The sequence below is a fragment of the Microcoleus sp. PH2017_24_DOB_U_A genome (assembly GCF_020738205.1).
Taxonomy (GTDB): domain Bacteria; phylum Cyanobacteriota; class Cyanobacteriia; order Cyanobacteriales; family Microcoleaceae; genus Microcoleus.
Genome location: NZ_JAEQCT010000016.1, coordinates 1 through 57671, shown reverse-complemented (window position 1 = coordinate 57671; position 57671 = coordinate 1). Strand labels below are relative to the sequence as shown.

General features: G+C 46.1%; 33 protein-coding genes and 3 pseudogenes (1 of these 36 running past the window's edge). 17 read left to right on the top strand and 19 right to left on the bottom strand.

The window, feature by feature from the left end; translation table 11 throughout:
- Positions 1-995: the 3' end of a PAS domain S-box protein gene (locus tag JGK07_RS00950; protein ID WP_293174915.1), read on the top strand. The gene continues 2020 nt to the left of window position 1, outside the view; only the last 995 of its 3015 coding nucleotides appear in the window; its start codon lies beyond the left edge, outside the window; its stop codon occupies positions 993-995.
- A gap of 290 nt (positions 996-1285) precedes the next feature.
- Here JGK07_RS00950 and JGK07_RS00945 read toward each other — a convergent pair whose 3' ends face one another.
- From JGK07_RS00945 to JGK07_RS00910, 8 genes are all read right to left on the bottom strand, one after another.
- Positions 1286-3055, bottom strand: coding sequence for an adenylate/guanylate cyclase domain-containing protein (locus JGK07_RS00945; RefSeq protein WP_293174918.1), 1770 nt, complete (start codon positions 3053-3055; stop codon positions 1286-1288).
- Between the two features lie 40 nt (positions 3056-3095).
- Complete coding sequence (locus JGK07_RS00940) at positions 3096-3491, bottom strand: response regulator (RefSeq protein ID WP_293155470.1); 396 nt, start codon at positions 3489-3491, stop codon at positions 3096-3098.
- 125 nt (positions 3492-3616) lie between these two features.
- The gene (locus JGK07_RS00935) at positions 3617-9706 is read right to left on the bottom strand and encodes a trifunctional serine/threonine-protein kinase/ATP-binding protein/sensor histidine kinase (protein ID WP_293195752.1); all 6090 of its coding nucleotides are present in this window, start codon (positions 9704-9706) and stop codon (positions 3617-3619) included.
- Between the two features lie 186 nt (positions 9707-9892).
- Positions 9893-10648 carry a ribonuclease HII gene (locus JGK07_RS00930; protein WP_293174924.1) on the bottom strand — a complete coding sequence of 252 codons (756 nt, stop codon included), beginning with the start codon at positions 10646-10648 and terminating at the stop codon, positions 9893-9895.
- 2 nt (positions 10649-10650) lie between these two features.
- Positions 10651-12984 carry an Rne/Rng family ribonuclease gene (locus tag JGK07_RS00925; protein WP_293174927.1) on the bottom strand — a complete coding sequence of 778 codons (2334 nt, stop codon included), beginning with the start codon at positions 12982-12984 and terminating at the stop codon, positions 10651-10653.
- Positions 12985-14081: 1097 nt separating this feature from the next.
- Positions 14082-14231: a hypothetical protein gene (locus JGK07_RS00920; protein ID WP_293174930.1), complete on the bottom strand. Its 150-nt coding sequence runs from the start codon at positions 14229-14231 to the stop codon at positions 14082-14084.
- A gap of 228 nt (positions 14232-14459) precedes the next feature.
- Positions 14460-17273 (bottom strand): TIGR03960 family B12-binding radical SAM protein, encoded by a 2814-nt coding sequence (locus tag JGK07_RS00915; RefSeq protein ID WP_293241256.1) that lies wholly within the window; start codon positions 17271-17273, stop codon positions 14460-14462.
- 155 nt (positions 17274-17428) lie between these two features.
- A complete protein-coding gene (locus JGK07_RS00910; RefSeq protein ID WP_293174936.1) occupies positions 17429-17773 on the bottom strand; it encodes an STAS domain-containing protein in 345 nt (114 codons plus the stop codon).
- A 382-nt stretch (positions 17774-18155) separates the two neighbouring features.
- Here JGK07_RS00910 and JGK07_RS00905 point away from each other — a divergent pair, with 382 nt between their 5' ends.
- Together JGK07_RS00905 and JGK07_RS00900 are read left to right on the top strand one after the other, a co-directional pair.
- A complete protein-coding gene (locus tag JGK07_RS00905; protein ID WP_293155487.1) occupies positions 18156-18350 on the top strand; it encodes a hypothetical protein in 195 nt (64 codons plus the stop codon).
- Between the two features lie 539 nt (positions 18351-18889).
- Positions 18890-19126 carry a hypothetical protein gene (locus tag JGK07_RS00900; protein WP_293174939.1) on the top strand — a complete coding sequence of 79 codons (237 nt, stop codon included), beginning with the start codon at positions 18890-18892 and terminating at the stop codon, positions 19124-19126.
- On the opposite strand, the gene JGK07_RS00895 is transcribed toward JGK07_RS00900, so the two are convergent.
- The 4 genes from JGK07_RS00895 to JGK07_RS00880 form a co-directional block, all read right to left on the bottom strand.
- Entirely contained in the window at positions 19100-19378 is a 279-nt protein-coding gene (locus JGK07_RS00895; protein ID WP_293290664.1) for a hypothetical protein, read from the bottom strand. The genes JGK07_RS00900 and JGK07_RS00895 overlap by 27 nt on opposite strands.
- A gap of 120 nt (positions 19379-19498) precedes the next feature.
- The gene (locus JGK07_RS00890) at positions 19499-22321 is read right to left on the bottom strand and encodes a PAS domain S-box protein (RefSeq protein WP_293206672.1); all 2823 of its coding nucleotides are present in this window, start codon (positions 22319-22321) and stop codon (positions 19499-19501) included.
- Positions 22322-23050: 729 nt separating this feature from the next.
- Positions 23051-25849, bottom strand: a complete 2799-nt coding sequence (locus tag JGK07_RS00885) for an NHL repeat-containing protein (RefSeq protein ID WP_293241252.1) — start codon at positions 25847-25849, stop codon at positions 23051-23053.
- Positions 25850-26058: 209 nt separating this feature from the next.
- Positions 26059-26211: a hypothetical protein gene (locus tag JGK07_RS00880; protein ID WP_293195759.1), complete on the bottom strand. Its 153-nt coding sequence runs from the start codon at positions 26209-26211 to the stop codon at positions 26059-26061.
- A gap of 359 nt (positions 26212-26570) precedes the next feature.
- Between JGK07_RS00880 and JGK07_RS00875 the strand changes: the two genes are divergently transcribed.
- From JGK07_RS00875 to argH, 6 genes and pseudogenes are all read left to right on the top strand, one after another.
- On the top strand, positions 26571-27296 hold the full coding sequence (locus tag JGK07_RS00875) for a DUF502 domain-containing protein (protein ID WP_293155504.1): 726 nt from the start codon (positions 26571-26573) through the stop codon (positions 27294-27296).
- 508 nt (positions 27297-27804) lie between these two features.
- Positions 27805-28413: pseudogene (gene nusB, locus JGK07_RS00870) on the top strand (transcription antitermination factor NusB); the annotation flags it as partial.
- 225 nt (positions 28414-28638) lie between these two features.
- Positions 28639-30342 (top strand): signal recognition particle-docking protein FtsY, encoded by a 1704-nt coding sequence (gene ftsY / locus JGK07_RS00865; RefSeq protein ID WP_293174957.1) that lies wholly within the window; start codon positions 28639-28641, stop codon positions 30340-30342.
- Positions 30343-30956: 614 nt separating this feature from the next.
- Positions 30957-32444: a PP2C family protein-serine/threonine phosphatase gene (locus JGK07_RS00860; protein WP_293174960.1), complete on the top strand. Its 1488-nt coding sequence runs from the start codon at positions 30957-30959 to the stop codon at positions 32442-32444.
- The gene (locus tag JGK07_RS00855) at positions 32434-32673 is read left to right on the top strand and encodes a hypothetical protein (protein WP_293174963.1); all 240 of its coding nucleotides are present in this window, start codon (positions 32434-32436) and stop codon (positions 32671-32673) included. The genes JGK07_RS00860 and JGK07_RS00855 overlap by 11 nt, the downstream gene beginning before the upstream one ends.
- A gap of 315 nt (positions 32674-32988) precedes the next feature.
- Positions 32989-34374, top strand: coding sequence for an argininosuccinate lyase (gene argH / locus JGK07_RS00850; RefSeq protein ID WP_293241250.1), 1386 nt, complete (start codon positions 32989-32991; stop codon positions 34372-34374).
- Positions 34375-34478: 104 nt separating this feature from the next.
- On the opposite strand, the gene JGK07_RS00845 is transcribed toward argH, so the two are convergent.
- Entirely contained in the window at positions 34479-34670 is a 192-nt protein-coding gene (locus JGK07_RS00845; protein ID WP_194066729.1) for a hypothetical protein, read from the bottom strand.
- 885 nt (positions 34671-35555) lie between these two features.
- Between JGK07_RS00845 and JGK07_RS00840 the strand changes: the two are divergent.
- The 5 genes and pseudogenes from JGK07_RS00840 to JGK07_RS00820 form a co-directional block, all read left to right on the top strand.
- Positions 35556-35717, top strand: a pseudogene (locus JGK07_RS00840) (redoxin domain-containing protein); the annotation flags it as partial.
- 239 nt (positions 35718-35956) lie between these two features.
- Positions 35957-37255, top strand: coding sequence for an RNA-guided endonuclease IscB (iscB, locus tag JGK07_RS00835; protein ID WP_293225139.1), 1299 nt, complete (start codon positions 35957-35959; stop codon positions 37253-37255).
- A gap of 63 nt (positions 37256-37318) precedes the next feature.
- Positions 37319-37618 (top strand): annotated as a pseudogene (locus JGK07_RS00830) (peroxiredoxin); the annotation flags it as partial.
- A gap of 69 nt (positions 37619-37687) precedes the next feature.
- Positions 37688-38143 (top strand): NUDIX hydrolase, encoded by a 456-nt coding sequence (locus tag JGK07_RS00825; RefSeq protein WP_293185753.1) that lies wholly within the window; start codon positions 37688-37690, stop codon positions 38141-38143.
- A 158-nt stretch (positions 38144-38301) separates the two neighbouring features.
- Positions 38302-39108 carry an alpha/beta hydrolase gene (locus tag JGK07_RS00820; protein ID WP_293185754.1) on the top strand — a complete coding sequence of 269 codons (807 nt, stop codon included), beginning with the start codon at positions 38302-38304 and terminating at the stop codon, positions 39106-39108.
- 433 nt (positions 39109-39541) lie between these two features.
- On the opposite strand, the gene JGK07_RS00815 is transcribed toward JGK07_RS00820, so the two are convergent.
- Entirely contained in the window at positions 39542-40441 is a 900-nt protein-coding gene (locus JGK07_RS00815; protein WP_293290661.1) for a pantothenate kinase, read from the bottom strand.
- Positions 40442-40759: 318 nt separating this feature from the next.
- Between JGK07_RS00815 and JGK07_RS00810 the strand changes: the two genes are divergently transcribed.
- From JGK07_RS00810 to JGK07_RS00800, 3 genes are all read left to right on the top strand, one after another.
- Complete coding sequence (locus tag JGK07_RS00810) at positions 40760-42859, top strand: GAF domain-containing protein (protein ID WP_293191461.1); 2100 nt, start codon at positions 40760-40762, stop codon at positions 42857-42859.
- A gap of 414 nt (positions 42860-43273) precedes the next feature.
- Positions 43274-45001 (top strand): diflavin flavoprotein, encoded by a 1728-nt coding sequence (locus JGK07_RS00805; RefSeq protein ID WP_293185758.1) that lies wholly within the window; start codon positions 43274-43276, stop codon positions 44999-45001.
- 348 nt (positions 45002-45349) lie between these two features.
- Positions 45350-47095: a diflavin flavoprotein gene (locus JGK07_RS00800; protein ID WP_293185760.1), complete on the top strand. Its 1746-nt coding sequence runs from the start codon at positions 45350-45352 to the stop codon at positions 47093-47095.
- Positions 47096-47253: 158 nt separating this feature from the next.
- Here the strand turns inward: JGK07_RS00800 and JGK07_RS00795 are convergent, their stop codons facing one another.
- The 5 genes from JGK07_RS00795 to JGK07_RS00775 form a co-directional block, all read right to left on the bottom strand.
- On the bottom strand, positions 47254-48705 hold the full coding sequence (locus tag JGK07_RS00795; RefSeq protein ID WP_293185761.1) for a methyl-accepting chemotaxis protein: 1452 nt from the start codon (positions 48703-48705) through the stop codon (positions 47254-47256).
- Between the two features lie 635 nt (positions 48706-49340).
- Positions 49341-49859, bottom strand: coding sequence for a CDP-diacylglycerol--glycerol-3-phosphate 3-phosphatidyltransferase (pgsA, locus tag JGK07_RS00790; protein WP_293185762.1), 519 nt, complete (start codon positions 49857-49859; stop codon positions 49341-49343).
- 620 nt (positions 49860-50479) lie between these two features.
- Positions 50480-51190 (bottom strand): sugar transferase, encoded by a 711-nt coding sequence (locus tag JGK07_RS00785; protein WP_293191465.1) that lies wholly within the window; start codon positions 51188-51190, stop codon positions 50480-50482.
- A 394-nt stretch (positions 51191-51584) separates the two neighbouring features.
- Positions 51585-55925 (bottom strand): hypothetical protein, encoded by a 4341-nt coding sequence (locus tag JGK07_RS00780; RefSeq protein WP_293199157.1) that lies wholly within the window; start codon positions 55923-55925, stop codon positions 51585-51587.
- A gap of 222 nt (positions 55926-56147) precedes the next feature.
- The gene (locus JGK07_RS00775; RefSeq protein WP_293191469.1) at positions 56148-57320 is read right to left on the bottom strand and encodes an RNA-guided endonuclease TnpB family protein; all 1173 of its coding nucleotides are present in this window, start codon (positions 57318-57320) and stop codon (positions 56148-56150) included.
- Between the last annotated feature and the right edge of the window lie 351 nt (positions 57321-57671).

Genomic DNA, 57671 nt, shown 5'->3' with positions numbered 1-57671 from the left:
GAGTATATTCCGACTCAGGCGAATTGCTCGCTTTGGAAGGGTTAATTACTGATATTTCCGAACAAAAACGCAGCGAGGAAGCTTTGCTGCGATCGCAAACCGAGTTAACCCAGCAAAAACTTCAGCTCGAACATACTTTACAGGAATTGCAGCAAACTCAAGCAGTATTAATTCACACCGAGAAAATGTCTACCCTCGGTCAAATGGTAGCCGGTGTTGCTCACGAAATTAACAATCCCGTTAGTAGCGTCTGCGGCAATCTCGTCCACATAGGTCACTATACCGAAGATTTGCTGAATTTAATCGATATGTACCAGCAGCACTGCCCACAGCCACCGGCATCAATTCAACAGAAAATTGAGGATATCGAGCTAGATTTTCTCTTAGAAGATTTGCCAAAAGCTATCTCTTCGATGCAGATTGGAGCCGATCGCATTCGGGAAATTGTGCGATCGCTCAGAAATTTCTCTCGCAAAGACGATTCTCAAATGACCAAGGTTAATCTACACGAAGGCATTGAAGGAACGCTGCTAATCCTGCAAAGCCGCCTGAAAGCCCGAGGCAACTATCCCGAAATTGCCGTAATTAAAGAATATGGCAACTTGCCTTTAGTTGAGTGCTATTCCGGTAAAATCAATCAGGTGTTTATGAATTTGATCGGAAATGCGATCGACGCGATCGAGGAATACAACGCAGGGCGATCGGTTCTCGAAGCCAAAGCTAACCGCAGCAAGATTAAAATTAAGACGGAAGTCCAAAACTCCAATGCTGTAATTCGGGTTTCTGACAACGGCCCCGGTATGCCCGAAAAAGTTTGCCAGCAATTATTCGAGGCCTTTTTTACCACCAAACCCGCAGGCAAAGGCACCGGTTTGGGCCTGTCCATTTCCTACAGAGTCCTCCAAGAGCACGGCGGGATGCTGACTTGCGTGTCTGCACCAGGGCAAGGAGCCGAATTTATCATCGAAATGCCGATCGAGCAAATTAGTCAGTAGTCAGTAGTCATTAGTGCGAGCGTCCCCGCTCGCGAACGCTATTAGTGCGAGCGTCCCCGCTCGCGAACGCTATTAGTGCGAGCGTCCCCGCTCGCGAACGCTATTATTAGTGCGAGCGTCCCCGCTCGCGAACGCTATTAGTGCGAGCGTCCCCGCTCGCGAACGCTATTAGTGCGAGCGTCCCCGCTCGCGAACGCTATTAGTTATTGATTATTGCGAGATATTCAAAAATAACAAATAACAACTGCCAACTGTCAACTGTCAACTGTCAACTGTCAACTGTCAACTAACTACTGACACCTAGCCAAATAAATTCGAGCCACCCTATCCCCCGGATTTTGCCGCAAACAATCAGCAAATAACCCCGCCGCTTCAGTAAAATTATAGATATTGTACAAAGACAAAGCCTCAGTAAACACTGGCAAAGTAGCCAACTTCCCCGCTTTAACGAACGGCAAATCTGCATCAAAAACCTCATAAACAGTAACCCATGCAGACTTCCCCTTAACCTGAACCTTATCAATCACGCGAATCCCATAATCAGCAGGATTTCTCAAGCCATCGACAGTCTGCTGAGTAATTAACAGCGGCACCTCGTAATTCTTCGTCAAACTTTCAATCCGAGCAGCCAAATTAACCGCATCGCCAATCACAGTACCGTCCATCCGATTGCGTCCGCCAACAGTACCCAGCATCAAAGAACCAGTATTAATTCCCACCCCAATCTGGATCGGCACATCGCCCATAGAAACGCGATATTGATTGTATTCAGCAAGAGTATGCAGCATCTCAATCCCCGCTTTCACAGCATTGTCAGCGCCCTCGCTAAACAAAGCCATAATTGCATCGCCAATATATTTATCAATAAACCCATGATTTTCCACAATCAGCGGTTCCATATAACTCAAATATGAATTTATAAATTTAAAATTATCTTGCGGTGTCATCTGTTCCGAAATCGTTGTGAAATCGCGAATGTCAGAAAACAAAATCGACATTTCCAACTCTACCGCATCTCCCAATTTAACATCAACAATACTGTCATATCCCAAAAAAGATAAAAACTGATTTGGTACAAAGCGACTTGTCGCCTCAGTGATTTTTACTTCTGTATCTAGCGCCAGTTCCAGATTACTATTAACTTGAAAAAGTTCTGTAATCAGATTTTTGCGCTCGGCTTCAGCTTTTTTGCGATCGGTAATATCTAGAATGGTATTAATAGCATAAGTAATTTTTCCGGTGCGATCGTAGATAGGAGTTGCCGAAATTTCTAAGGGAATAATTTTGTCGCCGTTGTGGACTTCTACATCGTCAGCAGCGGCATTTTCTCCTCTCAACGCCCGCACAACTGGCAAGTCTTCAGGAGGATATTCTCGATCGGTGCCTGCTCGATAAGTTTGATAAACCTCTGACAATTGTTCTGAATTTATATCCGGCACCACTCCCTTACCAAATATCTCTTTGGCTTTATGATTGATATAGTAAACTTTGCCCTCAGCATCCAGCACCCCCACACCAATTGGCATTGCTTCCAAAAACTGTGTCAAGCGATTTTCGTTTTCATTGAGTTGGGCAATCAGTAATGCTTGGTCAAAGTTTAACTTTGCCAACTCGCTATTCATTTGCTGGAGTTGGGCATTTTGTTCCGCCAACAGTTTGTTTTGATGGTAACTATTGACAGCTTCTTTTACCGTCAAACTCAGGTCTTCTTGCTGCCAGGGCTTGGCGATATAACGATATAAATTTGCATTTTTGATAGCATTTCCTACCGCTTCAATATCTGCTTGTCCTGTGAGCATGATTTTCAGAGTTTTGGGTGAAATGATATGAACTCGCCTTAACAGCTCATCTCCATTCATTTCAGGCATAATATGGTCGGAAATAATTAACGGGACTTCATAGCCATCGTCTAGCAATTCCATGATTAATTCTAATGCTTCTTCCCCACCTTCAGCAATTTCGATGATATAATCATTACTGATTGCCTCTTGAAGTTCTGCTTTCAGACTTCGGAGTACAGTTTTCTCATCATCAACACAGACAATTACTTGTAGAGCCATAATTGAGACCGACCGGATTTAATAGTTTTCAACAACTCGGCTATAGTTGCGCTAAACCAGATTTAATCGTTTCCAACAGTTCGGCTTCCGACCAAGGTTTAGACAAACAGCAATGGAGATTCGCTTCGTTCTTAGCTCGGTTAATCGCTGCTTCGTCAGCTTGACCAGTTAGCATAATTTTAATAACTTTGGGGAATTTTTTGTGAATCCGAATCAGCAGCTCATCTCCTTTAATTCCCGGCATTAGCCAATCAGAAATAATCAAAATAATACTTATATCTTCCTCATTAAGTTCTTCGATTAACTCTAGAGCTTCATCCGCATCTTCCGCTCCTTCATAGAGGTAATCACTACCGAATGCTCTTGACAGTTGCGTCCTCAGACTATTTAACACAATTCTCTCATCATCAACACACAAAATAACTGGCTTAGACATTATTTTTTATCCTCTATGATTAGCGATATAACTCTGTTGGTAGGGTGAGAACTGCACACCTTACCGCTACTAATAGTCTTGCAAACCAGCTTATGCTTCAGTCCTGATATTGGTACATTTCATAATTATACTCTAACGTTCGGCAGAAAAACATTAAATGTAGTTTCACCTGGAATTGATTCTACCTCAATCCTTCCTTGATGTTTTTCCACAATCTTCTTCACAATGTCCAGTCCCAATCCGCTGCCTTCTCCTGCGGGTTTAGTAGTAAAAAATGGCTCGAATATTTTCGCCTCGATCTCTTCAGGGATGCCTTTGCCACTGTCAGTAACGCTAATCTTTACCTGATCGGATTGCTCCGTCAATCCAATAGTTAATGTGCCACGATTATCCATTGCTTGCAAAGCATTGTGAACGAGATTTGTCCACACTTGATTTAGTTCATCTGGATAGCATAGTATCGGCGGTATTTCGGTATAGTTTCTGACTACCTCAACTCCTTGTTTGAGTAAATTTTGATAGAGAGTTAAGATGGTTTCGATCCCTTCAGCAATGCTGGCTGTTGTCTTAGTGCCTGCCTGTTCGTAACGGGCATAGGTTTTTAAGGCAAACACAACTTTTGATGCTCGATCTGTAGCTGTATTGATAGTAGCGATGCCTCTTTTTAATTCAGACAGTTTGTAGGCGGTTCCTAGGATGTGCAAACTATCCGGTTTTTGGAGTAGCAGGAGACAAGTTTCGATACGATCGTAGATCCCCATCACAACTAATAGATCTGCAACAATATCGGCATTCTCAATCTCTAATTCTTGCAGTTCGCTTCTTAAAGCTCTCTTCAATTTGCGTTCTTCTTTGGTTGATAGTATTGATTCTTGTTGGAGAGATCGCTGAAGTAATTCTGAGAATTTTTGCCCTTCTTCTGGAGAGAAAGATTGAAAAAGTGCTGGCAAATGTTCCAGAGTTTGATCCAAGAACTTAGACACATTTCCCGCTGAAGAACGAATTGCACCCAAGGGTGTGTTAACTTCGTGAGCAACTCCCGCCACAAGTTGTCCTAAAGCTGCCATTTTTTCTGATTGAATCAGCTCTTCTTGGGTGGTTTCGAGCTGTTGGAGAGTATCGCTTAGTTCTTGATTTTTCTGGTACAAAGCTGCTTCAGCCTGCTTGCGATCGCCAATTTCTCGCCACACCGTATGCAGAATTTCCTTACCATCTACAGGAATTACAGTCAGCAATACTTCCACCCAAAAGTCTTCTCCGTCGCTGCGCCGGTGCATCCATTCAAAGCGATAGCTACCTCGCGAAAAAGCAATGGCTGTGATTTCCTGGGCTTTTTCAAAAGAGTTTCTACCGTCTGGTTGAATCTCCGGAGAAAGTTGAGCCGGCGGCAAGGAAAGAAGCTGTTTTTTGTCATTGCAACGCATCATTTTGACCGTGGCGGGGTTGCAGTCGATAAAAACATCTCCATCTAAAAGCAAAATTGCATCGGCGGATTGCTCGTAAAGTTGTCGAAAACGAGCTTCTGACTGCTGGAGTTCTTGGGTGCGTTCTTCTACTTTTGCTTCTAAATTGGCATAGAGTTGGGCATTTTCGATCGAGATGGCAGCTTGAGAAGACAATAATTGTAGAACTGCTAATCGATCGAGAGTAAATGCACCCACTGTCAGGTTATTTTCTAGGTAAAGGATACCGATCGCCTTTCCTTGATGTTGAATAGGCAAACACAATACTGATTTTGGTTTGTGCTGACTTATGTATGGATCGTTAATATTTTTAATGGGAGATTCTGGTTGGTTGATTTCCTCGAACAAGTCGTTAAAAATGACATATTCTTGAGTCCTAAAAACATAGTTGATGACGCTTCGAGGTAACTTATCGCTAGTTTCAATAGGAATTGACTCCAGAACTTTTATTTCTGCAACACCGCTAATTCCGGTAGCTTCAATTACTAAATTACCTGCTTTTTGCAAAATAAAATTGCCTGTTTCTGCTCCGGCATTTTCCATCACTACTTGCATTAAAATTGACAGCAATTTGTCAAGCTGAATTTCTCCTGAAAGTGTTTGAGATGCTTTCATGATTGTCCCGAAGTCCAGGATTTCTGAAACACTGGAACTCGTGGATGAGATAGTTCCAGACTTCATTAGCACAATTGTTTCGTCTGTATGAATGCTCTTTTTCTGGTTCAGGATTGGGGCGAGCAATTGGGGATACCGTTTTTCTAGATCCTCAACCTTTGCCTTTGCACCCCAACGCGCATAAGCGTAGTAGGCGTCGGTTAAGTAAACTGTGCCAACTTTATCTTTACCCCAAGCGAGATAGAATTTAGCCGCGAGTTCCTGGGCTAGTGCTTCTTCGTTGAGATAACCGTTTTCTTTGGCGAGGGAAATGGCGCGATCGTACAATTCGATCGCCTCTAATTTTTCCTCTAAAACTCGATGCCGTTCTGCCTCTACTAGATAAAATTTATGTAGATAATTCATCGGGGCATGATTCGCCCATTTTTGCATTTTCTCCTGATTGGCGATTACAGTTTCGAGGATTTGTTGTTGTTCCGAAATCTCTCGATCGGGATACACCGCCAACTTAGACAGAGAATCATAGGTATAAAAAATCGGTACTAATATCGAAGCTACTCCTGCATCTAAATACTCTTCTGCTCCGGCAGAATGCTCAATGGCTTGGTGGTAGTCACAAAAAAGATAACAAAGGATTAACTTATTTAAGAAAAAATAGTAACACGCTATTCTGTAATTATTGGCAATATGAATCGGTAACATTTTTGCTTCATCACAAGCTGAACCGATTAAAAAGCAAGGATTATCCGTCCTTTCCAGTAAGTTTAATACAACTTGATGGTAAATTTGATGCAATTGAAGAATGCTATCCTGATTCATCTTGTCGATCGCATCACCGTAAGTTTCCATCTCTAGTTTCACGCTTGATAGCTCGACCGATCCACTAAAGAATAAATGGTAGCAATACCTGTGGGCAGAATAGCAAGCGTGTTCTAAATCTCCTGTCTCTAAACCGCTAAAGTAAGAAGCTAGAAAAGGTTTTAAGGTCTCTGTAATATGCTGTTTCCAATGCTTGATAAAGCAAGCTTCTACAAACAGCGTCATAGATTTGAAAGGCTTAGTATCGAGTTTTTCGAGTAGATTTAGTGCAAGTTGTCCAAATTGATAGCCCGATTCTAACTCCCCCATGACTCCGCAGAGAATGAGTCCATAATTAGCATAGGCATGAGTATGAGTTGGTGCATTACCATATTTAAGGGCTAATTGAATTTGTTTAAAAGTAATGAGAGGTAGCAAAACTGGAGTGACCATGTAAGCAGAAGGACAGAGTTGTAACAGCATCTGAGTTGCTGCCAGTTTTTGCGGGTCACTCATGTCAGGTAAATCAATTAAGTCATGAATCGGTTTTTCTTGTAAAGCCAATTGCGTCTTTTCAAAAGCCAAGGGAATTTCTGTCAGTTCTGGATCTTTAGGTAGATCTATCCCCAAGAGTTTGAGAATGTCTAACCCAAAATTCAAAGATTGTTTGAGTTGGTTCTGCGCTTTCAAAGCTTGAATTTTAACTTGATAAGTTTTGATTTGATCTAAGAGCGTATTTGCCTTTTCCAGGACTATTTCTGCCAATGGCTCCATTTGCTCAAAATCACCATTCAGATACATCGCCTCTGTGGCTTCTTCGTAAAGTGCTAAACTCAGGTTGTAATGATTCTGCCAACACTCAACATCCAGGAGTTCTATGCCTAAAGTTAAATATTTTTCAGCAGCCGCGTAAGCCGTGGAAGATTTAGCTTTACGTCCAGCTATTAAATTTAATTGAGCAAGCTCATCTCGTTTGATTCGATCGGTAATTAACTCCACCCCGATATTTAATTGGTTGACAATATCAAAAATCTTCTCTTCTTGTTCTGCTTCTGGCGTATTCCTCAACAACAATTGTCCGATTTCGAGGTGGGTGGACTGTTTCTGGGATTCGGGAATCAGAGAATATGCCGCTTGCTGCACTCGATCGTGCAAAAATCTGTAGGGAACCGATAACTCCGATCCTTGAAGAATTTCAATTGATTCAGATTTCTGAAAAAATTTATATACTTCACTGGTGGGAATAATTAATCCTTCTTGCAGTGCTAGCCACAAATCGGCTGCTGTTTCCGACTCGGATTTTTTGGAGACAATTGCTAGCGTTGCTAAGTCAAATTGATTACCTACACAAGCTGCAAGTTTTAAAGCTTGCTGAGTATTTTCAGGCAATTTCTGCAACTGAATTGCCATAAACTCGACGACATCATCAGTCCAAGAAAGCGCCCTCAATTTGGCAATGTCGCACTGCCACCCCCCCCTTGCCCCGGGGGTGAAATCAAATGATATAAATCCATCGCTGTGCAAAAATTGCAGAAATTTAGTTGCAAAAAAGGGATTGCCTTTGGTTTTGGCAAAAATCAATTCCGTCAAAGGCATTGCTCTTTCTATTGGACAAGAAAAAGTATCCGCAATTAGGCAATTTAGGGAAGTTAGGTTGAGAGGTGCTAAGGTAATTTGATTGACTTTCAGGACGGGTGGATCGATATCCTGCTTTTCTAGAGAAGATGCTGACGAATTAGCCTCTACTTTCCTAATCTCACCCAATGTCAACATTAGCGGGTGAGCCGGAAATACTTCGTTGTCTCGATATGCTCCCATTAACAACAGATAGCGGGTATCTGTTTCGCTCATCAACAATTGCATCAATTTCAAAGAAGCTGAGTCTGCCCACTGCAAATCATCCAAGAAAATTACTAAAGGATGTTCTTTGGTGGCGAATACTCGGATAAACTTGCCAAATAGCAAATTAAAACGATTTTGAGCTGCGACTCCTTCTAGTTTGAGGACTTCTGGCTGCTTACCAATTAGGTGTTCTAATTCTGGGATGACATCGATAATAACTTGACTGTTTTCACCCAAAACCCCTAATATCTTGACTCGCCATTTCTGCACCTCGCCAGCACTTTCGGTGAGTAATTGTCTGATTAAATTCTGGAATGCCTGCACCCAGGAAGAGAAGGGAATATCCCGCTTAAATTGATCGAATTTTCCTTTGATGAAGTAACCCCGTTGGCGGACAATGGGTTTGTGAACTTCATTGACAACGGCGGTTTTTCCAATGCCGGAAAATCCCGCTACTAACATGATTTCGATATTGCCTTCGCTGATGCGATCGAAGGCTGCTAATAGGGCTTTAACTTCAGTTTCTCTACCGTAGAGTTTTTCGGGAATGACGAAGCGATCGCAAATATCCCGATTTGCCAATACAAACTCGCTAATAGTCCCATTTTCTTGCCATTGCTGCGAGCATTTTTCTAAGTCGTAGCGCAGCCCAGCAGCACTTTGATAGCGTGATTCTGGAGTTTTTGCCATCAGTTTCATGATGATATTATTCACCATCACTGAGATAGCTGGAACCAGATTGATTGGCTCAGTTGGCATTCTGGCAATATGACAGTGGACTAACTCCATTGGATCGTTAGAGTCAAAGGGCAATTTCCCTGTTAGTATTTGGTAAAATGTAACTCCCAACGAGTAAAAGTCGGTACGGTAGTCGATACCCCGATTCATGCGTCCCGTTTGTTCTGGGGACATATAAGCTAGGGTTCCTTCTAAGACGTTTGGATTTTGGATTTCCTGGTTTTCTCTGGGTAGAAGTGAGGAAATGCTGAAGTCAATTAATTTAACTTCTTTAGTTTCCGGGTTAATGATGATATTCTGGGGCTTGATGTCTTTGTGAATAATTCGGTTGTGATATAGTCCTTCTATGGTTTTGACAATCTGAATTGCGATCGGCAAAAATTCATTTAGCGGTAGAGGCGAACTCTGGAGGGAGGAAATGTCAGATTTACTGGATTTGATATTCTCCAATTGCTCTGAATTAACAGTATACTCAGCGAGGGAAATACCTCCAATATCCTCGGTAATCAGAGCAAAAGCATTCTGATAGTTTAAGAGTGCAATGGGTTTGAGAATTCCCGGAAGGTCAAGATTTTTGGTGATCGTGTACTGATTCCGAAACTGTATGAGTTCGCTAAAAGTGGGATATTCACTCCATAACAGTTTGATAATTACTTTTTGGTTTGACTCAGAAACTCCTCGATAAACCTGGGTTCTAGAGCCATTATAGATTTGCTCGGTGAGGTGATAGCCGGGAATTTTTAACATATTATCAGTCATGGTGAAGAGGTTAAATCAATATTCTGTAGATGCTATCGGAGGCTGAAAATGATAAAGCGGTAAGGTGCATATTGCACATCTTACAGAGTAGAGTTTATGCGCCCAGAACAATTAATCCAAAATTCTTGGCTGTTCAAATTTTAGATGCTCTGGCTGAAATTAATTAGGTTTTTTAGTGCTATTTAACTATTTTCGACAGGGACTAAATGACACCCGGTGAAAGACAGACACACCACAACGTTCCAAAGCTAACTTATGTTTAGCAGTACCATATCCTTTGTTGTTTGTCAAGTCATATTCAGGATACTTGACGGCCATCCGCAGGATTAATTCGTCGCGCCAAACTTTGGCGACAATACTAGCAGCGGCAATCTGAATCGATCGCGAATCACCTTTAATCATCGTCTCTTGGTCGATCGACAAATTGGGTATTCTTTGATTGCCGTCAACCAAACACAAATCTGGGGCGACATTTAATTTCAAAATCGCCCGTTTCATTGCCAACAAAGAAGCCTGCAAAATATTCAGGCGATCGATCTCCCGCACCGAAGCCACACCAATTTGACAGTCAACCGCCACAGCCCTGATTTTGACTGCTAACCGACTCCGGGCTGCGGCACTCAACTGTTTGCTGTCGCGCACTCCGCAACTTACTAATTCTTCGAGAACTTCGTCGGGCAAAATGCAGGCGGCTGCCACCACTGGCCCGAACAAAGCTCCTCTTCCTACTTCATCTACACCTGCAATTATCCGAGGGAAAGAGGGGGAGGGGGAAAGGGGGAGAGGGGGAGAGGGAGAGGGGGAGATTGGGAGATGGAAAGATGGGAAGAGAGTAAAAATTTCTACTTCTTCTTTGTTCCTTTTTCTTTGTTCCTTCTTCCTTCTTCCCTCTTCCTTCTTCTTTGTTCCTTCTTCCTTCTTCCCTTTTCCTTCTTCCTTCATAATCACTCATCCAAAACAGCAGAGGAGCGGCGACGGCGGCGGCGGTTGATCGCAGGTTCCTCGGGTTCGCTCGATTCGATCGCCTCGTGGGATTCGATCGGCTCATAGGATTCGATCGGCTCATAGGATTCGATCGGCTCATAGGATTCGATCGACTCATATAGCTTATTCGGCTGATTCGAGAAAGCCATCACATCGTCGGCTTCCTCCATCGGCTCAAAATCATCGATTTCGTCGATCGAACTTGCGCCGTAAATTTCAGCCTCATCATCAGCATCATCGTCATCGTCATCCTCAGCAAATACCGGCAGGGCAACCGACATTTCTGAATAATAATTTTGTTCCTCAACATGGGGTGCTGGCGCAGGCGCTTCAAATTCAAATTCGAGCTGCTCAAAAGGCGGCTTATTCGGCCCAGCTCCGGGGAGTGTCACCGAAACGATCGCATTTTTAGGATTTTTGACGCTGCGATCCGTTAGCACCAAAGGAGAAACCCCCATCAGAGCATAAACATCCTGCTCTTCTGGCGTCATTTCCACCGAAATCACCTCCGGAGGCTCCACCATCGGCTTCAGCAGCTCAGACTTAGTTGGCCGCACGCGATCGAATTCCTCGCGCCTGCCAACAGTTGCCATATTCACTAGCCCGAAGCCCTCAGAAGCTGCCCGGATGCCGGGGGGAGTCACCACCAGATACTCAGAGCGGGTATCTGCGACGGGCGCACTCGAAGTATTCGGCAGCCGCAACTTGCTACGTACCGGTTCCTCTTCCACCGGGACGACGGCAAAAGGCTCTTCACCAATCCGGCGGCGCCGCCGCCGTCTGGTTCCGTTGCCCAAATCCTGATAGCTGGGATGGTTGAGCAAGTCCAAAGCTGAGGCGTTGCCGCCAGTCTCAACAAAATCCAAACTTTCGCTCTGAGGTTCCCAAGCAGCCCGAGCGAGTTCGGGGGAACGTTCTTCTCGCACTGGTGCAGCAGTTGCAGCAGCTACAGGCGCCAAGCTGCGGCGTTCCAATCCTTCTGGCAAGTTCAACATCACCCGGTTGGAGGAAGTCACAGTGCGATCGGCTGCTTCCCGCACCGCTGCGCCGAAGTCCTCTTCGCCCGGGAGTTGTACCAGATGACCCAACCCACTGCAAGTAGGGCAACTGTGGCCGAATAACTCGTAAATATTTTGACCTTGGCGTTTGCGGGTGAGTTCTACCAGTCCTAATTCGGACAGTTGAGCTATTTGGGGTCGAGATTTGTCAGCTTTGAGAGCTTTATTGAAATGTTCCAGCACCTGCAACTGATCGCGGCGGGATTCCATGTCGATAAAGTCAACAATAATCACTCCGGCAATATTGCGAAGTCGTAGTTGTCTAGCAATTTCCGTGGCTGCTTCGCAATTTGTCCAGAGTACAGTTTCGCGAGCCGTTGCCGATCGAGTAAACGAGCCAGAGTTGACATCAATTACCGTCAGCGCTTCTGTCGGCTCGATAATCACATAACCGCCAGAAGGTAAATCTACCCTTGGTCTGAGAGCTTCTCGAATCGCAGCGTTGACGCGGAAAAATTCTAAAATCGAGGCGCGCTCTCGGTGGTGGTCGATCAAAACTCCCGCAGGAAGTTTACCGCCGTTCCAGCTCATCAACTGCTGCTTCACCCGCTTAATCCCATTTTGCGAGTCCACGACAATCCGGTTCACGTCACCGCTGAACATATCCCGCAATACCCGCTGGATAAAATCGTCATCGCGGTTGAGCAGTGCCGGCGCCCGGGTAGAACCGCCTTCAAGTTGAACAGCTTCCCACTGCTTTTGCAGCACTTCCAAATCTTCCATGATGGCTTCTTCGGTCATGCCTTCGGCTTCGGTTCTTACCAGCAGCCCCATCCCGGCCGGTTTCACCAAAATAGCCAGGGCTCTGAGGCGGTTGCGCTCGGCTTCCGACTTGATTCTCCGGGACAGATTGACTCCCCTGCCGTAGGGCATCAGTACCAAATAACGCCCGGGCAGGGTAATGTTGCCTGTCAGCCGGGGGCCTTTGCTGCCCGTCGGTTCTTTCATCACCTGTACCAGCACTTTTTGCTGGGGGGTGAGGAGTTCTGTAATTGCTCCTGCCGATCGCTTGAGCCGCAGTGGGCCGAGGTCTGTGACGTGCATGAACCCGTTGCGTTCTGGGTCGCCAATATTGACGAAGGCCGCATCTATCCCAGGAAGTACATTTTCGACAATTCCCAAGTAAATGTCACTGACTTGATGGCTGCCTGTGGCTACCACGAGTTCTTGGATTTGATCTTCTGAAAAGACGGCAGCAATGCGATGCTGCTCTGCTATAACTATCTGCTTTGTCATTCAATTTCCTCAAAAAACTGTCAGCAAGTTAGAGACACTAACGCTGAAAAGTGCCTCTGACTTTAACTGTAATTAGTAGTAGCTTAAAGAGTTATTAGCTGTCAGTTGGTGCAGGGTTGAAGGAAATTTAACTCTTCACTGTTAACTGTTAACTCTTCACTGTTACAGATAAAAAAGTAGTTAAACCCGACCGATCGAGAGTTATGAGTTATGCTCAGCAGATAAATCTGAGAGATAGAAATAAGGAGGCTTTTATCGAGTTAGCAATATTGAGTTTTAAGTTGAGAATTGCTTTCCTCAATACTTCAAAATTCAACAGTTGCAACTCTTCCTTTGAACTCAGCGAATAAATTCAGCGCCACTCTCACCAATTTCTTAACACACAACTGAACACACAACTGAACATTACGAACTGATAACTCCGCTTGCGTGGTGGTTGAGGGCTGGTTTTGAGCGAAAGTAAGTAGGATTGATACTCCCCAGGGCTTAAGCCACGGGGATTCTTGAATGAATCCGAAAACTCTCAAAGGTGCTATCAAATCACCTCTAGACGCTCAAAACAACTACCTTTATAAAAGATGTTGCAATTGCGCTTACTTTGAAATTGTGCTTGTTTTCATAGACCATCACAACGCCAGATAGGTACGCTTCACACTCTGCCATTACTTGTCAGTTATACAGGCTTACTACTCCTTGAGGAGTGTGGTGGCTCACTGTGCCGGGATTTCTCCGATACTAGAGTGTTTCAACACGTAGATGGTTGTTTTACTTGCTAACTCAATTATAGAATAAGACTCCAATCACTTGTGTAAAGGAATATTGAAGGCGGTTGAAACCGCTACCGACTTCCTCCCCGTGTCTAAAGCCAGGGGCACGCCGGGCTCGTTTTCTGGTGAAAGCGTAAGGACTTTTATTGAATTCTTGCGCGATCACACTCAACAGACTCTATTCTTGGCATTCGACTGGAACTTCCGCCCCTGCCAACCCTAAAACCTTGTCAGTCGATTTTAGATTGAATAATTTTAGATTTTAGATTTACAAGCGCAGATGAATCTGGGAACTTGAACCTTGGTCTAAAATTTTGGGATCTCCACGAATTAAGTCCGGGCTTGTATCCGTTTTCGATCGAGGTCAAAAACATCTATTGTTGAATACCCGCTGGCTCGGCTTGAACCATGAGATTTTTGACTAAGCCGACGATCGACAACCACTCGATCGATCGAAATTAATCGATCAATTTGGTTCATGCTCCGCTCCTGCGGGTTTAGCGCTAGATTTAGCCCGTGAATGTACAAAAAGGCTTGAAGTCTTGAACAGAAGCAATTTGCACCCAGCCCGCGTTGCTGGTTGGCTCTTAGCGACGAGCGACAAAAGCGCTCAAGCCGCTGCGGCTTCCATAACAAGCAATTATAGCTTGACACGACACATCCCGATCGAGAGCCGAAGGTGAAATATTTCACCACAGCTTCCCTATTTTAACCATAACCCAAGATTAGCTGACTGCGCTGAACCTGCAAAAGCTGAATTTCCTGCTGGCTGACTTGTTCGAGCATGAAAACAAGGTGTTCGGGCTTGAGCAGGTTGCCGTCGCTGCGACAACTGCCGGTATAGCGCAAGACGGCTGTACCTTCGGATTGCTGCACAAGTTCTAGTTTGTGCAGCCGATCGCGCAAATTGACATCGCGAGTCTTTCCCGACTTAGTAGTGTGCACCCGCCAAAAAGCCTCTGTTTCGGCGATCGCCTTCACCCAAGCTTCCCAATTGGCAGTATCTGCGACGGAGACAGCAGTAGAATTATCCTGGTCAGATTCGCCATTTTCCGTCAACAAGCCTGTTGCAGCCACAGTAATTACGTACTCCGCTGCTTCTAACAATTGACTGGCAGAAGGAGCTTTGAGGTCGATCGACTCAACCTTGTAAATCGGGATATTTTCCGGCAGAGCCGCCGCCAATTTTGCTCGAAAAATCTCAAGATCGATCGACTCAGTGAGTTCAAAATCAGCAATTTCCCCAGTGCTGGTAACGCCCAGAGGCAGAGCATTTGCCACAGAAATCCGAGGATTTGGGTGGAAGCCGCCAGTAAACGAAATCGGTAAATCGGCCCGGCGGACAACTCGATCGAACAATCGCAGCAAATCCAAATGACCAACCAAAGCCATATCGCCCACCTTCCCAAACCAAACCCGAAAACGCTGTTTCCGTTCTGTATTCGGTACAAATTCCCCAGCAAAATCTGGAATTGGCAGGGCATCTACAACCACATTGTGTCCGAAATCTGTGCCGCAAACCCCGCAGCGGGAACACCCTTCAAAGGAACAATCGGGAACCGTCGCTGCTTCTAAAGCCTTTTGCAAGTCAAGTTTCAGCCAGTTTTTATCGATTCCCGTGTCTAAGTGATCCCAAGGTAAAGGTCGATCGAGAAAGAGGGGGAGAGGGGGGGAGGGAGAGAGGGGGAGAGGGGGAGATGCGGGAAAATCTTCCGACTTCCCTCGGACGACTTCCCTCGGACGACTTACATCCGTTACATCCGTTACATCCGTTACAGAATCCGTTGCCGAACTTCCTTCTTCCTTCTCCTCTTCCTTCTGAAAAAGATTCCATTCGCCGCTTTCAACTTGACGGTATTTCCAGGTAAGGCCGGATTCATCGATCGCCCTTGTCCAAGCCTTGTATGCTGTATCCAAGTTTTCCCACCAAGCATCCATACCGGCGCCCAGTTCCCAAGCCCGGCGGACTACAGCACCCAAACGTCGATCGCCCCTACCGACAAAATCCTCCATTGCCGAAATCCGCACATCGGTATAATTCACCTTGATATTTCTCATCGCTTTGAATTCACCCTTCAGCAATTTTTGCTTGCGTGAAAACTCGGCAGTAGAAACCGAATGCCACTGAAAAGGAGTGTGAGGCTTAGGCGTAAAATTAGAAATTGTCAAGTTAAAATTCAGTGGCCGCCTGCCATTAAGCCTGCATTCCCTTTGCAGCCAGCGGACTGTTTCGGCGATTCCCAGAACATCAAAATCGGTTTCTCCGGGCAAACCGATCATAAAATACAGCTTGATTTTATCCCAACCGCGATCGACCGCAGTTTTGACACCCCGCAACAATTCTTCGTTTGTCAAACCTTTGTTAACGATGTCGCGCATCCGCTGCGTGCCGGCTTCCGGGGCAAAAGTCAAACCGCTTTGTCGCGTGCCGCCGAGAATGTCGGCAATATTATCGTCAAATCTGTCAACCCGCTGACTGGGTAAAGACAGAGAGATATTTTTGTCTTTGAGGCGGTTTTTGATTTCCATCCCCACAGCCGGAAGTGCTAGATAGTCGGAACAACTCAGGGAAAGCAGGGAAAACTCGCTGTGCCCGGTGGCTTTCATTCCTTCTTCTATCGCCTCTACGACTTGCTGCGGTTCCACATCGCGGGCGGGGCGAGTCAGCATTCCCGGCTGACAGAAGCGACAGCCGCGGGTGCATCCCCGGCGGATTTCGACTGTCAGTCTGTCGTGTACTGTTTCGACGTAGGGTACTAGCCCGATCGAATAAGCTGGTATGGGAGTCGCGACTCGGCGCAGAATTCGTTCTGGGACTTGCGGGCGGTTGGGATGAACAGAACCATCTGCCGCCATATCGTAGAATTGGGGGACATAAACGCCAGGAATTTGCGCTAAATCCAGCAATAGTGCTTCTCGGCTCAAATTATTAGTTTTGCCTTCTGCCAAAATCAAGCCAATTTCTGGCAGCAATTCTTCTCCATCTCCCAAAGCGATGAAGTCAAAAAAGTCAGCGTAGGGTTCGGGATTGGAGGTTGCGGTTTGTCCGCCAGCAAAAATTAGCGGCAAATCGCCGCCATTTTGGGCATTTGTCGCTCTTTCTTTCCAAGTTAGGGGAATGCCGGCTAAATCCAGCATTTCCAGAATGTTTGTTGCTCCGAGTTCGTAGCTGAGGCTGAAGCCGAGAATATCAAATTCTGTGAGCGATCGCCTAGATTCTACAGCAAACAGGGGAGTTTTGGTCGTTAGCGCAGCCCTCGGAGAGGATCGCAGTTTTGCTGCTAAGTCTGGTGCGGGCAAATAAGCTCGATCGCACAACTGTCTCGGCCCAGCATTCAAAATATTGTAAAGGATGATGTGTCCCAGATTGGAAGCACCAACTTCATACACTTCTGGATATGTGAGCACCCAGCGTACAGACGCCCCATCCCAAGGCTTGCGTACAGCCCCCAACTCGTTTCCTAGATAACGAGCAGGCTGATTGATTTCTGCTGTAAGTAATTCTTCGATTTTTACTGCCACGGCTCGACTCGCTCTCATATTTGCGACTCTTAAGCAGCCTACCTTAAAATCTGCCAATACGCCAACGGCAGTCCTATCTCTTTGGAGCCCTTTAACTCAAGTTGCTGTGTTTGCTTACTTGTTTTCACTGGTGAGTAGATTCTAGAAGTGCTTGTTTACACAAGACAAGAGTTTGCTGCTTCAAAGCTTTCGACATTTTCAAATATCTCAAAAACTCGATCGAGTTGGCTGAGTTCCAGAATCATTCTAATTCCGGCGGTAACTGAACACAGACTAAACCTGCGTCCCATTTTTTTCGCCTGCTTGAGGCCGGAAATCAATGCCATCAAACCCGCGCTGTCAATAAATGTTACTGCGCCAACATCTACGAGTACCGCTACTACTCCAGGGGCTGAAATTGTTGTGGTTAGTTGCTCTGTGAATTCTCCGGCTGTGGCTGCATTTAGGTGGTCTAGGGGTCGAATCACCCTAAGTGGTTTATGGGCAAGAAGTGTCTGCATATATCAAACCTATGGTTGCTACGTATTTTCAACTACCGTACTGGACGGAGGTAAGCCTAAACCTACTTGACACCTACGAGCGTAACCCTACCTGAGGAAAACCGATCGGTAGTTTTGAGTAGTTTACTGAATCTTTATTTATTTAGTCTTTTTTATAAAAGTTTGTGCAAGATTTACGGAGTAAAGGTAAGCTACTATACTATTTTTTATTTGTGCGACGAGGTTTAGTGTTGGCAATCGTAAAGATTGCGATCGACCTTATCCTAGCTGTTAGGTTAAACTGAGCAATGTAATTGAAATCACTGGTTAGTTCTGATTTGGATCACTCACTCCATCGACTGTTAAGATGACAATAATACTGTACGGAGTTCTCCGATATACTATGCAAGCAACTCATGCTATTCGTCAACTTGTAGAAAAAGCCCTCTACATTAAGCAGTTGACGCCTGACATTGAAAACGAAATCAACAACGAGCTCACCCGTTTGGGCTACATCTCGGATATTGATTATGAGGCTTTAGAGTTATTAATGGATGAAATGGATGCTGGCCGGGTGCAATTGGTATCTAGTAGATAGTTGGAACCGGAGAGCGCGGAAAAATCACAGATTGAAAAAAAATCCTTGCACGGTGGGAAAGACGGGAGTCTCAGAAGCATTTACCCCGGCACGGTACTTTTAAAAGCTCGCACCCAGTTGATGAGCTTGATATTTGAGGCGATGGTTTGTTCACCTCACTATCAAAAAAATACTTTTACTTCAATTAAATATATAACTTTTGGGGCTTGACAAATGAGGTGTAATAGTAATTTATTAATGATTACTGTTACCTAGCTGAGGTGGAAAACCGGTTTGGAACGATCGCAATTAAATTTGTTCGATCTTTCAGACTGAAGTCCTCATCAAACAAGAGAGGAGTTCAGTCCGAACGATCGAAAGTGATAACGGTTATTTTACCGGAATATATATAATCAGGCGCGATCGCCAGTTGTGTAAAGTTTTGTAAAAAGTATACGGGATTTGCATAAAAAAGAACAAGTTGCGCCGATAGCTCAAATAGAGAGGCTCGCGTCCTAGTGGCGAGAGAGTCTGTCAACTTGTATCTCAACTTATGTAATATGTCAAGAGAACCAGATAGCACGGAAACTTCAATCAACAGTCTATTTGCCAAAATCGAGACCTTGCTGATGCAGACTTGGCAAGAAACAGGCCACGGATGCCTAACTATTGAGAGCGAAAAAATCAGTCCGAAAAAAATCCAAGTAATTATTCGAGGCTCTACTTACTATCGCTATGTTATTTCCCCTGAAGGCATAAACAAGTGGGTTTTAAAGCAAATTGCCGAAGGGGATTGAGCGATTAACGGTTGGGTAATTGGTAATTGGTAATTGGTAATTGGTAATTGGTAATTGGTAATTGGGAATTGTAATTGGTAATTGGTAATTGGTAATTGGTAATTGGTAATTGGTAATTGGTAATTGGTAATTGGTAATTGGTAATTGGTAATTGGTAATTGGTAATTGGTCGTTATATAATGAATTTGCGATCGCTCCTATCCAAGAAAATTGATTAGTCGTGAGGATTTCCATCCTTGCCGAGTCAATCAAAAAGGGAGCATCTCATTTTTGCAAAAAACATTTTTTTTACAGTGCGAGCGTCCCCGCTCGCGTGCTATATCAGCACGCGAGCGGGGACAGCACTACAGATGCAAAACTGAGATGCTCCCATCAAAAATCGATCGCCCGCGACACCAAACTTGCCACCACCGCCACCAACTCAGCAGGATCGAGAGGCTTGGGTAGGTGAATTTGAAAACCCTGTCGCAGCGCCCGCACCCGTTCCTCCAGCCTACCGTAAGCTGTGAAAGCCACCGCCGGAATTTCCCTGTCCCCCATTTGCTCTCGCACTTGCGGCAGCAGAGCCTCTCCTTCAGCGGTTTGTATGCCGAGATCGATCGCCAACACATCCGGATTCAGCCTAGAAATCGCTTCCAAGGCTTCCATTCCCGAGATAGCAGTCTCCACCTCAGCTCCGCAATCTTCGAGCACTGTACGCGCAAAATCCAAGGAATCCCCGTCGCCATCAACCACCAACACCCGCACTCCCGAAAGGTTGCTGCTAACAAAAGACGGATCTATAGGGGATCTGGCCGGGGTTTCTCGAACCACAAACTCCCCAGCCCCGGTAACAGAAAATCCGCTGTCGCCCTCTTGCTGTTTAATTGGCAATCTAACGAAAAAGCTCGCTCCTTGTCCTTGGCCAGCCGATTCTACTTGCACTGTTCCCCCGTGCATTTCCACAAAATGGCGCACGAGAGCCAAACCTAGACCCAATCCGTTGTACGATCGCGTTGTAGAGGTATCAGCTTGGCTGAAACGCTCAAAAACGTGCGGCAAAAACTCTCCTGGAATCCCTTGTCCCGTGTCGCTGACTTCAATTTCCACACTAGGCGGTGACAAATTTTCACAACAGGCGGATTGTCCGGGCATACTCGTCCTCTCCACCTTGTGCAGCGCCACCCTCACCTGTCCTCCGTCAGGAGTAAACTTAATCGCATTCGACAGCAAATTCCACGCCACCTGCTGCAAGCGGCCGGAATCGCCAAACATCCGCCCCGCAGTTTGGTCGAAATCCGTCACAATTTCAATATTTTTTGCCCCAATCGCCGGAGCGAGAGTATCGATAGCACCTTCAACAGTCGAAATCAAATCTACCCACCGCAAATTCAGCGACAGTTGGCCAGTCATAATCTGCGACACGTCTAACAAATCCTCAATTAGCGTCCCCAGCGATCGTGTATTGCGGTCGATCGTTTCCAGAGCCTTAACAGTCGTTTTTTCATCAAACTTGCGGTGGCGCAGCAGTTGCGCCCATCCCAGCATCGCATTCAACGGCGTCCGCAATTCGTGGGACAAAGTTCCCAGAAACTCGTCTTTAATCCGGTTCGCCCGCGCCAATTCTTCAGCTCGATCGTGCAGTTCTTTTTCCAACTCCTTGCGAACCGTCAAATCGAGAATAAAAGCCACTGATTCTTGCCGCTTTTCCCCCAACAAAATATACCCCACCAACACCGGAATCCGGCTGCCATCAGGCCGAATGTATTCCTTTTCGTAGGGACTGCAAACGCCCTCGGCCTTTGCCTCTGCGATGCCGATTTCGTCCAGCGGTAGGTACTCCGGCGGTGTAATGTCAATCCAGCGGAGTTCCCCGCGCTGCAACTGTTCCCGCGTGTAGCCAACGAGGCGCAAAAATTCGTCGTTAGCCTCACTGATACCGCCGTCAACATCGCCGAAGAGAATTCCGATCAAGTTAGATTCTGCCAACATTCTCAGCTTTTCTTGACTAGCTTTGAGTGCTGCTTCTGATTGCTTGCGATCGCTCACATCTTGGATGTAAGCCGAGCAACCAGAATCGGAAGGATAAAAACGCACTTTCAACCACTTATTCCATAACGGCACGAATTCTTCATATTCGACTGTTACCTTGTCTGCTAATGCTTTGGTGGCGATTTTGTAAGACGGTAAATCCACGGCCCAGGGATATATTTCCCAAATATTTTTCCCGATCAGTTCTGCTTGTAAGTTGCCAAAAATCTCTTGACCTTTGTGGTTAATATAGGTGAATTTCCAGTTTGAATCGAAGGCGACAAAAGCGTCGGTAATGCTTTCGAGAATGTTAGTAATTCGAGCGTTTGCCGATAGTAGCGCTTGAGCTGTTTGTTCTGCTTGTTTGCGAGCTGCTTGTTCCCGGGACAAAGCCATAACACGTTCTTGTTCTGCCTGTTGGCGATCGCTAATATCGATGCAAGAACCGATGTAACCGGCAAAAGTGCGATCGGGTCTGTACAGGGGTACCCCTGTACTCACAACCCAGCGGTACTCCCCGTCATAGCGCCTCAAGCGGTACTCGATCCGGTACTCGCTGCGGGCGTCGAAGGCTCTCCGGTAAACATCCATATATTTTGGCAAGTCGTCAGGATGCAAGCTTTCCATCCAACCGATGCCGATTTCTTGCGCCAAAGTTTTACCGGTAAACTCCAACCAAACTTTGTTAAAGTAATCGCCAAGTCGATCGATATCCGACATCCAAATCATCACCGGCGCGGTATCTGCCATCATCCGAAACCTGGCTTCGCTTTCTTGGCGCTGTGCTTGAGCTGCTTTGCGATCGAGCCGTTCTTTAACTTCCCGCAGGGCCCGCTCGATCGACGGCACCAACCGCGTCAAACGCCGTTTGAGAACGTAGTCTGTAGCGCCACTTTTCAAAGTCTCAATTGCCACTTCCTCACCCAAAGTAGCCGACACAAAAATAAACGGCACTCCCGGACAAGTAGCGCGGGCCATTTCCAGCGCTGCTATCCCGTTAAAACAAGGCAGCATATAGTCTGCCAAAATAATATCAACACAGTGTTTTTCCAGCGCTACGGCAAAATCTTCCCGAGTTTCCACGCACAGCAAAGAAAAGTCTAGACCGCCATCCATGAGATATGCCTCAATCAGCTCGGCATCTAGGGGACTGTCCTCTACCAAGAGGATATTGAGCGTTTTCACAAAAATTCCTTAATATATTTTACAGAAAAATGCAATCAAAAATCCTTGAATACTTCCATTATTTACCTAATTTCCATCGCCATTCTAAAGAAAAGATAAAAAAATGCTCAGCTTACTGTTGGAACCTCTGCGCCAGGAAAGCGACTGCATTCTGAGTTGCGATCGCAAAACAACTATCTTTCTGAGTTCTGAACACAGAAGAACCCGATTTCTACCCAAAATCTGTGATACCTGTTTAAAAAAACAATGCAACTTTAGCCAAGCTGCAAACCCATACAGAATAAGTCATGACCCATCTCAAATCTCAAATTTCAAATCCTTTGAGCGATCGACCTTAACCCAGAAACCGGGTTTTTGACCCACCTAAGGCCCGCACTGTTTTATAGCAACTGCCTGAAACATACTCATCTATCCCAAGATAGATCTTTGCAAACTCGCTTTAATTCATAAACTCAGTTTCTTCAAAAAATTGTTTTTTGACCACAACAGACAATTTAAATGCGTTCGTTCTGGATGCACAAAAACTCGGTTTCTACGCAACCTACTGAATTACATATCACCTTAGCAAGGAATGTATTCCCTGTCAATAATTGTCCACAAAAAAAACAATTTGAAGCCAATACGCTTAACTTAAGAACAATCCGACTGGCAAATAATGCCTGTATTGCCTAGAAAATCGCGAAGTGAAATTCGTCAAAAATCGTTAAGTTAACCGTATTGAATTAGACGCTAAGCCAGCGACACAATACTAGCTCGTTCGTAAGGCAATTTGTTGGTCGGCAAAACCTCGATACTAATTTCCAGCGAATCCAAAGCCGGATTTTGTGCTAGCAGCTTTTCGGTCAAATTCTTATTCAAAATCTCCCATAAATCCGTTTCATTTGGATAATCAACCAAAAAATTGTCTATGCTTTTGTAAATCGGCACAAAGTCGGGATATTCAGCCTGCGTAATTCCTGGCTTGTACTGATACTTGACATCAATGTTCAGGTTATTCAAACCCTGGTGAGCGATCGAATAATTAGGAATCTTGAAATCCCAGGCTTCCCCTAATTTACCATTTGTAGTGCGACTAACGGTACTGCTGCGATCGTAAGGCAATTGGTTCGTCGGCAAAACATTCAAATCAACAGTCACCGAAGAAATTGCTGGATTTTCGGCAAGCACTTTTTCCGTCAAATTTTTGTTAACAATTTCCCAAAAATCAGTTTCGTTAGGATAGTTAACTAAAAAATCATCAACGCTCTTGTAAATCGGCACATAATCGGGATACTGATAATTTTGAATGCCCTCTTTGTACTGATAATTTACAGCAAAATTTAGGTTGTTTAACCCTTGATGGTTAATTGGGTAATTTGCCGCTGTAAAATTCCACTTCTCGGTCAGCTTACCATCGGAAGGAAAGAAAGCAATTCCTATCGGACGCTGTAACTTGCTGTCGGGAGGGACAAAAATAGAACTGTTACTCGACAAAGGATTGCTCGATATTGGCAGCGGTTCCCCAGTTTTGCCATTGTACCGCAAAACTGCACCAACATTGTTAGCATTGGCGCGGTTGTCAAAGCCAACTGCAAACAAATTGCCGATCGGCGAAAATGCCAAACCACCTACATAATTGCTACTGGGGGAAGTATCAGTATAATTGGTAGATAAAACCTTGACCAAATTCCCACTTTTTAAATTGTAGCGCCTGATATCGTTAGCAAAATCGCTCACGTAAAGGTCGCCGTCAGCGGGCCCGATTGCCATGCCCAAAAGACTCACAAATCCCTGACTCCGAGGCGAAGGATCGGGGGAAGCAAAGATACTTGACTGCCCAGTTTGCGGGTTGTAAAGCAGCACCTGGCTGGCGAAACCTGCACTAAAATCAGCTTTGCCATCACGAGCAACACTCCCCTGCGTTGTCACGTACAAATTGCCGTCAGGAGCAAACAGTAAATTGTTCGGCCCATTCAATCCTCCCGCTTGCTGTTTGCCCGTTGCAAATACATCTATAAATTGTCCTGTTTTGCCGTTGTATCTAAGAATTTGATCGGTCAAAAAACTGCTGACATAAAAATTACCGTCGGCACCAAAAGCTAAACCGTAAGGACGAGATAATCCGCCAGTTTCATCAGCAGTAGTGTTCGGATTGTCGCCGACAAACTTATCAATAAATCTGCCACTAACTCCGTCATATCGCAATACGGCAGATGCTGTCGGCTGTCCGGAATTCCCTGGCTTGTCACCGCTGGCAATGTAAATGTCCGGCTTACCGTCGCCGTTGCCATCTGGGCCAAAAAGAATTGTATCTGGACTAGACAAACCGCCGCTGCCCGCTGGGATAAATTCGCTTAGAAGATTGCCCGTACTGCCGTCAAACCGCAGTACATTATTGCCTCTGGTATTGCCAACTAGGAAAGTTCCTTGAGGATTGCTTGGTTGAGTGCGAGTAACTTTGCTGGTGCGGTTATAGGGTAATGTTTGGCTTGGCAAAACGTTCAAGTCGATCTTAATTGCTGCCAAGCTAGAATTTTCGTTGAGGATATTTTGAGTTAATTTTTTGTTGACAATTTCCCAGAAATCTGTCTCATTGGGATACTTGCTTAAAAAGTTATCAATGCTCTTGAGAATTGACAGGGAATCGGGATATTCGTTTGGGGGAATCCCCGGTTTGTACTGGTAATCAACATCGAGATTGAGCTTGTTCAATCCTTGGTGATTAATTGCGTAGTTTTTCAAGGAAAAGTTGCCATTTTCTTTTGGTTGACCGGCACGACTGCGGAAAACTGTAGTTGCTCGTTCGTAGGGCAATCTGTTCGTTGGCAAAACTTCGATTTGGATGGTAACATCGGTCAGTGCCGGATTTTCGTCTAGCACTTTTTGACTGAGATTTTTGTTGATATTTTCCCAGGTGTCCGTTTCGTTGGGGTAGTTAACTAGGAAGCTATCAATACTTTTGTAGATTGGCACAAAATCGGGATATTCATTTTTGGTAATTCCGGGTTTTAAGCCGTAACCAATTTTGATATTGAGGGTGTTTAAACCTTGGTGGTCGATGGTATAATTTGGGAAATTGAAAGCCCATTTTTCTGAAGGTAATAGCGCAGCAGTTCGGGATTGCGATCGCTCTGGAACTATACCAGTATCACCGATAGCAAAATCCATGCCTGTAAGTTCGTCTCTCTGAAGTGGAGTGGAGATATCGGTCTGGGATGTTAGACTGCGATCGACTTTAAGATTGTCGTCTGGTGAGTGCGGGAGCCGGAAGTCGGTGATTTGGTCAAAAAGGTCGTTAGCGAAGCCCTCGTAGAGGATCGCACTACCAGTCGCACCGGCAACCAAATCGGATGTTTGAGTCAAACCATAGCTGGTATCAAATAAAACATTCGTATCCCCGATCGCAATTTGGGTCAATCGATTTAGGCGATCCTCTACGAGGGCTTCGCTAACGAACTTACTGCCAAATAAGTCTGGTATTTCTGCTGAAACACCCGCAATATTTCCCTGAAGAGGTTTTGCTTCAAACAGTCCGGCTGTATTCAACATAAGCTATTATTGGCGAGATTCCCGCGATCGCAGATAAATTTGACTATATTTTACGGTTTTTCAAAGAATAGTCAACCAGTTTGAGATTTGAGATTGGAGATTTACTCGCAGAATTGAATTTGGGATTATGAACTTTGGTGTAATTTTTTTGACCTTCCAATCAGGAGTCTACGTGGCACGGCATCCATTTTTTAGGGGAGTCAAATAGTTTAAGAAGTAGCTGGCATTTGAGAAACATTTAATCTAAAGTCTCTCACCTTTCTCGATCGCAGTTCTGTCAAGTTCTCAAAAAATAGATTGTCCGATGGGAGTGGGCGCGATCGCGGTACGATCGCCACTGGCATTGTTCTAGCCCGCCCCATGCTAAAAATTTATCAATTGTGGAAGCAGCCCAAAAGCCCTCTACAGGAAACACCCCGACTCCGGCCACCTCAACACAGCGATCTGATTGGTTGATTCCGAGCTAAAATGTCTTAAAATATACAATAGGGTGAGCTGTTGCACAGCCCGCATATATTAAAATCAGGCGCTTTGCCTGCAATAATTCTTTAAAATATAGATACAGCACCGCCGATCCCTAACTCTTCCGCGCTCGGCAAGCGTAGGGTTTGGCAGCAGAGAAGACGATCCAAAATGGTCAATTCCAGTAAAGCCCGTGCAGTTGCTTTATTCTCAGGTTTATCAGGTGATTGCAACCAGTTACGAGGAGATTTGAACCGCCGTGCTCCAACGCATCAAACAAGACTTAAAAAATGACCTGATCGCAGGTCTGCTGGTAGTGATACCTTTAGCTACCACCATCTGGCTGACAATTACCGTCGCCAGTTGGGTAATCAATTTTCTTACCAAAATTCCCAAGCAGATTAATCCTTTTGACGGACTCCACCCGATTTTGGTCAACCTGCTAAATCTCTTAGTAGGGCTGGCTGTACCCCTGCTGAGCATTTTAGTCATTGGTTTGATGGCCCGCAACATCTTCGGGAAGTGGCTGCTAGACTTTGGCGAACGCCTGTTACAGGCAATTCCCCTAGCGGGTTCGGTTTACAAAACCTTGAAACAACTGCTGGGAACTATCCTCAAATCTAATGATAAATTTCGCCGGGTGGTGTTGGTAGAGTATCCCCGGCGGGGAATCTGGACTTTGGCATTTGTGACCGGTACGATCGAGAGTAACGACATTCCGTCTCATTTGTCCGGCGAAAGCCCGATCGGCATTTTCATCCCCACCACTCCCAACCCCACCACCGGATGGTACGCTATAGTCCCGGAAGCAGATGTCGTTAATTTGTCAATGTCGATCGAAGATGCCTTTAAAGTGGTGATCTCCGGCGGCATCGTCAACCCCAGCAACTCAGTTGCGGTCACCGCCGACAACCCCCCCGGCAAAACACTCGAACCCTTGCTATCCGAATCAAGATACCAGCCTGTACCAGTCGAAGAAGATTAGACAAGGCTGTAAAAGTCCTTTTAATCTTTTAATCAAATTTTCGGACGGGCTAGAAGCCCATCCCACAAAACAAAAAAATTGTGGGATGGGCTTCTAGCCCGTCCGAATTATTTTTGCAACTCACGTATATTGAACCAACTGGAAGCGCAGAAAGCCTACACTCAGAAACCGGGTTTCTCTGATACATCTTGGGTTTCAAAGCGAAGTATCTCCTAAGAAACTCGATGGGGAGAGGGGGAGAGGGGGGAGAGGGGGAGAAAGAGTTTCTTTCATCCATAACGGGTGGGCAGCCTCCGTGGGACGCTCCTAAGAAACCGGGTTTCTAGCCAGTAAATTTTCCCAATAATAATTGATCCTAGGTATCTAAAACCTGCCCAGAAACAATCGTTACTGAGGGCAGGTTTTTTTGGGAGTTTTTCTGCTAAAGTCCAAGTCTATGCTCTGAACCAGCGCTTAGCAATCTCAACAATTCTGAAATTCCTAAACTCCCAATTTCTATCTAAAAAATATGAAAAAAGCACGCGAAACCTCACGCGAACTCGCACTCCTCGGCATCAGCCAACTGCCGACTAATCCAGAACTCTTAGAAGCTAAGAAACTGCAAGATGTTCTCCTCGCAGCCATCCGCACTCTGACGACAGAAGTTCAAGAATCCCTAGAAGCAGCAGCTTCGGAAGTACAGCGGGGTAGCGACAAACTCCTGGCTAGCGAAATCCGCGCCGCTGATATACAAAGTGCTAGAGCGATGGTGCGCGAAGCACTCGAACTCACCCAAACCGCCATCAACCGTCTCGGTTCATCGATGGAGTTTCCAGAACTGCTTCAGCTTGCCAACCAGCAAGATGTCCGCACCTATGCTTTGCAAATCCTGACGAAAGTCAGCGCCAACCGCGTTCAAATTGACGAATTGCTCTCGGAAGCCCTGGTAGACTGGCAAATCGATCGCCTGCCCAGGATCGATCGAGATATCATGAGAATCGCGATCGCCGAAATCCTCTATCTCGGCTTACCCGAACAAGTCAGCGTCAACGAAGCCGTCCAACTGGCAAAACGCTACAGCGGCGACGAAGGACATCGGTTCATCAACGGAGTCCTCCGCCGAGTCGTCGATAAAATCAATGCAGAAGTTGTAAGTCAGTATCATTGGTCATTGGTCATTGGTCATTGGTCATTGGTCATTGGTCATTGGTCATTGGTCATTGGTCATTGGTCATTGGTCATTGGTCATTGGTCATTGGTTATTGGTCATTCGCGATCGGCAATCCGCAATCCGCAATCCGCTCTACACTAAGGACTGATGGCTAAATGACTAATAACTATTCTCTATTCCCCATTTACTTCTATGGTATTTAATTGGTTTCGTCGCCAGTACAGCGAAAGCGGATCTTCTGAACCAGAAACTCCCCCCGAACAGCCCCAAGATGAGGCGGCAAAATCCGCATCGGTTGAGCCTCAAACAGATGCAGCAGTTGAGGAAACTTCCCCCGCTGTAGCTGAGGATTATCTCAATTGGGCCAAAGCTGCTTACAAAAATATTCAAAAACAGCAAAAACCTGAAACAGAAGTTGCCCAGACAGCATCGGCGGAAGTTCCAGCAGCCGAAACAGAATTTGTAGAAGTTGCAGAAGCCGCACCAACTGTTGCAGAAGTTTCAGAAATTGCACCACCACCGCAGAATGAAAGTACCGATGGTCAAGAACCAGATGCAGCCATCCCAGTAGAGATTCCCGAACCTCTGCCACCATCATCCGAGTCGATCGCGCCTCAACCTGTTACTCAAAAATTAGAAGTTACAGCAGAAAATATAGCAATTGCCCAACCTGCAACTGAGCTTGCAGACACAGAATCGATCGCATCTGAGGACTCTACAGCCGAAGCCCTGCCGTTTTGGGCCCGAGCTGGGGCCGATCGCATGGATCGCATCGAACGCCTCAAGGAAACCGCCCTTGAGGAACCAGAAGTCATCGCCAACGCCGCCGAAAGAGCCGCAATAATCGAAGAAATTCCCGGTTTTGCCTTTGACGAAGGCTTCCTCTGGTCATCTGAAATCCTAGCCAGTCAAGGGCGCCGGCCAGATCAAGTATCCGTCGAGGAAATCAGTTGGCTGCAAAAACTGCGGAAAGGTTTGGAAAGAACTCGCCGCAGCTTAATTAATCGACTAAAGGCGATCGTCGGTCAAGGCCCGCTCAATCAAGACGCCGTAGCTGAAATTGAGACTTTGCTCCTACAAGCCGATGTCGGAGTCGCCGCCACCGACATCATTATCAACCGCCTCCAAGAAAGACTCAAACAAGAAGTCTTGCCGCCAGAACAGGCTCTAGCCTTTCTCAAAAGCATCCTGCGCGACATTCTCGACGCTCCGACAGCCGAAACCGCCGCCGGCAATCCCGCCTACAGCCTGACATTTGCCCCAGAAAAAGACACCTTCAACATCTGGTTAATTGTAGGAGTCAACGGTGCGGGCAAAACTACGACGATCGGCAAACTAGCCCACATCGCCCAAAAATCCGGCTACAAAACCCTGATTGCCGCTGCCGACACTTTCCGCGCCGCCGCCGTCGAACAAGTCAAAGTTTGGGGTTCCCGCAGCGGCGTGGAAATTATTGCCAATCCAGGGAAAAATACCGATCCGGCTGCTGTCGTGTTTGATGCGATCGCCGCCGCCAGCGCCCGAGGCACAGAATTGTTGATCGTAGACACCGCAGGCCGCCTGCAAAACAAAAAAAATCTGATGGACGAATTAAGTAAAATCCGTCGCATTGTAGACAAAAAAGCCCCCGGCGCTACCGTAGAATCTCTACTGGTCTTGGATGCCACCCTAGGTCAAAATGGTTTGCGACAGGCAGAAGTTTTCGCAGAATCGGCAAAATTAAGCGGAGTAGTATTGACAAAACTTGACGGTTCTGCTAAAGGTGGTGTTGCCCTAGCAGTAGTGCAGCAGCTAGGTCTGCCAATCCGGTTTATTGGAGTGGGGGAAAGCATCGAAGATTTGCGCCCGTTTTCTAGTTACGAATTTGTCGAAGCCCTACTCGATTTTAGATTTTAGATTTTAGATTTTAGATTGATGAGGTATCTCTAGCCGTCCCGATTTGGGAAAGCGAATACAGAGCTTCAACATATCAAATCCTTAACCTCAAACTACGATCGCAGGACTTGTGCCGATCGCCACCTGACGGTCTGTGGAAAACTAAATATCTAGAAACAATACCTTAAAACCTTCTGTTATTGCTTGCTTGCGATCGACGAAGCGCCATCAATTGGTGTCAACTTAAGGTCTCAGGTAGTAACGTTTTACTCTCTGAGGCTTAGGCCCGCCGATCGGCCTGGCGCCCCCTTAAAAAGCAGTGTGGTTTTATTGTCATCAGATAAATTAGGTACGTAGTTGGGATGCGAGCCCTCTTTATCTATACGCCTAAAGAGGGCTCGCATCCCAACTACATACCTTGATTAAGTAGTTTCAGAAGGGCTCAAAGTCTCCCTTATTAAGGGGGATTTAGACTCAGCTATAAACGAGATTTCTTGAGGATTTCAGGCTTAAATTCACACCAATGACCTACTGCCCAAACTACTTGCTCCAAAAACAACCGGATTTCTGTTCGTGTGGTGCGTAATTCCTCACTCAATCAATCTCCTTTTAAGATCGAAAATCACCAATCTAAAATGACTGCTGTGCCCTTGCCTCGCCCCTCACCTCAACCTGCTGACCGCCCTACGGGTCGCAATTCCACCGACGCGACGCCAGTATTTGCCCTCAAAGAACTGGTGGCGCGCTTGCACCGATACCAGCACAACGTTCAAGATATGTTGGGCTCGCTGGGATTTGCCCTGCGTAGTTTTAACAATCTCAACCAATTTTTGGAGTTGGTGCCTCTGGTGGCAACTCGCGTTACCGACGCCGACGGGGGAGCTCTGGTGCTCTTCAAACCCAACGGTCAAGTTCGGTTCCAGCAGTTGCACTGTCAGGAAGGACGGCAGTGCCAAGATATGCGGAAAGCGCTGGAAATAGCCACCAGGCAAGCTACAGCAGGTGCGGGCGCGGCTGGTGAATCTTTTTCTCAAACCTCTGGGCAAACTTCTAGTCTTGACTTGCAAGTCGGCCGTTATTTGGGCCCGGATGTTCATTTGTTTGGGGCGCCAATTTTAGTCAAGAATTTGGAACGCGGACGGCTGTTTGTTTTTAGCAGTGACCCACAATATGTTTGGACTCCGGGCCGACAGAAATTAGTTCGGTTGGTGGCGGATCAAACCGCCGTGGCAATCTGCAAAGACGAACTGACGGTGAAGTTGGCCGAAAAAGAACGCCTGGACAGAGAGTTAGAAATTGGGGCGGAAATTCAATTGCGGCTGCAACCCCGCAGTTGTCCCACAATTCCCGGTCTTGATGTGGCCGCGCGCTGCCAAACTGCTAGCAGAGTCGGCGGTGATTATTATGATTTTATTCCCGCTGACTATGACCCGATCGGCAAGGAAAATGAGGGGGAACACCCCCCATCCCTGATTAAAAATCTCAAGTCCAAAATCGACAAGGGTCGCTGGAGCATCGTCATTGGCGATGTGATGGGCAAAGGGGTACCGGCTGGCCTGTTGATGACGATGACGCGGGGTATGCTGCGGGCGGAGGTTTTGAACCGCCATTCGCCTGCGAGAATTTTGCAACATTTAAACCGGGTAATGCACGCGGATTTGGAGAATTCTCACCGTTTTGTGACTCTGTTTTATTCGGAGTACGATCCGAAAACTCGCATTCTGTCTTACAGTAATGCTGCTCACCACCCGCCTTTGCTGTGGCAAGCTGCAACTAATTCGATTGTTCGGCTCGATACTTTGGAGGGAATGTTGATTGGCCTGGATGCTGATTCGCACTACCAAGAAGCCCACGTGCAATTGCAGCCTGGTGATACTATTATTTATTACACAGACGGATTTACTGATGCTGCTAATCAAAGGGGCGATCGCTTTGATGAGGATAACTTGACCGCGGCTTTTCAGTGGGCTTGTCAAAATTATCAGCAGTCTGAGGAAATTCTGGATTATTTGTTCGATCGCGTTCACCAGTTTATCGGCATCGGCAACCGCAATGAAGATGACATGACACTGGTTGTACTTAGGGTAACACCGACCACAGGAGAAAATCACCATGATAGTTAATTTAATGCCGGAAATTATTACTGGATTTACCAGCTCGATTCATTGGCATGACGCCGTTCATTTGTTAGTTGTGAAATCTCATTTGAGTTCGCCTGTGATATTGGGTCAAAGCTACGAGATTTTTACTAATTTCCAGAAAGCTTGGAACAATTTTGTTTCGACTGGTCAGATAGGAGCTTTTTTTATAGGTATTTTCATTGGCTGGTTCATTAAAGGGATTATTCCTTAGAGTTATTCTCTAAGAGGTCGTCAGGAAGGGATTTCAAAGGTTCGCCGTCAGGACTTCAGTCCTTTCTGATGCAGCAGCATAATTTTAATAATTTTGTAGTCTAGAATTCAGTTTTTTAGTGTCAATACAGGTATACAAAGTTTGTAGTAATTACCTTAGTCCTTTCTTGCCGAATTTGGGACGAAGGACTTGCCTTATTTACTGCGAACCGGAGGACTCAAATCCTGAGTGCGAACCGAAGGACTAAAGTCCTTACTACGAAACAGTTTTTAGAGAGTTCTGCAAGAGAGATATAATTTAGTTTTACATTCAGCAATGACCACACAACCGAAAACTTGGAGTCAAAGATTTGAGTCGGCGCTGCACCCAGCGATCGCCCGATTCAATGCTAGTATTGGCTTCGATATAGAACTGATTGAGTATGACTTGACCGGTTCTATCGCTCATGCTAAGATGCTCGCCAAAACTGGGATTATTTCCGCATCAGAAGGCGAACAGCTAGTCAATGGTTTGGAACAAATCCGCCGCGAATACCGCCAAGGTCTTTTTGTGCCGGGAGTTGATGCAGAAGACGTTCACTTTGCTGTAGAAAATCGCCTGACGGATATCGTCGGGGATGCGGGCAAAAAGCTGCACACGGCCCGATCGCGCAATGACCAAGCCGGCACCGATACTCGTTTGTATTTGCGCGATCGCATCGCAGAAATTCGCGAGCAATTGCGGGAATTTCAAGGGGTTTTGCTCGAAATTGCAGAACTCAACGTCGAAACTTTAATCCCCGGTTACACGCACTTACAGCGCGCTCAGCCAATCAGTTTGGCTCATTACTTGTTAGCTTATTTTGAAATGTCCGATCGCGATTGGGAACGCCTTGGCGATGTCTTGAAGCGGGTGAATATTTCGCCTTTGGGTTGCGGCGCGCTGGCGGGGACGACTTTCCCGATCGACCGACACTATAGCGCAGAACTCTTGGAGTTTGACCAGGTTTATGCTAATAGTTTAGATGGAGTGAGCGATCGAGATTTTGCGATCGAATTTCTCGCAGCCGCCAGCTTAATTATGGTACACCTGAGCCGCTTGTCAGAAGAAATGATTTTGTGGTCTTCTCACGAATTTGGATTTATTACGCTCAAAGATAGCTGCGCTACGGGCTCTAGCATCATGCCCCAGAAAAAAAATCCCGACGTGCCGGAGTTGGTGCGGGGCAAGGCGGGGCGGGTTTTCGGTCATTTGCAAGCCTTGCTTGTAGTAGTGAAGGGATTGCCTTTGGCCTACAACAAAGATTTGCAAGAAGATAAAGAAGCTTTGTTTGATACCGTCAAAACTGTACAAGGTTGCTTGGAAGCAATGACGATTTTGCTGCGGGAAGGAATCGCGTTTAACACCAATCGCCTTGCCAGTGCCGTTACAGAAGACTTTTCTAACGCTACAGACGTAGCAGATTATTTGGCTGCTAAGGGCGTTCCCTTCCGGGAATCTTACAACCTTGTGGGCAAAGTTGTGAAAACTTGTCTGTCGGGGGGCAAACTCCTCAAAGATTTGACACTTGAGGAGTGGAAAGACTTGCACCCAGCTTTTGATACAGACATTTATAGCGCGATCGCACCGACTCAAGTGGTCGCTGCTCGCAATAGTTACGGTGGCACCGGATTTGAACAAGTGAGAAAATCACTGATTGCTGCGCGCGATCGGATCGCCTAAACTATCCTCGTTGAATTCTTAGGCAAATTCAGAATGGCTATCTCTCCTTAGAACGATCGTGTTTTGCACTCTCGGTTCTAAGTTGGGCAGATAGCCTGACTATATTACTCTTCAGCAGCAGCCATATCTTTGTCCCGTCCGCCGCCGCTCATGGCGCCCATCCCGCCGCCGTTGCCGCCGTCAAATCGCCTTCTCTTGTTGGAGAACATATCTTGATTTCTCCGCTTGCGAAACTTGCGAGCGTATGCTTGATTTCGTTGTGCCTTCTCTTTCTTGAGATTGCGGCGCTTAGCCATTCTGACCTCACTAATAAACATTGACATTCCCCAAGCTTTCGGCGAGGGGATTCTTCAGGTTAAAACTCTCAGCACTTGCTTGTGACTGAGATTCTGGCTTGGGTGAAGTCACTTGTTTCCGACAGGATTGCTCCAGCGGCTTTAGAGGTGTCTTCTCCCCAAGCGTGAATTCCGGTATACCCTACCGTACTCGATCGATTCTCTTTAATGTAGTTAGGTTTTGTTCAAATTTAGCTTTCCTAAACCGCAACACCGATCGGTGTGACTGCGAACTCAACTAATTGAGTGCGAGTTTTTACGTTGTCTAGTTATACTCAATTTTAGACCGATGACGATTATATCACACCCGGCACTATTACCGATCGACAAGAACAGTCCCTCGACTGAGAGTCTCTTGAGTCGCTCTTCATCAGCGCGCGATCGGGACGCAACATTTTTTACTTGCGAAAATATTCTAAAAACTCTTGACCGAGAAGCGGGGCCGGGGCCCCTAGCTTCAGATATGGGGCCCCGGCCTGTAGCGGCGACCGCCGCCTAGAAACGAGTGCGCGGCCCCGGCCACCGTGATAAAATAGTAGAAGCGATTAAGAATCACCATCTACACGTTGAATCAATCTAGTACGGAGAAATCCCGGCAACCGAGATATCTGGCGCGAGATCCAGAATACTTAAAGGGCAAATAAAGGCAGATTGAGGAGTGTACCTAACTGGCAAAAGTGATGGACTCAAGCAAGCAAAACATACTAAAAGTAAGCCCAATCGCAACATCTTCGGATAGTTGATCTTGAGGGTCTAGAGGGACACTTGAATGTCCCGCTGTCGCCTTTTCTAGGTGGGCAGGAATCCCCGTTGCTTCAGCGCTGGGGAGGTTCAAAAATACCACAAATGACACTAAATCCTGGTGATGTAGCCCCTGTTTTCAGCCTGCCCGACGCTGCCGGCCAACTTGTGGGCCTCGCAGATTTTCGAGGCCGACGAGTTGTACTTTATTTTTATCCTCGGGATAACACCCCCGGCTGTACCAAAGAAGCTTCTGCCTTTCGCGAGTAGCAAAGAAATGGAGTAAATCGGAGTTTCCAGTTTACCCCAGGGATAAAAACCCTGCTACACCAGAATAAGATCCTTGAGATCTACGCTACCTGAGGTCAAAACCCCAATAGAATTCGCTAGTTCTAAGCGGTTTGGCAAATAGAACATTGCCTAGTTTTTGAAGGTGAAACACTATTGCCAGTGACAAGTCTCAGGAGCATTTTCAAAGCAAACATCACCCGAAAGGCGAAGCAGAAATGCAACCAACCAAACAACAGAACTGGGTATTTCAAATCAACGGAGATAAGCAACCGTTAGATATGATTAACCCCGGCAGGTGCCGAGAATTACAAAATCGTGGGAAGCTTGCCAGTTTTCGCAGATTCCCTTATGTCGTAATCCAGCAACAAACTATCGAAAATCCCCAAACAAAGGAATACATCCTCAAGATTGACCCAGGTAGTCAGTGGACAGGGTTTGCCATTCAATGTGGTAATGATATCTTGTTTCGAGCAGAACTAAATCACCGAGGAGAAGCAATCAAATTCGATTTAGTTAAACGGGCATGGTTTAGACGTGGAAGACGTTCGCGCAATTTACGCTATCGCAAGAAACGATTGAATCGTGCCAAGCCAGAGGGTTGGTTAGCTCCATCAATTCGACACAGAGTGCTAACAGTTGAAACTTGGATTAAACGCTTTATGCGGTATTGTCCAATTGCCTGGATCGAAATTGAACAAATTCGGTTTGATACCCAAAAGTTAGCTAATCCAGAAATAGATGGAGTTGAATACCAACAAGGTGAATTACAAGGATACGAAGTGCGTGAATACTTGTTGCAAAAGTGGGGTAGAAAATGCGCTTACTGTGGCACAGAAAACGTACCGCTAGAAGTTGAGCATATTCAATCTAAGTCGAAAGGGGGGAGTAGCCGCATTGGAAATCTAACTCTAGCTTGTCATGTCTGTAATGTCAAAAAAGGTAACTTGGACGTTCGCGATTTCTTGGCAAAATCACCTGACATTTTGAATCAAGTTTTAGAGAATTCCACAAAACCGTTAAAAGATGCGGCTGCGGTCAATTCAACCAGATACGCAATAGTGAAAATGGCTAAATCTATTTGCGAGAACGTGAAATGCTCCTCAGGTGCAAGAACGAAAATGAACCGAGTGCGTCAAGGTCTTGAAAAAACTCACAGCCTTGATGCTGCTTGTGTTGGCGAGTCTGGGGCAAGCATTCGAGTTCTCACCGATCGACCTCTATTGATTACCTGTAAAGGTCATGGCAGCCGCCAATCCATTCGAGTTAATGCTTCTGGATTTCCGGCAGTGAAAAACGCTAAAACTGTTTTTACTCACATTGCAGCAGGTGATGTAGTCAGGTTTACTATCGGCAAAGACCGGAAAAAAGCTCAAGCTGGAACTTATACGGCAAGAGTTAAAACACCTACTCCAAAAGGGTTTGAGGTTTTGATCGATGGCGCAAGAATAAGTCTCTCAACCATGAGCAATGTAGTTTTCGTACATAGGAGTGACGGCTATGGCTATGAGCTTTAATTTGCTCCCGTTGACTCGGAATTACTCCAATAAAACGATTTCTAGCGATCGGACTACGAGTCGCGAAATATTGCAGTGATCGGTGTCAGTACAGACGGGGCAAAATCTCACACCAAGTTTGCAGCTAAATATCAACTGCCTTTTCCCTTGCTGTGCGACTCAAACGCCGAAGTGGCAACCGCCTACGGTTGTTACGGACTCAAAAAATTTATGGGCAAAGAATTTATGGGCATTACTCGATCGACCTTCGCGATCGACCCTAATGGTAGGATTGAAAATGTTTGGCGCAAAGTCAAACCAGAATCTCACGCAGCGGAGATTTTAGGACAGTTGCCGGACATTTTGCCTGAAAGAAGAATATAATAATTCTGACCCCAAATCTGCGAGATAGCAGGTCTAAAATTACTTTCCCCTAAACAAGCTTTTGAGTGTATGCGTAGATTGTGGCAATTTGTACAGACTGTGCTGGGTCTGATTTTTCGACATCCCGTCACTGGTACCGCCGTGATTCCTGTGTTACCTGACGGGCGAATAGTGTTAATTCGACGCCGCGACAACGGTCGCTGGGCACTTCCGGGAGGTATGGTGGATTGGGGAGAGGATATTCCGACAACAGTGCGCCGAGAATTGGCGGAGGAAACAGGACTCGATTTAGTCAAAATTCGTCGCTTGGTGGGCGTTTATTCGGCTGCCGATCGAGATCCTCGCTTGCACTCGATTTGTATCGTGGTGGAAGCAGAGGTGCAGGGCAAGATGCAAGTTCAGGATTCGCTTGAAATCAGCGAGGTGGAGGCTTTTTTGCCGACTGCGCTGCCGGAAGACCAGCTTAGCCATGATAATGGCGAACACTTGCAGAACTATTTTCAAGGCCTGACAACTTTAGCGTAAATTCTCAGGGCATCTACATTTGAGCAACGTTGGGAATTACCTCACCTTAACAAGCTACCTTTTATTAGTAGGGAATTAATTTTTAATGTTTCCATGCTTTAATTTATGATATCTGAACATTAATTTAATAATCTTTTTATTGCTGAATATTAAACCGGATGTACTCACCGTTACGCAATTCTCGGGTCAAACTCTCTTTAGGACACATTTTCTGGCGCGAAGTCGGCAGAGGCCCAAATTTAGTATTTTTGCATGGTTCTTGGGGCGACGGCAGTCAGTGGCTGCGGACGATCGAGCTTTTGAGCCCGGACTTCCAATGCTTCGCACCAGATTTGCTGGGCTTTGGCGACTCGGAACACCCAAATGTTAATTATTCGATCGATCTGGAAGTAGAATGTCTCGCCCAATACCTCGATGCTTTGAACCTGCAAGAGGTTTATTTAATTGGTGACTCTTTGGGCGGCTGGGTGGCTGCTAGCTACGCCATCAAATATCCCGATCGAGTTCAGGGTTTAGTGTTGTTAGCCCCAGAAGGCGTCAAGGCTGGCAACCAGGGGGGGCGGTGGCAGACGGCTAGCTGGCTGATAGCTCAACCTCCGTTGGCATACTGGTTGTTGCGATCGATCTATCCAATTGCTAAGTTGCTGGGGGGTCAAAAGCAGATTGACAGACTGCTAAACTTGAGACAGCAGTTGATGCAGTCCCCAGTTGCCGTGCAGTTGCTGTTCGGGCGGCGGCGGTCTGAAATTATAGCAGAGTTAGTTGATGAGAATTTGGCCTTGCTGAAAGCGCCTGTTTTGGTTTTGCAAGGTTCTGAAGATACCCCCGCAGCTTTGTCTCTGTGTCAATCCTATGCCGCTCTGGCTCCTAATGCCGAACTGGAATCTGTCAGTCCGGGAGACATCAATTTGCCGCAGGAAGTCCCGGATATTGTTGCTCGCTATATTCGCCAGTTTGCCAAATGAATTGGTCATTGGTACACCTTTTAAAAAGGTATGTTGTTGCGCTTGAGCGCTCTTTATATGCAAGAGCGCTTAAGCGCAACAACGTGCCTAATATGCAAGAGCGCTTAAGCGCAACAACGTGCCTAATATGCAAGAGCGCTTAAGCGCAACAACGTGCCTAATAAACATTAACCTGCATAATAGAGCCAGTTGCTGCGTTTAACACTGTGTTGATTGAGGCAGATTTTTTCTGTTCTTATTATTCCCATTCCGATTGATTGCAAAGAATTGGTCGCCGTCAACATTTAACAAACTAATATGAATTAAAAAAAATACAACTGTATGCCCCTGTTCCCAACCTGTACGGAATCAATCATTACCAATTCTTCAACATCAAATCTCAATCAATTGGTCAATCCCCCAATCCCTCAATCTAAAATCTAAAATCTAAAATCTAAAATCCCACGGTTCCCCAAAAAATAGCCTCTGGTGCGTCAATTACCGAGGAAGCCGTATCGGGAAATAGTGCGGTCAGGTATTTCAATAACAAAATGCGATCGCCCCCCGTGACTGCAATTTTGCTATTCGGAAACAACCTCCGCCAATCTTCAATAAAATCCCTAACTCCTGCCACCGCCGCATATACAACCCCGCTTTGAATTGCCCCAGCAGTATCTGTAGCCCAGCGACGCGGCAGATTTTCTGGTAAGCCTACTGAGGGCAATGCAGCGGTTTTTTTCCCTAACGAGGACAACTGCAAACCCAAACCCGGTAAGATGGCACCCCCGACTAAATACCTATTGACATTAGCCCCAGTAAATGTTAGAGCTGTACCAGCATCTATCAGTAAAATTGGCCAACCCAATTGGTTGCCAGCACCCAATAAAGCTAAAGCTCTGTCAATCCCCAGGCTAGGATAGAGTCCCCCGATCGGTAACTGGTCTAAAGTAATAATTCGGACTTCAGGATAACTCTGCCAAATTGCTGTTTGCTGGGGAACTACTGAGGCCAAAACTAAAGGTGGCGGCACTACAGAAAGTGTGTGAGGACTAGACACAGCGGGAGTAGCAGGAAGACCAAGCAGATTTTGAGCTGATATTTGCTCGATCGACCTCATCACCGTTTCCACCAAATATTCCGCTTTTTCTGCCTCACAGAGCCGGGAAACAGCATCAGTTTTGAGATGCTCAGTATCCCATGTTCTCTCCAAAGTTCTGCCCTTAAATAATCCCCAGTGCAACCGCGAATTGCCGATCGCCAAAGCTATTTTAACCAGGCTTTTACCTGTCAATCCAGCGATCGGGTTGTCAGTGCCAGATCCCGGACAAAAATTGTCGGCAATTGAGTTTTTCATGTTCATCGATCGATCGCGCGCAAACATTATCACTAAAGATAGATTTTAGATTAATTTTATTCGCTTAGGGGGACGGTTAACTCTAATTGACATCTGACGAAAAAGATGGCGCGTGCCTCATTAGTATTGTCGGCTCCTTGACCATAATTATTATTTATAAATATTTGTAAAGCAAATAATTGCTATGCTCGGGATATATCATTTATAATGTTTTAATATCGTCCTAAATTCGTGGTAGCGACGATCTGCTGTTGGCGGGGTAAGCAAATGTGTAAACAACCAGAGTCTATCAAAATACTGTACAAGTGCTGAGTAAATATGTCTTTAAAAATACAACAACAAGAAACCCCCTGGCAGAGACTGACTGCGCGGTTGCCTGAATCAGGTAACTGGAATCAAGAAGAAGGTCTTTCGCTGCCGGAAGTAGACCAACAAAAAGCCATCATCGTGCAGATGCAGCAGCAAGTTCAGCTATCAAACTTGCTCAACGAAATTAATAACGAAATTCGCAGCACCCTTGATATAGAACAGATTTTAACATCGGCGTGCCGATTGCTGGGGCAAGCGCTACAGTGCAGCCGCGCGAGTATTTTAGTCAAAGAATCCAATACAGAAAAAACGTTAGTCACGCGGGGAGAGTACAACGCGGGAGACTATCCCATACAACTGGGGATGAAAGTACCGATTACTGACAACCCGCACTTGGCCGCAGTCGTGTCTGGACAAGAGTCGCTAGCATTGACGAAGTTTCTGGATTTTCCGGGGTTAAATGCACAAACCCGAAAAATTGCCGAGACTTTGGAAATTAAGTCAATGCTGGCAGTCGCTACTCGCTATCAAGGTGAAGTGAATGGCATAATTGGCTTGCATCAGTGCGATCGCGAACGGGAATGGACTGATTGGGAACGGCAACTGTTAGAAGGGGTAGCATCGCAATTGGCGATCGCGATCAATCAAGCCAAACTCTACAGCAAAACCCGCCGTCAAGCCGAACGAGAATCTCTGCTGCGACTGATTGGCAACCAAATTCGCAGTACCCTGGATCTGGGAACTATCCTGCAAACAGCGGTGAGAGAAGTCCGCCAATGGTTGCAGTGCGATCGGGTAATTATCTATCAGTTTCAAGATAACTGGCAAGGAACAGTTGTCGTTGAAGATATGACAGTTCCTTGGCCTTCCATTTTAGGAGATATGGGGGAAGATAAGTGTTTTAGGGGAAATTATGCCGATCTTTACCAGCAAGGGCGAGTCAAAGCAATTAATGATATTTTTCAGGCCGGTTTAGAGCCTTGTCACGTTGATTTTTTAGACAGCTTGCAGGTAAAAGCTAATCTGATCGTACCGATTGTTACATCCCAAAGCGCAGACAATTCACTTTCTACAGACATAAATTCTCCTGTAAAATTTCCCGGTAAACTGTGGGGTTTGCTGATTGCTCACGAGTGCGGCGATACGCGAAATTGGCAGCGCCAAGAAATGGAGTTGCTGTCGCAGCTAGCCGACCAAATGGCGATCGCGATTCAGCAAGCAGAACTTTACAGCCAAGTCCGAGAAGCGGCAGTCAAATCTCAAGCTCAAACCCAGCAATTGCAAGCAGCCCTCCAAGAATTGCGATCGGCGCAGCAGCAATTGATTCAAAGCGAAAAAATGTCTGGTTTGGGGCAAATGGTAGCGGGAATTGCTCACGAAATCAACAATGCCAACAATTTCATTCACGCTAACTTGTTTCACGCTCAAGAATATTTTAAAGTCTTAAACGAAGCTCTAGAATTGTGCGGGAATGCCTGCCCAGAAGCAGCGGAGGCAATTGTCAGAATCAATGAAGAACTAGAACTCGATTACGTTCGAGATGACTTTGGCAAACTGCTCAATTCGATGCGGGAAGGCAGCAGCAGGATTAGAGCGATCGTGATGACGCTGCGAAATTTTTCTCGCTTAGATCACGCAGAATTTAAAGCTGTGGATTTGCATGAAGGTTTGGAAAGCAGTTTATTGATGCTGCAAAATAAACTAAAATCAAATATAAAAATTGACAAGCAATACGGAAATCTGCCCCCAGTCAAATGTCATGCCGGTCAAATCAACCAAGTATTTTATAATTTGATTGACAATGCCTTAGATGCGATCGACTCAGCCGACAAACCCGGAGAATTAACAATCCGCAGTTGGCTAAGCGAGCCGGACTGGGTAACAATCTCTGTACGCGATACGGGAAGTGGCATTCCGGCGCAGATTCAAGACAAGATTTTCGATCCGTTTTTTACGACTAAACCTGTGGGGAAAGGTACTGGCTTAGGACTTTCGGTATGCTATCAGGTAATTGTACAAGCTCACGGCGGCCGGATTCGGTGCGTCAGTCAGGTTGGTGAAGGCACTGAGTTGATTGTGGAGTTACCACTTACTAATCAGAAGGGATAAGATTTGTCATATTATTTCCTCCGAGAACTCCCACAATAAAATTCGATCGTTGGCCCCAACGTAACAACACTTCGGAGAGTTTCAGGGCCGCCCTATGAGCGGCTAGAAACCCGGTTTCTACGAGTTTTTTGTTGGGAACGAGAAATATACGAAGAAACCGGGTTTCTGAGGTCGCGGGTGCGTGTATTTTTTTTTAGCTCGATCGGCAAAATCATAATTTTGTCAAGACCCGATCGGTAGATTTGTGCAAAAACTGGCGTGAAGCGAATCTATCGGGTAGGGAATCGCCCAACTCAAACATTAATAACTTTGAAGTTACTTAACAGCATCATAAGAAATTTTATGAAGATTTACAAAAGAAACGTGTCAGAATGGAAACAATAAGGTAATGGATAACAGACAAGGAGGCAGAGTATGGTAGCCCTGACTGAACGAGTCCAACGCAGATTGACGGTGGAAAAGGTCGAAATTGCCTCTGATACAACGGCAATTCGATGCCTGGACTGGGATAGAGACCGTTTTGACATCGAATTCGGGCTCAAAAACGGTACAACTTACAACTCTTTCATCATTCGCGGCGAAAAAACAGCCCTCGTAGATACCTCGCACGAGAAGTTTCGCCAGCAATATATGGACACTCTGAAGGGGGAAATTGACCCGAAAGAGATTGATTATCTAATTATCAGCCACACTGAACCAGACCACAGCGGTTTGGTGAAAGATGTGCTGGCTTTGGCACCCCAGGCGATTGTCGTGGGGGCGAAGGTAGCAATTCAATTTTTAGAAAACCTGATACACCAGCCATTTGAGCGACTTGTAGTCAAAAATGGGGACAAACTAGATTTAGGAAACGGCCACGTTATCGAATTTGTGTCGGCGCCGAATTTGCACTGGCCTGATACTATTTTCAGCTACGACAGCAAAACTCAGGTGATGTTCACCTGCGATGCTTTCGGGATGCACTACTGTTCTGACAGTACCTATGATGACGATTTAGCGGCGGTTGAGGAGGATTATCACTTTTATTATGAGTGTTTGATGGCTCCAAATGCTCGATCGGTACTGAGTGCAATGAAGCGGATGGCCGAGTTGGGAGAAATCGGTACGGTGGCAACCGGTCACGGGCCGCTGCTCAGGTACAATGTGGTGGAACTTACCGGACGTTACAAAAAGTGGAGCCAAGAACAAGCTAAGGCAGAAACCACTGTAGCGGTATTTTACACTTCTGATTACGGATTTAGCGATCGCCTCGCCCAAGCCATTGCCCACGGGATTACCAAAACCGGTGTCGCCGTAGAAATGATGGACTTGAAAACCGCCGAATTGCAGGAAGTGCGGGAACTTGTCGGTAGCGCTGCGGGGATTGTGATTTGTTCGCCACCGAGTAATGGCGCTGCTGCGGAGAATGCCGAAGCTGCTATTAACACAATTTTAGTTGCAGCTAACAACAAACAATCCTTCGGTTTGTGCGAATCCGGCGGTGGCGATGACGCATCGATTTATCCGCTGCGAAACAAGTTCAAAGAGTTGGGTTTGAAAGAAGCATTTCCCAACATTTTGATTAAAGAAGCGCCGACGGAAGCGATTTATCAAGTTTGCGACGAAGCCGGTACCGACTTGGGACAGTGGCTGTCGCGGGACAAGGCTGTCAAACAGATGAAATCCCTGGATAGCGATGTTGATAAAGCTTTGGGACGCATCAGCGGCGGATTGTACATTATTACTGCTCAAAAAGGCGAGGTTAGCAGTGCGATGTTGGCTTCTTGGGTGACGCAAGCCAGCTTTAAACCGCTGGGTTTAACTATAGCAGTTGCGAAGGATCGGGCGATCGAATCGATGATGCACGCGGGTGATAAGTTTGTACTCAACGTGCTGGAAGAAGGCAATTATCAAAGCTTGATGAAGCACTTTTTGAAGCGTTTTGCCCCAGGTGCCGATCGATTTGCCGGAGTTAAAACTCAACCTGCTACCAACGGTTCTCCGATTTTGACCGATGCTTTGGCCTACATGGAATGCGAAGTGGTCAGCAGGATGGAACTTTCGGATCATCATATCGTATATGCTACGGTCGATAGCGGCCGCGTCTCCAATCCCGAAGCACTGCCGGCAGTTCACCACCGCAAAGTCGGCAATCACTATTAGTCAGTTGACAGTTGACAGTTGACAGTTGACAGTTGACGGTTGTCAGTTGTCAGTTGACTGTTGAGTGTTGTCAAAAGCAAGAGAGAAATTAAACCCTCGAGTTTTTTGTCTTTCTTGTCTGAGTCAACACACTCCAAAGGTATTAGTAAGGTGCGTCAGCCGAAGTTTTATTCGAGTTAATCATCAACTATCTGCTGACGCACCCTACATTTAAACACAGGACGATGCTACTGTATTTCTTCCTTTCTCCCTCTGCGTCCTCTGCGTCCTCTGCGGTTAATAAAAAAAATCTCATTCACAAAATCAACAGTTTCCCCCTTGCAAACTTAATATAGATAGGTGCAATTAATGACTAATACTTTGACTCCTAGACTCGCATCTAATACCAAACCCCGCGACGTGCAGTTTGTCCCAATTGCCACAGATACCGCAGCAGTGCGATCGCGCACTTGGGACAGACTAAAATTTGAAGTAGAATATTCCCTGCAAAGGGGGACAACAGCCAACAGCTATCTCATTCAAGCTGACAAAACTGCTTTGTTCGACCCGCCGGGAGAATCTTTCACCCAAAATTATCTGGAATCTTTGCAGAAACGGGTGGACTTGAAAATGCTGGATTACATAATTTTGGGGCATTTCAATGCTAACAGATCCGTCACGATCAAAGCTTTGTTAGAATTGGCTCCACAAGTAGCTTTTGTTTGTACGAATCCGGCGGCTATTGGTTTGCGATCGGCTTTTCCCGAACAAGAGTTAAACATTATGATCGTTCGGGGTGAAGAAACTCTTGATTTAGGTAAAGGTCACAAATTAAAATTCCTGGCGACTCCGACTCCGCGCTGGCCTGATGAACTTTGCACCTACGATCCGCAAACTCGAATCGTGTTCACTGACAAATTTTTTGGTTCTCACGTTTGCGGCGATCAAGTATTTGATGAAGGCTGGAGCGTTTACAGCGAAGATCGGCGCTATTATTACGATTCCCTGCACGCATCTCAGGCGAAACAAGTGCTGACAGCAATGGATAAATTAGCTGATTTGCCAACAGCATTTTACGCTCCCGGTCACGGGCCGATCGTCCGTTACGGCCTCCACGAATTGAGCAATTTGTATCGGGAATGGAGCCAACAACAAAATTCAAAAGACTTGACAGTTGCTTTGATTTATGCTTCGGCTTACGGCAATACTGCTACTTTGGCGCAGGCGATCGCCAAAGGGATTACGAAGGCCGGTGTTGCTGTAGAAAGCATCAATTGCGAATTTGCCGAACCGGGAGAAATTCAAGAGGCGATCGAGAAATGTGCCGGATTTATCATCGGTACTCCGACGCTAGCCGGACACGCACCGACGCAAATTCAAACGGCTTTGGGAATTGTGTTGTCTACAGCAACTAAAAGCAAATTAGCGGGGGTTTTCGGTTCTTTTGGCTGGAGTGGCGAGGCGATCGACTTAGTGGAAGGAAAATTAAAAGATGCTGGCTATCGGATTGGATTTGAGCCGATTCGAGCCAAGTTTAAGCCGACGGCTGCGACGATTCACGAGTGCAAAGAAGCGGGAACGGATTTTGCTCAAGCCTTGATTAAGTCGCAAAAATTGCGGGCGCCGAAACCGCAGTTGACTGGTGGGAGCGATCGCACGGAACAAGCTGTAGGAAGATTGGTAGGTTCCCTGTGTGTACTGTCGGCGCGGCGCGGGGATGTCACGAGTGCGATGTTGGCTTCGTGGGTGTCGCAAGCCACGTTTAGCCCTCCGGGTTTGACGATTGCGGTGGCTAAAGATCGATCGATCGAAGCTTTGATGTACGCCGGAGATAAATTTGTGCTCAACATCTTAGCAGAAGGGCGACAGTTGCGGAAGTATTTCATGAAAAACTTTGCTCCGGGAGAAGACAGATTTGCCGGAGTTGAAACAACAGAAGCTAGCAACGGCTGTCCAGTTTTGACTGATGCTTTAGCTTATCTCGAATGCGAAGTGATCGGTCGGATGGAATGCGGGGATCACTGGGTGGTTTATGCGGCGGTTGAAAGCGGTCATTTGTTGAAAAATGACGGGGTGACAGCCGTGCACTACCGGAAATCGGGGAGTCATTATTAAGCTGCATAGGTACGTTGTTGCGCTTCAGCGCGCTCTTTCCTAAGATCCGGAAAGAGCGCTGAAGCGCAACAACATACCTTAGCCAGCCTTTTGGTAGTTTTATATATGCTATCCTGACAATTAAACCGCACCTTACAGCTTTTTACTTCTTCCTTCTACTAAGCCATTTTATTTAGTTCTGCTGCGGTTTGGTTGAGCAGTTCCGTACAAACTTTAACTTGAGCAATGCTAGTAGCAGTTTCTGTTGCTCCTAAATTAACATGGTTCATTGCTGCGAGCACTTGTTCAATTGCGATCGCCTGTTGGTTAGCATTTAGAGCAATTTGTTGATTGTTCAAAAATACCTTGTCTATCGCCTCTGCTACACCAGCAAAAATTTCTGTTGTCCCCCTAGCTTGTGTAATTCCTTGTGCTGCGGTTTTTGAACCTTCATCCGTTACCATCACCGTGTAGCCGATCGCAACTTGAATTTCTTTAGCTAGAACATTAATTTTATCGGCTGATTGTTTACTTTCATCAGCTAGTCGCCGAATTTCTGTCGCGACAACAGCAAAACCCTTGCCGTTTTCCCCAGCACGGACTGCTTCCACAGCAGCATTAAGAGCTAACATATTTGTTTGGTTAGCGAGATCGGCTACCAGGTCAGAAATCCCACTAATTTTAACAGTATTTTCGTTCAAGTATGTAATCTGTTTGGCGATCGCGTCTACTTTTTCTTGCAGAGTTACTATTCCCTTCATCGTCTTTTCTACAGATTGATTTCCAGACTCAGCTAGGGTTAGTGCTTGATGCGACGAGACTGCCGATGCTTCTGCTTGCTTGGCCGACAAAGACGATGCAACACTTAACTCGTTCATCGTCGCAGTAGTTTGATTCACAGCATTAGCTTGCTGAGATATCGTGTATTCTTGTCGCTCGACTGCGGCAGTAATTTCCATGGAAGAAGAAGCAATCTTCTTGACAGATTGCACTATGGGGTTAACAATATCGCGGCTGACGATCGCAGTCAAGATTACTGCGGACAACAAAGCAAAACTCAGAGTACAGACTAGCAAAACTGTCAAACCCTGAATATTGGCTTCAATTTCCTGATGTTTTGTTTCGCCAACTTTTCGCTGGAGTTGGATTAGTTCTGAAAAAGCCTCAACTGTTTCGGCACCAAAAGGAGTTGTCGTAGCTGCGCGATACTCTGCTGCTTCCTTAAGTTTACCTGCTTGCTGCAACTCAAACCACTTAGGTCTGGCCGCAATATACCTGTGATAAGCATCTTGCAGCTTATGGAAAGCAACTTGCTCTTCTGCGGTGAGTTCGCCTTTGGCATATTCTCGCAGGTTATCGTCAATTATTTTGTATAATTGTGGCTCTTCGGTCAAAATGTCCGATCGCTTGGATGGTAAAACTAGAAACTGTGGGAAGCCGTAACGCAGCTTCCACAAAGCTGACTCTGAGTTGGCTAGAGCCACCGTCCCCTTAACTTGATATGCGTACATTTTCTCCGCATCTTGTGCTAATTCAACAGTATTCCGCCAACCCACAAATCCGACTACTGCGAGTAAAGCCGTCAAAGCTCCAAAGCTAGCCAACAATTTAGCCCGAATTCCTAAGTTCATTATTTTTGCTAATTTGCAATAGAGTATTTCCTAGCAGCGCTATTAATAGCAGTTATGGACGCACCAACATTCAATAGACTTGCATGGCATTCATTAGCTCGCTTTTCTTTGAACGATCTGCGTTCATCTGCGTCGATCTGCCTTACATCTGCGGTTGACTGATATGTTAACCGCAGATACAATTCCAGTCTAGTCAACTACTGTTTCAATTGTGGCGATCGCAATCCAGGATATTTTTGGGTCAATTATGGACGCAAGAACGCCACAGATTGGCTCTTCCCACATTGGGCGCCCTCGGTTTTTACTTGTTTTTATAGAGCTATTAAGCTATAAATTATACTTTTATACCGCGTGTTAAGTAATGAAAAACTTTTTTAAAGGCATAATTTATTACTGTAAGGATGGATTATTCTCAGTAATTATACTGTGTGAGCCTATTCCTAAGCGGGTGCGGAATGTGCGATCTCAAGCATGGCAATTTGCCATACCACAAAGTGCTTGTATAGCAGATTAGTGCATCCAGAATTCTTCGTCAAAAACGTTTTTGTGTACATTCCAGCAAAGTTCGATCGCCCGTTGCGACCTTAGCTAGCTAGAATATCCAATTTGTATTCAAACCAATAACTTGCTCATCCTTACTTTTCCTCAGCAGTCTTGGACGGCCAGAGATAGATAGCGCCAGAAATTAAAGTTAAACCCACAGAAACCCAAAACGCAATTAATGCCGGAACGTTCCAGTCTTCGGAGAGGGGAGCGATTAAAAGTGCGATCGCCACAATCTGACTCACCGTCTTCAACTTGCCCCAAATATTAGCTCCCGAAATCGTAGTTTTATTAACACGCCACCCCGCAATTGTCAACTCCCGCCCCAAAATTAAAAACACTGCCCAAGCCGGGACTTTACCCAACTCAATCAATACTAAAAGCGGTGCGAGTACCAACAATTTATCCACCAAAGGGTCGAGAAACTTACCCAAATCGGTAATTTGGTTCAGCTTTCTAGCCAAATACCCGTCCAGCCAATCAGTAGCCGCCGCTACCACAAAAATCGCGGTACAAATCCAACGGCTTTGCGCGCTTGGGTCGTACAAACCGTAGAGCAGAAACGGCACTCCCAATAAGCGAGAAAAAGTAATCAAATTAGGCAAATTCATAAGACAGTTAATAGTTGACAGTTGACAGTTGACAGTTGACAGTTGACAGTTGACAGTTGACAGTTGACAGTTGTAGGGGCAGTGCCCCCGTGCCTGCCCTCTTAGTTGATAGTTGACAGTTGATATCAAATCCGATTGCATTGTCATATATTTATCTCTATCTTTTCTCTCTGCGCCCTCTGCGCTCTCTGTGGTTAAATCATTCCGACCGATACAACCGGAAACGATATGACAGTGGATCTGGGAGAGTTGTAGGGGCAGTGCCCCCGTGCCTGCCCTCTTATGACAGTTGACAGTTGATATATAGCAATCCTCGCATCATTTGCATAATTTTTGTAGGTTCTTGAATAACCCGGTTGCCTCCATAGATAAGGGGTAGGCACGGGGGCGCTACCCCTACAACTCTTCATGAATCGTTTAGGATTGCTATAGTTGACAGTTGACCGAAATAAGAAAGATAAAGGAATAGAAAAAAATTAAGGGCAAGCTTGTAAAAAGCTTGCCCTTAATTTAGCATTTTTTGGTAGCTGTTTAACTTTGAGCAAAACAGCTTTTAACTTAATATTCATCTAATCGAAGCTCACAAAAAACAACCCAAAACAACCGATCGACTAAATCAATTAACACGCACCGTGTTTATTCAATACAACCCAAATAGTTTTGCAAATCAGGCTGATGTCGTAGACAACAGACCACTTGCGCTGATAGTCTAGATCCATGTGCACAATATCGTCAAAGTCTTTAACTCCAGAGCGTCCGTTGACTTGCCACTCCCCAGTCAGACCGGGTTTGACATTTAAACGCTGCCAGTGAAAGTCCTCGTAGCCTGCGACCTCATCGGGAGTTGGCGGTCGAGTTCCCACCAAACTCATGTCCCCGACTAGCACGTTCCAGAATTGAGGCAACTCGTCCAAGCTCGTGCACCGCAAAAAGCGACCGATGGGGGTAATTCGCGGGTCATTATCATTCTTGAAAATGTGACCCTTGGCTTGGTTGGTAACTAGGTGTTTGAGATTTTCTGCACCTACAACCATCGATCGAAATTTCCAGATTCTGAAATGCCGTCCTTTGAAGCCACAGCGAACCTGACTGTACAGCAGCGGGCCCCGACTGTCCAAAAGCATCACTAGCGCTACCGGCACGGCTAACGCCACAGCAATTGCCAGTCCTAACAACGAGCCCAAAATATCGATCGACCGCTTGACCTTACTTGTTACGGATCGGTGAAGTGGCTGTTTTGATACACAAACTCTGTAAGTAGGTTTCGGAATAAATAACGAAAGCATTTCTGATAACACTGATAATTTAGAAGCACCCATCACAAATTTCATCTGATTAGTCTCAAGATTTAACAAGATGATCTCACGTCTATCTTATGAGACTCTCCCGATCGCGAGAAGAGGAACTCCAGGGCTTTGCACAATCTTTAAAAAGCTGCTACTCTTTTATAAAGTTTGTGTGTATTTATTTTAAAAATGTATAAATTTTAGGTAAAATTAACTAGATTCAACAAAAAAAGTGAGTTTTTGAGCGCCACAAACCCGGTTTTTATAAGCAATATTCGGGAAGAAAGGGATAATTCGCCTCAGAAAACCGGTTTTTTGCAGTTTACCAGAAAGAATCGGTTGAAAGCCCGCCCGCCTTCGAGAGAGAAATTAAAATCAGACTATTCATTACTCCAATCCTCGGACTTAAGGGTAGAGTTCGCTCTCCTTCGGTCAACTGTCAACTGTCAACTGTTGAACGATCGATATCCGTGGGAATATCCCAAGCAATTGTTAGTGGCTCCAACAATTTTTGCTGGCTGCTAGAGGCAAGTTTGCCTAAATATTCGCGAACAACAGAGGCGTGTTCCACATTCAAACGATAACCCCGCGAAACATCTTCAAAGAAAAGCGGCTCCGCCAAAATTGCTTGCCAATCCGGATTTTGCCTCGACTCCTCGGCTAGCAGCATGAAATCTTCCTCCTCTGGCAAAAGCCCCGCCGGCAATCTTCCTTCCAAAATCCCCAGAATTCGGGGCTCGCAGGTGCGGGTGTTCACGCCCTGGCGTTCGAGCAACTGCAAAATTTCCTCAAAGCTCAGAGTTTTCTTACCCAAAACCTGCATTAATTCCCACAGCAGAAAAAAGTCGCTGTACTGTTGCTGTCGCACATCCAAAATTTGAGGATAGAGAGCTAAACTTGCCAACCCGCAGGCAACTTGACCGCTTTTTTTTGAAGAGTTTGTGCTTTGAAATACGGAATTTGAGGCGAAATTGTAAATTTCCGAAATATCTCGATCGCTCTCCAATTCGCGATCTTGAACCACGATCGCATTCGGCAGCTTTTGCCGCAACCAGCGGGCGATCGCAGGCCAACCACCCATGCCCCCAGTACAAATCGCCTGATTGATTCGGGCAGGCGACATTCCCGCACGGCTGAGCAAAGCATTCAATTCACGATTCAACTGCTGTACAAAAGGCACTAAAACTAAACTTTCCAAATCTCGACGCTTCACATCCCAATGCTGCTGGTCAATATCAAAAACACAACTTTCTTGATGTTGCAAAATAACTTTCAAATGCCTTGCAGCCTCTAACAATTGCAGACCAAAATCTGAACCTTGCAACCGCTGCTGCAATTGATAGCGACTCGGCAAATCTGGATGCCCTGGACGCGGCAAATCGATCGACATTCCCCAAGTTTCATTCTTAGCCAACAACTGACAAATAATATCTTGATCGAAAGCATTGCCAGCCGCATCAAAACTTTGGCAAGTAAAATCAGCACGAGTTAAATTTTGAAGATTTTCCTGCAACTCAACTACAGCTAATTCCACCGTGGCAGCCCCCGCATTCACAATCAAAGTTCCCCCGCTAAAAGAGGAAGCATTGACAGTTAGCGGTGCAGCTTCTGCAAGGGAGCTTTCAATAGTATCCATTGCCGCAGATTGCACTCCTGTGGCATTTTTTATAGGAGTTACAGCAGCAACCAAAGTGGCGATCGCATCGGGAACCACAAAAATTTGCGCGCCCGAAGCCACCAGATCCGCGCCCAAAACAGCCTCCCGCAGGTTAAACCCATAGGCCTGAGACCAGCTTGCTGGAGTCCCCAAAATCACGCCCTGCAAGTCTTGCAGCGCCGCATCCAGAATTTCTGGCGTCAGTCCCGAAGCTTTACAGATTAAATGGGAAATTGGCAATAGAGCAGAATTCGCCTCCGGGCTGGCAGAATCCAAAACTTCCGGCGATGTGCGAAATTTTTTCCCCTGGTGCTTTCGATTCAAAGTAGCCAGCAGCGCCCGCACAGCGTGCAGCGGTAGGGCGATCGACACAGCCAGATCGGATGACCACTGCAACAGCGGTTCGTACATCCCACCAGTTGCCCGCTGATAAGGAATGCCCACCTTTAAAGGCAATTTAAAATTTTGCAATAAAAATTCTCCCGCACGCAAATCCAACTGCGGGGATCCCACTGACTTGACTGTCACCTGCGGGCCGCTGGTGGCGGTTGGGGCTGTTTCCTCGATCGCCGCGACTGAGGGAATCCGAAAGCTCGCGCTGGCTGCGGAAACCTCAGCCTGGGCTGTTTCCCAGTAAATTGGGTGCAACTGGCCGCTGGCGCGATCGAGCAAAGCCGCCGACAGCCCGCTGGAACCAAAATCAAGGCCCAAATACCAGAGAGAATTCGGGCGTTTTTGGGATTGAGAGGATGAAGGGGCGATCGCACCTGGAACAGAATGTAGCGCTGACTCTTGCTGCTGCCCAACAGCAAACTCTCTAGATTCGGTTATCTCCTCAACAACCCCGGCTTTACTCTGTCTGGAAATTAGGTTTTTTTTTTGACTTTTTGGAGGATTTGACGGCAGTTCCTCGGTTTCCGGAGTTTGGGCCACTTCTGGATCGGTATCCTTCAAACTCGCCAAAATCTCGTCTAGCGTCAAATTCGATTCATCTTCACCAGCAAACAAATCATCCTCAAGTTCATCCTCCAAAACAAAGGGTTCATCTTCAGATGAAAGTTCCAACTCATCGGAGAACAAATCCTCCAGCGATCCGAGTTCTTCCTCCGCCGCTTCCGCAAAGGGATTGTCTGCACCGTCGTCAGGGGAACTCCCCAATAAATCCAAGTTGTTAGAAGCACTTGAAGTCGATCGCCTTGGAGCATTATTATCCGAACCCTCGAGATTGTAGAGGTCTGCCTCCAACAGTTCCATCGTACTCACATCCAACTTGAGAGCTCGATCCAGGTCATCTTCTAATGCCTCAACCGGCAGCAAATCCTCCTCCGGCGAAGCTTGGATGTAAACATCGTTGAGCCCTTGGGACGAGCTTCCAAAATCTCCAGTTTGAACATCACGGGCACTGGGTACACGGGTGTTCCTGGGTTGGTTCGAGCTAATTCGATCGCCCGCGCTCGCAGTCGGGGGCCCCTGCTCAGGACGCGGCCCCGGCACAGCAGCAGTGTCGAAATGCTCGCCTAGGTTTTGAGCCATTTCTAGATTTTCTCGATCGTCCAACTCAAGTTGAGGCTCGATCGAACTTAAGGCTGACGGTGCTGAAACTTCAGCTACTGTTGTAACTTGCGGTTCAAATAAATCTTCAGTATCTAAAGTTAGAGCCTCTACAGAATTACCGATTGCAAATTCTGAATCTTCATCTGCTAGAACATCTTCCAGCGATTCGCCTTCATCCAGTAGATTTGCAAACAAATCTTCCGCAGAATTTAGGGGTTCTGTAGTTTCACGCTCTGCCACTGATGGAGATAGTACCGCTTCTGTCGCGGCAGCACTTTCCGTATTTTCGATCGTGAAATCTTCCAGTTCTAATTCTAGTTCTGCGACTGTTTCTCCCGCGAACAAACTAGCGTACAAATCCTCAACATTTTCGTCATTTTCTGCTAAGAAATTTTCCGAATCAGCACCCGAAAAGCGAGTTGGCTGTGGAGGGATTTCCGGTGAAGAACCGAACAAATTATCTTCCAAATCCGGGAGCGAGAGAGGAGTTTCAATGCGATCGCGATCGCGCCTCAACTTTCCGAATTGCGAAGAAATTTCTGTCCCGGCGTAGGGCAATCTGTCTTGTTCTGGGAGTTCGCCACTGCGCTCTTCACTTTCGGCATCGGCTGATGAGTGGATCTTGGTATTTGAGAAGCCGCCAGTAGCAACAGAGCGATCGGATGCGGTTGGGGAACCTGTTTGGACATTTGCCAGGGCGATCGGCTGCTGCACGTAGGAAGAGGCTTCTCGTCCCAACTGTGCGACCAAGTGATTAACAAAAGTCGCGAACATTGCCTCGCTCTGCTGGCTCAAACCATGCATATTTTCAAGTCCTTGGGACAAGGAAGCTTGATAGCTTTGCAGATTTGCTTCCAAAGCCTCGAACACGATACCCATCGTAGAATCGAGCCTCATCAGCAGACTGTCAGCACTAGCTTGGAACCGTTGCATTTGCTCCAATCTCTGAGCCGGTGTTAGCAGCGGGAGTTCTTCTGAGGTTTGTGCGCTGAAAGCCGATTGCTGCGATTGTGCAGCAGTGCTTGGTAATAATTGATTTTCTAGGCTACCAAAAATTTGGGATAAATCGCGATCCAAGGTTTCTTCCAAGCGCCCCGTCAGTACCTGCAAGAATTCAGAAATGATTTGCTGTTGGTTTGCTTGTTGCTGAGCTAGGGATTGTTGTTGCTGCCGTTTTGCTTCTAGCTGTTTGATTTCTTGAATGAGGGCTTGTTGCTCTTGTCGCAGAGCTACTATTTCTTCTTGGAGCGGCCCCGTCAAACCCGATCGCAGGTTGGTGATTTCCTCAGTGACGGCAAGCATAATTTGCTCTGTTGCTGAGGGGCGATCGACCCTCGGGGGCATTTTGGGTACTGGAACTGGTTCCGGGCGGACAGTTGGGCTGGCGGGCCCCTTGCGGGCAGCTACCTTTGACTCTGAGGAAACCAGATAAGTGCGAACTCGCTCTAAAAGTTGGCGCTGGTGGACAGTATCGATCGAACCCGTCCAAGGCAAGCGGGGTGCGGGCTTGCTGAGTACCTCATCAATCTCAGCAATCAGTGCTTGAATTTTATACTTCTGAGAATTCAAGGGCGGAACCTCTGGGAATGCGGCTAGAGAGAAATTTTAATTGAAAAAAGATTGAAATCAGGCGGCAGCTATGCCAATAGATAGAATCATCTGAATGCGAGTCGGTCAATAATTGACTAATATTTGCTGACAACTTTGAATTAACCTTTTGCTTTTGCCTGCTGTTGACTTCTATTGCCTTGACATCCACCCACTTTTTTGATGAGCGGGGATTCCCAATCGTCACCGATCGGGTTTCTGCTTCATAGCACCCGCCCTAACAGACTTGCTCTGTTCGGGTCTTACGGTCGCTCCACAGACTGCAACGGCTAGCCCAGCCGCCAAAATATTTTTTGCAGCGTTAATATCGCGATCGTGGTTTATCCCACACTTAGGACATTCCCATTCTCGAACATTCAACGGCAATTTTTCAACAATGTGACCGCAGTTTCCACAGCGTTTAGAACTAGGAAACCAGCGGTCTATTTTTACAAACTCTCGCCCATACCACTCGCACTTGTAACTTAGTTGGCGAATCAACTCACCCCAACTAGCGTCACTAATAGCAAGAGCTAATTTATGGTTTTTCACCATATTCTTGATAGCTAAATCCTCAACTACAATCGTTTGGTTTTCACGAATAATTTGAGTTGTCAGCTTGTGCAAGAAGTCTTTGCGAATATCGACTATTTGTGAGTGGACTCTAGCCACTTCCAACTGTGCCTTGTATCGATTGTTACTTCCTTTTTGCTTTTTGGCTAGGGCTTTTTGCTTTCTTTTTAATTTTTTGCGAAGTTTTTTGAATTGTTTGGGATTAGCTATCTTGTCGCCATTACTGGTGGTAATCAGGCTAGCGATCCCTACATCCAATCCGATAGTTTTATCGGTTTTAGGAAGCGGTTTAATCGTATAGTCATTTACGAGTATGGAGACATACCAACGTCCAGCGGGTGTTAGTTTTACGGTAACAGTAGACGGGATGCACCCTTCGGGAATTTGCTGGCTCCAGCGAATAGGTAACGGATCGTTACACTTTGCGAGAAACAGTTGGCCATTTTTCCAACGGAAAGCTGATCTAGTAAATTCAGCGCTACCGCCGCTGTGCTTTTTCTTGAAATTAGGATATTTAGCTCGTCCTCCAAAGAAGTTGGTAAAAGCTGTTTGAAGGTGTCTAAGTCCTTGTTGAAGGGGTACACAACTAACTTCGTTCAGGAAATCAAGCTCTTCTTCTTGTTTCCAATTTGTTAGCATTGAGGAGGTTTCTTTGTATCCAACCCTCTCTTGACGCTCATACCAGGCTTCCGTGCGAGCGGCTAAAGCCTTGTTGTACACTAACCGAGTGCAACCCATTGTCCGTCGCAAGATATTTTCTTGCTCGGTGGTTGGGTAGAATCGGTAGCGGTAGGCTTTTTCCATCTTCACATAGTATCAGGTCTTTTGTAAGGCAATCGATTTGTTTTGTATATTTTTGTAAATCCGTTTTATAAGGACGGGGTTTCTACCCATTTTTCTGATGATAGGTTAGGCGGTACTTCCGCATCAAATGCCCGCTTCTGTTGACTGCAAGCGCTCTCCAATTCTGCGGCTGCTTTCCTTGTTTCCGGACACAGACAGGCGATACCCGAAGACGGATAGCAGCGATCGCCCGAACTGCCACTGCCTCACCCATAACCGCTCGTAAAAACATGGACAAAGCTACCCAAAAGTAGTCAATGTTAGACATCTACGTTAGTAATTTTAGTCCACAGTCCTAAAACTACAGGAATA

Excerpts from the sequence above, each read along its gene's own strand:
- JGK07_RS00945 (WP_293174918.1), bottom strand. The coding sequence starts at position 3,055 with ATGGCTCTACAAGTAATTGTCTGTGTTGATGATGAGAAAACTGTACTC.
- JGK07_RS00940 (WP_293155470.1), bottom strand. The coding sequence starts at position 3,491 with ATGTCTAAGCCAGTTATTTTGTGTGTTGATGATGAGAGAATTGTGTTA.
- JGK07_RS00935 (WP_293195752.1), bottom strand. The coding sequence starts at position 9,706 with ATGACTGATAATATGTTAAAAATTCCCGGCTATCACCTCACCGAGCAA.
- JGK07_RS00930 (WP_293174924.1), bottom strand. The coding sequence starts at position 10,648 with ATGAAGGAAGAAGGAAAAGGGAAGAAGGAAGAAGGAACAAAGAAGAAG.
- JGK07_RS00925 (WP_293174927.1), bottom strand. The coding sequence starts at position 12,984 with ATGACAAAGCAGATAGTTATAGCAGAGCAGCATCGCATTGCTGCCGTC.
- JGK07_RS00920 (WP_293174930.1), bottom strand. The coding sequence starts at position 14,231 with ATGAACCAAATTGATCGATTAATTTCGATCGATCGAGTGGTTGTCGAT.
- JGK07_RS00910 (WP_293174936.1), bottom strand. The coding sequence starts at position 17,773 with ATGCAGACACTTCTTGCCCATAAACCACTTAGGGTGATTCGACCCCTA.
- JGK07_RS00905 (WP_293155487.1), top strand. The coding sequence starts at position 18,156 with ATGCAAGCAACTCATGCTATTCGTCAACTTGTAGAAAAAGCCCTCTAC.
- JGK07_RS00900 (WP_293174939.1), top strand. The coding sequence starts at position 18,890 with ATGTCAAGAGAACCAGATAGCACGGAAACTTCAATCAACAGTCTATTT.
- JGK07_RS00885 (WP_293241252.1), bottom strand. The coding sequence starts at position 25,849 with ATGTTGAATACAGCCGGACTGTTTGAAGCAAAACCTCTTCAGGGAAAT.
- JGK07_RS00880 (WP_293195759.1), bottom strand. The coding sequence starts at position 26,211 with ATGGGGCGGGCTAGAACAATGCCAGTGGCGATCGTACCGCGATCGCGC.
- ftsY (WP_293174957.1), top strand. The coding sequence starts at position 28,639 with ATGGTATTTAATTGGTTTCGTCGCCAGTACAGCGAAAGCGGATCTTCT.
- JGK07_RS00860 (WP_293174960.1), top strand. The coding sequence starts at position 30,957 with ATGACTGCTGTGCCCTTGCCTCGCCCCTCACCTCAACCTGCTGACCGC.
- JGK07_RS00855 (WP_293174963.1), top strand. The coding sequence starts at position 32,434 with ATGATAGTTAATTTAATGCCGGAAATTATTACTGGATTTACCAGCTCG.
- argH (WP_293241250.1), top strand. The coding sequence starts at position 32,989 with ATGACCACACAACCGAAAACTTGGAGTCAAAGATTTGAGTCGGCGCTG.
- JGK07_RS00845 (WP_194066729.1), bottom strand. The coding sequence starts at position 34,670 with ATGGCTAAGCGCCGCAATCTCAAGAAAGAGAAGGCACAACGAAATCAA.
- iscB (WP_293225139.1), top strand. The coding sequence starts at position 35,957 with ATGCAACCAACCAAACAACAGAACTGGGTATTTCAAATCAACGGAGAT.
- JGK07_RS00825 (WP_293185753.1), top strand. The coding sequence starts at position 37,688 with ATGCGTAGATTGTGGCAATTTGTACAGACTGTGCTGGGTCTGATTTTT.
- JGK07_RS00820 (WP_293185754.1), top strand. The coding sequence starts at position 38,302 with ATGTACTCACCGTTACGCAATTCTCGGGTCAAACTCTCTTTAGGACAC.
- JGK07_RS00815 (WP_293290661.1), bottom strand. The coding sequence starts at position 40,441 with ATGAAAAACTCAATTGCCGACAATTTTTGTCCGGGATCTGGCACTGAC.
- JGK07_RS00810 (WP_293191461.1), top strand. The coding sequence starts at position 40,760 with ATGTCTTTAAAAATACAACAACAAGAAACCCCCTGGCAGAGACTGACT.
- JGK07_RS00805 (WP_293185758.1), top strand. The coding sequence starts at position 43,274 with ATGGTAGCCCTGACTGAACGAGTCCAACGCAGATTGACGGTGGAAAAG.
- JGK07_RS00800 (WP_293185760.1), top strand. The coding sequence starts at position 45,350 with ATGACTAATACTTTGACTCCTAGACTCGCATCTAATACCAAACCCCGC.
- JGK07_RS00795 (WP_293185761.1), bottom strand. The coding sequence starts at position 48,705 with ATGAACTTAGGAATTCGGGCTAAATTGTTGGCTAGCTTTGGAGCTTTG.
- pgsA (WP_293185762.1), bottom strand. The coding sequence starts at position 49,859 with ATGAATTTGCCTAATTTGATTACTTTTTCTCGCTTATTGGGAGTGCCG.
- JGK07_RS00785 (WP_293191465.1), bottom strand. The coding sequence starts at position 51,190 with ATGAAATTTGTGATGGGTGCTTCTAAATTATCAGTGTTATCAGAAATG.
- JGK07_RS00775 (WP_293191469.1), bottom strand. The coding sequence starts at position 57,320 with ATGGAAAAAGCCTACCGCTACCGATTCTACCCAACCACCGAGCAAGAA.